The 56,407-nt window shown below is 67.4% G+C and carries 51 protein-coding genes and 1 riboswitch (1 of these 52 cut by a window edge); of the genes, 21 read left to right on the top strand and 30 right to left on the bottom strand.

What is annotated here, in order from left to right; all coding sequences use genetic code 11:
- Both IEX43_RS15185 and IEX43_RS15180 read left to right on the top strand, forming a co-directional pair.
- A protein-coding gene (locus IEX43_RS15185) for an ABC transporter substrate-binding protein (protein ID WP_188812286.1) crosses the window boundary here: on the top strand, positions 1–1,329 show its 3' portion. Its footprint begins 222 nt before the window's first position; the window shows 1,329 of its 1,551 coding nt (coding positions 223–1,551); the start codon falls outside the window, past its left edge; its stop codon occupies positions 1,327–1,329.
- Positions 1,329–3,146 carry an ABC transporter permease subunit gene (locus IEX43_RS15180; RefSeq protein WP_188812284.1) on the top strand — a complete coding sequence of 606 codons (1,818 nt, stop codon included), beginning with the start codon at positions 1,329–1,331 and terminating at the stop codon, positions 3,144–3,146. The genes IEX43_RS15185 and IEX43_RS15180 overlap by 1 nt, the downstream gene beginning before the upstream one ends.
- 209 nt (positions 3,147–3,355) lie before the next feature.
- On the opposite strand, the gene IEX43_RS15175 is transcribed toward IEX43_RS15180, so the two are convergent.
- Positions 3,356–3,589 carry a DUF3073 domain-containing protein gene (locus IEX43_RS15175; RefSeq protein WP_050053419.1) on the bottom strand — a complete coding sequence of 78 codons (234 nt, stop codon included), beginning with the start codon at positions 3,587–3,589 and terminating at the stop codon, positions 3,356–3,358.
- Between the two features lie 272 nt (positions 3,590–3,861).
- Between IEX43_RS15175 and IEX43_RS15170 the strand changes: the two genes are divergently transcribed.
- Positions 3,862–4,521, top strand: coding sequence for a septum formation family protein (locus IEX43_RS15170; protein ID WP_188812282.1), 660 nt, complete (start codon positions 3,862–3,864; stop codon positions 4,519–4,521).
- A gap of 49 nt (positions 4,522–4,570) precedes the next feature.
- Here the strand turns inward: IEX43_RS15170 and clpB are convergent, their stop codons facing one another.
- The 5 genes from clpB to IEX43_RS15145 form a co-directional block, all read right to left on the bottom strand.
- Complete coding sequence (gene clpB / locus IEX43_RS15165) at positions 4,571–7,216, bottom strand: ATP-dependent chaperone ClpB (protein ID WP_188812280.1); 2,646 nt, start codon at positions 7,214–7,216, stop codon at positions 4,571–4,573.
- A 189-nt stretch (positions 7,217–7,405) separates the two neighbouring features.
- Complete coding sequence (locus tag IEX43_RS15160) at positions 7,406–8,452, bottom strand: sulfate/molybdate ABC transporter ATP-binding protein (protein WP_188812278.1); 1,047 nt, start codon at positions 8,450–8,452, stop codon at positions 7,406–7,408.
- On the bottom strand, positions 8,449–9,330 hold the full coding sequence (locus IEX43_RS15155; RefSeq protein WP_188812276.1) for an ABC transporter permease: 882 nt from the start codon (positions 9,328–9,330) through the stop codon (positions 8,449–8,451). Before IEX43_RS15155 ends, IEX43_RS15160 begins: the two co-directional genes overlap by 4 nt.
- 70 nt (positions 9,331–9,400) lie before the next feature.
- Positions 9,401–10,183 carry a molybdate ABC transporter substrate-binding protein gene (modA, locus tag IEX43_RS15150; protein ID WP_188812274.1) on the bottom strand — a complete coding sequence of 261 codons (783 nt, stop codon included), beginning with the start codon at positions 10,181–10,183 and terminating at the stop codon, positions 9,401–9,403.
- On the bottom strand, positions 10,180–10,587 hold the full coding sequence (locus tag IEX43_RS15145) for a TOBE domain-containing protein (protein ID WP_104186457.1): 408 nt from the start codon (positions 10,585–10,587) through the stop codon (positions 10,180–10,182). Before IEX43_RS15145 ends, modA begins: the two co-directional genes overlap by 4 nt.
- Positions 10,588–10,841: 254 nt before the next feature.
- Here IEX43_RS15145 and IEX43_RS15140 point away from each other — a divergent pair, with 254 nt between their 5' ends.
- Entirely contained in the window at positions 10,842–11,711 is an 870-nt protein-coding gene (locus IEX43_RS15140) for a DUF4031 domain-containing protein (RefSeq protein ID WP_188812272.1), read from the top strand.
- Entirely contained in the window at positions 11,708–12,517 is an 810-nt protein-coding gene (locus IEX43_RS15135; protein WP_188812270.1) for a 2-phosphosulfolactate phosphatase, read from the top strand. Before IEX43_RS15140 ends, IEX43_RS15135 begins: the two co-directional genes overlap by 4 nt.
- Before the next feature lie 77 nt (positions 12,518–12,594).
- Here the strand turns inward: IEX43_RS15135 and IEX43_RS15130 are convergent, their stop codons facing one another.
- Positions 12,595–12,996, bottom strand: coding sequence for a YccF domain-containing protein (locus IEX43_RS15130; protein WP_188812268.1), 402 nt, complete (start codon positions 12,994–12,996; stop codon positions 12,595–12,597).
- A 117-nt stretch (positions 12,997–13,113) separates the two neighbouring features.
- On the bottom strand, positions 13,114–13,725 hold the full coding sequence (locus IEX43_RS15125; RefSeq protein WP_188812266.1) for a phosphoribosylanthranilate isomerase: 612 nt from the start codon (positions 13,723–13,725) through the stop codon (positions 13,114–13,116).
- Between the two features lie 120 nt (positions 13,726–13,845).
- On the opposite strand from IEX43_RS15125, the gene IEX43_RS15120 reads away from it, so the two are divergent.
- Positions 13,846–14,472 carry a HutD/Ves family protein gene (locus tag IEX43_RS15120; RefSeq protein WP_188812264.1) on the top strand — a complete coding sequence of 209 codons (627 nt, stop codon included), beginning with the start codon at positions 13,846–13,848 and terminating at the stop codon, positions 14,470–14,472.
- Here IEX43_RS15120 and IEX43_RS15115 read toward each other — a convergent pair.
- The 6 genes from IEX43_RS15115 to IEX43_RS15090 are packed head-to-tail and all read right to left on the bottom strand — an operon-like array spanning position 14,462 to position 21,393.
- On the bottom strand, positions 14,462–15,799 hold the full coding sequence (locus IEX43_RS15115; protein ID WP_229666486.1) for a Gfo/Idh/MocA family protein: 1,338 nt from the start codon (positions 15,797–15,799) through the stop codon (positions 14,462–14,464). The genes IEX43_RS15120 and IEX43_RS15115 overlap by 11 nt on opposite strands.
- Before the next feature lie 3 nt (positions 15,800–15,802).
- Positions 15,803–17,158, bottom strand: coding sequence for a glucosylglycerate hydrolase (ggh, locus tag IEX43_RS15110; protein WP_188812261.1), 1,356 nt, complete (start codon positions 17,156–17,158; stop codon positions 15,803–15,805).
- A complete protein-coding gene (locus tag IEX43_RS15105) occupies positions 17,155–18,243 on the bottom strand; it encodes an ABC transporter ATP-binding protein (protein WP_188812259.1) in 1,089 nt (362 codons plus the stop codon). The genes ggh and IEX43_RS15105 overlap by 4 nt, the downstream gene beginning before the upstream one ends.
- Before the next feature lie 23 nt (positions 18,244–18,266).
- Positions 18,267–19,151, bottom strand: coding sequence for a carbohydrate ABC transporter permease (locus IEX43_RS15100; RefSeq protein ID WP_188812257.1), 885 nt, complete (start codon positions 19,149–19,151; stop codon positions 18,267–18,269).
- Positions 19,148–20,062, bottom strand: coding sequence for a carbohydrate ABC transporter permease (locus IEX43_RS15095; RefSeq protein WP_202884285.1), 915 nt, complete (start codon positions 20,060–20,062; stop codon positions 19,148–19,150). Before IEX43_RS15095 ends, IEX43_RS15100 begins: the two co-directional genes overlap by 4 nt.
- A complete protein-coding gene (locus tag IEX43_RS15090; protein WP_188812255.1) occupies positions 20,062–21,393 on the bottom strand; it encodes an ABC transporter substrate-binding protein in 1,332 nt (443 codons plus the stop codon). The genes IEX43_RS15095 and IEX43_RS15090 overlap by 1 nt, the downstream gene beginning before the upstream one ends.
- Positions 21,394–21,520: 127 nt before the next feature.
- Between IEX43_RS15090 and IEX43_RS15085 the strand changes: the two genes are divergently transcribed.
- The 4 genes from IEX43_RS15085 to IEX43_RS15070 all read left to right on the top strand — a co-directional run bounded on the left by IEX43_RS15085 (position 21,521) and on the right by IEX43_RS15070 (position 24,224).
- Entirely contained in the window at positions 21,521–22,702 is a 1,182-nt protein-coding gene (locus IEX43_RS15085; RefSeq protein ID WP_188812253.1) for an ROK family transcriptional regulator, read from the top strand.
- A gap of 108 nt (positions 22,703–22,810) precedes the next feature.
- A complete protein-coding gene (locus IEX43_RS15080; RefSeq protein ID WP_188812251.1) occupies positions 22,811–23,341 on the top strand; it encodes a ferritin in 531 nt (176 codons plus the stop codon).
- A gap of 146 nt (positions 23,342–23,487) precedes the next feature.
- Positions 23,488–23,553: riboswitch (guanidine-III (ykkC-III) riboswitch) on the top strand.
- Positions 23,554–23,562: 9 nt separating this feature from the next.
- Entirely contained in the window at positions 23,563–23,886 is a 324-nt protein-coding gene (locus tag IEX43_RS15075) for a DMT family transporter (RefSeq protein WP_066279593.1), read from the top strand.
- Complete coding sequence (locus tag IEX43_RS15070) at positions 23,886–24,224, top strand: DMT family transporter (RefSeq protein ID WP_188812249.1); 339 nt, start codon at positions 23,886–23,888, stop codon at positions 24,222–24,224. Before IEX43_RS15075 ends, IEX43_RS15070 begins: the two co-directional genes overlap by 1 nt.
- Here the strand turns inward: IEX43_RS15070 and IEX43_RS15065 are convergent.
- On the bottom strand, positions 24,199–25,251 hold the full coding sequence (locus IEX43_RS15065; RefSeq protein WP_188812247.1) for a LacI family DNA-binding transcriptional regulator: 1,053 nt from the start codon (positions 25,249–25,251) through the stop codon (positions 24,199–24,201). The genes IEX43_RS15070 and IEX43_RS15065 overlap by 26 nt on opposite strands.
- Positions 25,252–25,445: 194 nt before the next feature.
- Here IEX43_RS15065 and pulA point away from each other — a divergent pair, with 194 nt between their 5' ends.
- The 3 genes from pulA (at position 25,446) to IEX43_RS15050 (ending at position 30,392) form a co-directional block, all read left to right on the top strand.
- Positions 25,446–28,523: a pullulanase-type alpha-1,6-glucosidase gene (gene pulA, locus IEX43_RS15060; RefSeq protein WP_188812245.1), complete on the top strand. Its 3,078-nt coding sequence runs from the start codon at positions 25,446–25,448 to the stop codon at positions 28,521–28,523.
- 168 nt (positions 28,524–28,691) lie between these two features.
- On the top strand, positions 28,692–29,330 hold the full coding sequence (locus IEX43_RS15055) for a nucleoside/nucleotide kinase family protein (protein WP_188812243.1): 639 nt from the start codon (positions 28,692–28,694) through the stop codon (positions 29,328–29,330).
- Between the two features lie 69 nt (positions 29,331–29,399).
- Positions 29,400–30,392 carry an aldo/keto reductase gene (locus IEX43_RS15050; protein ID WP_188812242.1) on the top strand — a complete coding sequence of 331 codons (993 nt, stop codon included), beginning with the start codon at positions 29,400–29,402 and terminating at the stop codon, positions 30,390–30,392.
- Between the two features lie 90 nt (positions 30,393–30,482).
- Here IEX43_RS15050 and IEX43_RS15045 read toward each other — a convergent pair whose 3' ends face one another.
- From IEX43_RS15045 to betT, 3 genes are read right to left on the bottom strand one after another with little or no spacing between them, the layout of a single operon-like run.
- The gene (locus IEX43_RS15045; RefSeq protein WP_188812240.1) at positions 30,483–32,063 is read right to left on the bottom strand and encodes a GMC family oxidoreductase; all 1,581 of its coding nucleotides are present in this window, start codon (positions 32,061–32,063) and stop codon (positions 30,483–30,485) included.
- A 5-nt stretch (positions 32,064–32,068) separates the two neighbouring features.
- Entirely contained in the window at positions 32,069–33,568 is a 1,500-nt protein-coding gene (locus tag IEX43_RS15040) for an aldehyde dehydrogenase family protein (RefSeq protein ID WP_188812238.1), read from the bottom strand.
- On the bottom strand, positions 33,565–35,748 hold the full coding sequence (betT, locus tag IEX43_RS15035) for a choline BCCT transporter BetT (protein WP_229666485.1): 2,184 nt from the start codon (positions 35,746–35,748) through the stop codon (positions 33,565–33,567). The genes IEX43_RS15040 and betT overlap by 4 nt, the downstream gene beginning before the upstream one ends.
- Positions 35,749–35,927: 179 nt before the next feature.
- Between betT and IEX43_RS15030 the strand changes: the two genes are divergently transcribed.
- Entirely contained in the window at positions 35,928–36,578 is a 651-nt protein-coding gene (locus IEX43_RS15030) for an MBL fold metallo-hydrolase (RefSeq protein WP_188812236.1), read from the top strand.
- 88 nt (positions 36,579–36,666) lie between these two features.
- Here IEX43_RS15030 and IEX43_RS15025 read toward each other — a convergent pair whose 3' ends face one another.
- On the bottom strand, positions 36,667–38,568 hold the full coding sequence (locus IEX43_RS15025) for a DEAD/DEAH box helicase (RefSeq protein WP_188812234.1): 1,902 nt from the start codon (positions 38,566–38,568) through the stop codon (positions 36,667–36,669).
- Between the two features lie 415 nt (positions 38,569–38,983).
- Here IEX43_RS15025 and IEX43_RS15020 point away from each other — a divergent pair, with 415 nt between their 5' ends.
- A complete protein-coding gene (locus IEX43_RS15020) occupies positions 38,984–39,766 on the top strand; it encodes a class I SAM-dependent methyltransferase (RefSeq protein WP_188812232.1) in 783 nt (260 codons plus the stop codon).
- Positions 39,767–39,835: 69 nt separating this feature from the next.
- On the opposite strand, the gene IEX43_RS15015 is transcribed toward IEX43_RS15020, so the two are convergent.
- Positions 39,836–41,221 carry an MFS transporter gene (locus IEX43_RS15015; protein WP_188812230.1) on the bottom strand — a complete coding sequence of 462 codons (1,386 nt, stop codon included), beginning with the start codon at positions 41,219–41,221 and terminating at the stop codon, positions 39,836–39,838.
- 8 nt (positions 41,222–41,229) lie between these two features.
- On the bottom strand, positions 41,230–42,531 hold the full coding sequence (locus tag IEX43_RS15010; protein ID WP_174175217.1) for an MFS transporter: 1,302 nt from the start codon (positions 42,529–42,531) through the stop codon (positions 41,230–41,232).
- A 160-nt stretch (positions 42,532–42,691) separates the two neighbouring features.
- On the opposite strand from IEX43_RS15010, the gene IEX43_RS15005 reads away from it, so the two are divergent.
- Together IEX43_RS15005 and trmB are read left to right on the top strand one after the other, a co-directional pair.
- Positions 42,692–43,111 (top strand): hypothetical protein, encoded by a 420-nt coding sequence (locus IEX43_RS15005; protein ID WP_188812228.1) that lies wholly within the window; start codon positions 42,692–42,694, stop codon positions 43,109–43,111.
- 36 nt (positions 43,112–43,147) lie between these two features.
- Positions 43,148–44,071, top strand: coding sequence for a tRNA (guanosine(46)-N7)-methyltransferase TrmB (gene trmB / locus IEX43_RS15000; RefSeq protein WP_174175221.1), 924 nt, complete (start codon positions 43,148–43,150; stop codon positions 44,069–44,071).
- Positions 44,072–44,143: 72 nt separating this feature from the next.
- Here trmB and IEX43_RS14995 read toward each other — a convergent pair whose 3' ends face one another.
- Positions 44,144–44,590, bottom strand: coding sequence for a hypothetical protein (locus IEX43_RS14995; RefSeq protein ID WP_188731251.1), 447 nt, complete (start codon positions 44,588–44,590; stop codon positions 44,144–44,146).
- Positions 44,591–44,593: 3 nt separating this feature from the next.
- Positions 44,594–46,177 (bottom strand): hypothetical protein, encoded by a 1,584-nt coding sequence (locus IEX43_RS14990; protein WP_188812226.1) that lies wholly within the window; start codon positions 46,175–46,177, stop codon positions 44,594–44,596.
- A gap of 237 nt (positions 46,178–46,414) precedes the next feature.
- Here IEX43_RS14990 and IEX43_RS14985 point away from each other — a divergent pair, with 237 nt between their 5' ends.
- Positions 46,415–47,263 (top strand): DUF1206 domain-containing protein, encoded by an 849-nt coding sequence (locus tag IEX43_RS14985; RefSeq protein ID WP_188812224.1) that lies wholly within the window; start codon positions 46,415–46,417, stop codon positions 47,261–47,263.
- 19 nt (positions 47,264–47,282) lie between these two features.
- Here the strand turns inward: IEX43_RS14985 and IEX43_RS14980 are convergent, their stop codons facing one another.
- Entirely contained in the window at positions 47,283–47,942 is a 660-nt protein-coding gene (locus IEX43_RS14980; protein ID WP_188812222.1) for a zf-HC2 domain-containing protein, read from the bottom strand.
- Complete coding sequence (locus IEX43_RS14975) at positions 47,939–48,439, bottom strand: sigma-70 family RNA polymerase sigma factor (RefSeq protein ID WP_104186485.1); 501 nt, start codon at positions 48,437–48,439, stop codon at positions 47,939–47,941. Before IEX43_RS14975 ends, IEX43_RS14980 begins: the two co-directional genes overlap by 4 nt.
- 178 nt (positions 48,440–48,617) lie before the next feature.
- Between IEX43_RS14975 and IEX43_RS14970 the strand changes: the two genes are divergently transcribed.
- Positions 48,618–49,178 carry a COG4315 family predicted lipoprotein gene (locus IEX43_RS14970; protein WP_188812204.1) on the top strand — a complete coding sequence of 187 codons (561 nt, stop codon included), beginning with the start codon at positions 48,618–48,620 and terminating at the stop codon, positions 49,176–49,178.
- A 46-nt stretch (positions 49,179–49,224) separates the two neighbouring features.
- Here the strand turns inward: IEX43_RS14970 and IEX43_RS14965 are convergent, their stop codons facing one another.
- The 3 genes from IEX43_RS14965 to IEX43_RS14955 all read right to left on the bottom strand — a co-directional run bounded on the left by IEX43_RS14965 (position 49,225) and on the right by IEX43_RS14955 (position 51,465).
- Positions 49,225–49,998 (bottom strand): hypothetical protein, encoded by a 774-nt coding sequence (locus IEX43_RS14965; RefSeq protein ID WP_188812202.1) that lies wholly within the window; start codon positions 49,996–49,998, stop codon positions 49,225–49,227.
- The gene (locus tag IEX43_RS14960) at positions 49,991–50,569 is read right to left on the bottom strand and encodes an RNA polymerase sigma factor (RefSeq protein ID WP_188812201.1); all 579 of its coding nucleotides are present in this window, start codon (positions 50,567–50,569) and stop codon (positions 49,991–49,993) included. Before IEX43_RS14960 ends, IEX43_RS14965 begins: the two co-directional genes overlap by 8 nt.
- A gap of 188 nt (positions 50,570–50,757) precedes the next feature.
- Complete coding sequence (locus IEX43_RS14955; protein WP_188812200.1) at positions 50,758–51,465, bottom strand: protein tyrosine phosphatase; 708 nt, start codon at positions 51,463–51,465, stop codon at positions 50,758–50,760.
- Positions 51,466–52,011: 546 nt separating this feature from the next.
- Here IEX43_RS14955 and IEX43_RS14950 point away from each other — a divergent pair.
- Positions 52,012–52,377, top strand: a complete 366-nt coding sequence (locus IEX43_RS14950) for a peptidase inhibitor family I36 protein (protein ID WP_188812199.1) — start codon at positions 52,012–52,014, stop codon at positions 52,375–52,377.
- Positions 52,378–53,717: 1,340 nt separating this feature from the next.
- On the top strand, positions 53,718–54,101 hold the full coding sequence (locus tag IEX43_RS14945; protein WP_188812198.1) for a DUF1304 family protein: 384 nt from the start codon (positions 53,718–53,720) through the stop codon (positions 54,099–54,101).
- Between the two features lie 150 nt (positions 54,102–54,251).
- On the opposite strand, the gene IEX43_RS14940 is transcribed toward IEX43_RS14945, so the two are convergent.
- Both IEX43_RS14940 and IEX43_RS14935 read right to left on the bottom strand, forming a co-directional pair.
- Positions 54,252–54,959, bottom strand: a complete 708-nt coding sequence (locus tag IEX43_RS14940; RefSeq protein WP_188812197.1) for a hypothetical protein — start codon at positions 54,957–54,959, stop codon at positions 54,252–54,254.
- A gap of 450 nt (positions 54,960–55,409) precedes the next feature.
- Positions 55,410–55,688, bottom strand: coding sequence for a putative quinol monooxygenase (locus IEX43_RS14935; protein ID WP_188812196.1), 279 nt, complete (start codon positions 55,686–55,688; stop codon positions 55,410–55,412).
- Positions 55,689–56,407 lie beyond the last annotated feature (719 nt).

Here is a 56,407-nt window from a genome sequence, read left to right as displayed (position 1 = left end):
GTGGAGCTGGACGAGCTCGGTGAGGCACAGCCTGCGCTGGCCACCGAGTGGCAGCAGACCGGTCCGGCCTCCTGGAGCTTTACCCTGCGGAAGGGTGTCGGGTTCCATGACGGAACAGCGATGACCGCGGCAGAAGTAGCGGCTTCGCTGACCGCCGCGGCGCAGGCCAGCCCCAAGCCCCGGATCCTGGACGGCGTGGAGCTCACCGCAGAGGCCGGGGACTCCAACTCCGTCACCATCACTACGGCGACGCCCGACCCCCTCCTCCCCCAGCGGCTGTCCAGCCCCCAGCTGGCCATCCTCGCAGCCTCGGCGTACGGGGAAGGCGGCGTGGTCAGCCCGGTCAATGCCGGAACGGGGCCCTACCGCCTGGTTTCGGTCGACGGCACGTCCTCGGCCCGGCTGGACCGTTTCGACGGGTACTGGGGACCGCAGGCGGAGGCGGCGGGCGTTGACGTCCAGTTCGTCCCGGACGGAACCGCCCGGGCCGCCGCGCTCCGGACAGGTGACGCGGACATCGTCGAAGCCATCCCCGTGGGCCAGGTGGCCCAGATCGATCCGGCGCTGGTGCACGAGGTGCCCATGCCGCGGACAAACACGCTGTACCTCAACACGGCCTCGGGACCGTTTGCCGATCCCGCTGTCCGCGCCGCCGCCCGGGCCGCAACCGATGCCGGCACCATCGTGGACAGGGTCTACGAAGGCCGGGCGGACCAAGCCGCCGGTCTGCTGGGCCCGGCCCTTCCCTGGGCCGCGGAGCAGCGGAACAGCGCGGATTACGCGGCCGCCCTGGCCACCCGGGCGGCTGCAACCGCGGTCCCGGGAACGCCCATCCGGCTCGGAACCTTCACCGACCGCGCCGAACTGCCGGAGGTGGCCGTCCAGCTGGAGCAGCAGCTGGAGGCTGCCGGCTTCGTGGTGGAACAGGACGTCAGGGAGTACCAGCACATCGAGGCGGACGCCCTGGCCGGTAAGTTCGATGCCTTCATCCTCTCCCGCGCCACGGTACTTGATTCCGGTGACCCGGTGGCCTACCTCTACAGCGACTTCTCCTGTGCAGGCTCCTTCAACATCTCCCAGTTCTGCGACCCCGCGGTGGACGCCGCCCTGGCCAAGGCCGCTGGCATTCCTGCCGGACCCGAGCGAAGGGCCGCCATCTCCGCGGCCGAAAGCCTCATCCTTGCCCGTGACGCCGCAGTCCCCCTGCTCCACGAACGCGTCATCCAGGGCGAATCCACGCGCGTGGGCGGAGTGGAGCGTGACCCGCGCGAGCGCGCGCTGGTGACCAGCAGGACCCGGATCGCCGGCAGCACAGGCACCGCAGGCTGATGCCCGGCGGAACGGCTTTTGTGAAAGTCACCGTTTCACGGGTCCTCGCCCTGGTAGCCCTGGTGGTGTTGATCGGCATGATGCCGTGGCTCTCGGGCCGCGGCGCCGAGTACACGATCCTCCGGGCACGGTACTCGGACCGGGAGCCAACACCGGAGGCCCTGGCCGCCGTCCGGGCGGAACTCGGCCTGGAGCAGGGGCCACTCCCCCTGTTCCTGTCCTGGATCCGTGGCGTGTTCGCCGGAGACCTGGGCACGTCCTGGATCAGCAACACGCCCGTGGCGCCCGGCATCGTGTCCGCCCTCAGTGTCTCCGTGACCCTGATGGCCTTTGCCCTTGCCGCGGCCGCCATCATCGCCCTGCTCCTCTGCACACCCGCGGTCATGGACGGGCTGCGGCAAAGGAGGAGGCCGGCGTCGGGAGCCCTGTCCGCAGCCCTCACCTCCCTGCCGGAGTTCCTGCTGGCCGCCATGCTGCTGGTGGCCGGTGCCATCTGGCTCCGGTGGTTCCCGCCCTTCGGGTGGAAAGGTCCGGAGTACGCGGTGCTTCCGGCCCTGTCCCTGGGCATTCCTGCAGGCGGGCTGATCGGGCTCCTGGCCTCAGACGCCATTCGTGCAGGGTTCGCCGAACAGTGGGTGGCCACGTGGCGGATGTCCGGGGCCGGGCCTGTCCGGCTGACCGCCGCGGTGCTCCGCCGCGCACTGCCGGCAGTGCTTCCGCAGATCGGGCTGGTCCTGATTGGACTGACCGGCGGCGCAGTAGCTGTGGAAAAGGTCTACGCCATCCCTGGGCTCGGACGGGCGCTGCTCGGAGCCGCCAGTGCGCAGGACATCCCCACGCTCCAGGCGGGCATGCTGGCGCTCATGGGCCTCGCCCTGCTGGTGGGAACGCTGACGACGGCGGCGCGGTACCTGCTGATCGGGCCTGCGGTCCGCTTCGGCACGCTTCCGCTCGCGGAACCTCCGCGGCCGGGGAACCGCCGCCAGCTGGCCCTGCCTGCGGCGGCCGGTGTCACCTTGCTCCTGATTGTAGGGGCCGGGCTGCTGCGCGAGCCCTTCACCTCGGACCATGCCAGGCTTGCGGCTCCCGGCTGGTCGCTTCCGTTCGGTGCCGATGCCAGCGGGCGCGACCTGCTGGCCCGTGTGGGGCACGGAGCCGTGGGGACGCTGGGGACCGCGCTGGTTGTGGTGCTGGCCTGCCTGGTTGTGGGAATCGCCGTCGGGCTCTTTCCGCTGGCAGCCACGGGACCCCTGGAGGTGGCGAACGCGGCACCGCCCATCCTCGCCGGCCTGGTGGTGGCGGCGCTCAGCGGCCCCTCGGCACACGGCGCTGCCGTGGCGGTGGCCGCCGTCAGCTGGGCACCCTTGGCCGCGCACACGGCGGCGCTGGCCCAGGAGGCACGCGCCCAGCCCTATGTGCAGATCCTTCCGGTGCTGGGGGTGGGGAGGGCTCGGATCATGTTCCGGTATGTCCTTCCGGCGGTGGCATGGCCGTTGCTGCGCCACGCGATGCTCCGGCTGCCGGGGGTTGCCCTTGCGCTGGCGGCCCTCGGTTTCCTGGGATTGGGCCCGCAGCAGCCGACGCCGGAGTGGGGACTCATCCTGGCCGAGGGCATTGGCTATGTTGAGCGCGCGCCGTGGGCGGTGCTGGCACCCGCGTCCGCGCTGGTCCTGGCGTCGGTGGTGGCGGTGGGGCTGGCAGGAGCCGGACACGGGGCCAGGGTCACCGCCGTTAACAGTGCGGGAGCCGTCCCGCTGCCCGGGACAGATCCGGTGCCGGCCCAGGAGCGCGTGCAGGCGCCGGCAGGGGCGCGGTAGGCCTCCGGGGCAGCAGAAAGCCCGCTGCCTGCTCCGTTTCCGGTGCGGGCAGCGGGCCTAATAACTGAAGTCAGCCCCTGCGGTCCAGCTGGACCGGGGGCCGAAAAGAAGCGCTGCACTGGTCCAAAGACCAGGATCCATGCATTGGGTCCACTGGTGCTGCGGCGTCACCAGGGCTGCCCCGTTACGGCAGCAGCACCTTGCGACAACTAGCCGATCCGACGGGTGTCTACCTCGTCGTCGTCTTCTTCCAAATCATCCGCGTACTTATCCACATAAGCCGAATAGTCAGGTTCGACTGGCTCATTCGCATAATGGCTCGTGGCACGACTGCCCGGACCCGTCAGCTCACGCTGAAGTGCCGAATAGTCAGTGTTCGGGGAGTAGTACTTGATATCCCGAGCCTGCTTGGTAGCTTTTGCCTTTTGACGGCCGCGCCCCATGGCGTGACCCCCTTTTGTACTTGGACCGGAGGTGGTCACCTTGGCGTAGGTGAGGCCCCGGAATGTTTGGTCAATTTGTCGTACACCTAGATTACATGCTTTCGACTGCCCCCGCTTGCCACGTGCGGCGCCCTGGGGTGGCCTGGGTTACCATCAGGGCGCCAAACCGCGGGTTTCCCGCTTTTTTCTTCGGTAGAGTCGCTAAAACATCTGTTGATATCCGGGCAGCGGGCCGGCCCGCCGCTGCGCAGAGAACCAGGAGGATGCACCACGTGAACCACCAGGACGTCCCGCCGAAGCCGGCCTTGCCACCCGCCGCCGGCCTGCCGCGCGTGCCTGCACCCGCAGCCGAACCGGTCCTGCACCCCCGCATGGAACCGGAGGACGCAGCGCATTCCGGAAGGGTCAACGGGCGGACGCTGTGGATTGCAGTGTTCGCTGTTGTGCTGCTGGCCGTCGTCGGTTCCCTGGTGTGGCTTGCCCTGTGGCTGAACTCAAACCAGGAGCCGGGCGCCTCCGGAAGTGGTGCTGCGGGGGTGCTGGAAACCACGGTGGAGCCTCCCGCCACGGCGCTGCCGCTGCCCCGCGAGGGGGTCCCGCCGGCAGAATTCGCGCTGGGCGACTGCTTCAAGGATTTCGACCCCGAAGCACTGGCATCCACCGTGGTGGCCTGCGATACCGGGCACTCGGCCCAGCTGGTGGCATTGTTCCGGTACCCGGAGGGTGATTCCTACCCCGGCGCCGAGGCACTGAAGGCCAAGGCGCTGGAAGCGTGCCAGGCCGCCAGGCTGGGCCCGGCCGCCAACGACTACGACCTCAACTACGAGCGCAGCTTCCCGAGCACCACCAGCTGGGAATCCGGTGACCGCAGGGTTGACTGCTACGTGACGGCACCCGGCGGGAACGTGATCAACGCAAGCGTGCTGCCCTAGCGGCCACGCCGCCAGGGCAGCACCCTGTGTGTTGCCCTGGCGGCGTGGCCTAGTCCTTGCGGCGGACCGAGAGGCCGCTGCTGCGACCCTCTGCGGCAGGGAGGTCCGTTCCGGCTGCGGTGAGTTCCCCGACGTCCGCGGCCGTGTCCACCACTACCGTGTCGCCGTCGCTGATATCGCCGGCCAGGATGGCTTTCGCCAGGCGGTCGCCGATCTCGCGCTGCACCAGTCGGCGCAGGGGCCGGGCACCGTACGCGGGATCGAACCCGGAGAGGGCCAGCCAGGCCCGCGCACCTTCCGTGACCTCGAGCGTCAGGCGGCGGTCGCGGAGCCGGCGTCCCAGTTCGTCCACGTGCAGTTCCACAATGTGCGCCAGCTCTTCAACGGTGAGGGCGTCGAACAGCACCACCTCATCCAGCCGGTTCAGGAACTCGGGCTTGAAGGACGCATTGACGGTGGCCATGACGGCGTTCCGCTTGGCGTCCGGGTCCAGGGTCTGGTCCACCAGGAACTGGCTGCCCAGGTTGGAGGTCAGCACCAGGATCACGTTGCGGAAGTCCACGGTGCGGCCCTGCCCGTCGGTGAGCCGGCCGTCGTCGAGCACCTGCAGGAGGATGTCGAAGACCTCGGGGTGGGCCTTCTCCACCTCGTCCAGCAGCACAACCGAGTACGGGCGGCGGCGGACGGCTTCGGTGAGCTGGCCGCCTTCCTCGTAGCCCACGTACCCCGGAGGCGCACCCACCAGCCGGGCCACGGAGTGCTTCTCCCCGTACTCGGACATGTCAATGCGCACCATGGCGCGTTCGTCGTCGAACAGGAAGTCCGCCAGCGCCTTGGCCAGCTCCGTCTTTCCGACGCCGGTGGGCCCCAGGAAGAGGAACGATCCGGTGGGGCGGTTGGGGTCGCTGATGCCGGCCCGCGCGCGCCGGACAGCGTCGGAGACAGCAGTGACGGCCTTCGCCTGGCCGATCAGCCGCTTGCCCAGTTCCTCCTCCATGTGGAGCAGCTTCTGGCTCTCGCCCTGCAGCATGCGCCCGGCCGGGATGCCGGTCCAGGCGGAGATGACCTCGGCGATATCGTCAGCGGTCACCTGCTCGGCAACCATCTGCGTGGATTTGTCCACGACGGCGGCCTCGGCTTCCGCTGCCACGTTCAGCTCGCGTTCCAGGGCGGGAATCTCGCCGTAGAGGATGCGGGAGGCTGTTTCCAGGTCACCTTCGCGGGCGGCCTTGTCATAGGCGCTGCGCAGTTCATCCAGCTTGGCCTTGAGGTCGCCCACCCGGTTGAGGCCTGCCTTTTCGGCCTCCCAGCGCGCCTTAAGCGCATTCAGCTCCTCTTCCTTATCCGCCTTGTCCGCCCGGAGTGCGGCCAGCCGCTCAATGGACGCGGCGTCCTTTTCGTCCTGGAGGGCCAGCTCCTCCATGGTGAGCCGGTCCACCAGCCGCTGCAGCTGGTCGATTTCCTCGGGCGCCGAGTCGATCTCCATGCGGAGCCGGGATGCGGCCTCGTCCACCAGGTCGATCGCCTTGTCCGGCAGCTGCCGGCCCGAAATGTAGCGGTTGGAGAGCGTGGCCGCAGCCACCAGCGCGGCATCCGCGATGGTCACCTTGTGGTGCGCCTCATAGCGCTCCTTCAGGCCGCGGAGGATGCCGATGGTGTCCTCCACGCTCGGCTCGCCCACGTACACCTGCTGGAACCTGCGCTCCAGCGCCGGGTCCTTTTCGATGTTCTCCCGGTACTCGTCCAGGGTGGTGGCGCCGATCAGCCGCAGCTCGCCGCGGGCCAGCATGGGCTTGAGCATGTTGCCGGCGTCCATTGAGGAGTCACCGGTGGCGCCGGCGCCCACCACGGTGTGGATCTCGTCGATGAACGTGACGATCTGGCCCTCGGAGTTCTTGATCTCCTCCAGGACAGCCTTGAGCCGCTCCTCGAACTCGCCGCGGTACTTGGCGCCCGCCACCATGGATGCGAGGTCCAGGGCGATGAGGGTCTTGCCGCGGAGGCTTTCCGGCACGTCCCCGGCCACGATGCGCTGGGCCAGGCCCTCCACCACGGCGGTCTTGCCGACGCCGGGCTCACCGATGATCACGGGGTTGTTCTTGGTGCGGCGGCTCAGGACCTGGACAATCCGGCGGATTTCGGCGTCCCGGCCGATCACGGGATCAAGCTTGCCGGAGCGGGCCATGGCGGTCAGGTCCGTGCCGAACTTTTCCAGGGACTGGAACGTGTTCTCCGGATCCGGGCTGGTGACCTTCCCGTCGCCGCGGACACCCGGCAGGGCGGCGAGCAGCGCTTCATGGGAGGCGCCGGCGTCGCGCAGCAGGCGGGCCGCGGCATCGTTGCCGGCCGAGAGGCCCAGGAGGAGGACCTCGGTGGAGACGAAGGTATCGCCCAGCCGGTCCGCTTCCTCCTTGGCGTTCTGGATGGCCTGCAGTGCGGGGCGGGAGAGCTGCGCCTGCTGGCTGGAGCCGCCGGAGGTAGCCGGGAGTGCCTTGATGGCGCTGCTCGCCTGGACGCTGACGGAGTCCGGGTCCGCACCCGTGGCGCGGAGCAGCGCCACGGCGACGCCTTCGCGCTGGTCCATCAGCGCCTTGAGCAGGTGGGCCGGCTCAACCTGGGGATTTCCGGCCGTGGAGGCGTTCATAGCCGCAGCCGAGAGAGCCTCCTGGCTCTTGGTGGTGAATTTGACGTCCAAAGAGAGCTCCTTCCGGGGGCAGTTTTATTAACTTGAGTCTACTACGCTCAACTTTGGTTTTGCGCCGTTCCTGACGACTGTTTGCCTACAGCGAAACAGCTCCACGCGGCCGGCGACAGGGGCGACAGACCCTATTTCGGCGGGGCTGGTGCTTGCCCCCGATGCAGGACAGTCCCGCAGCGGACGGTCCTACAGCGGGTAAACGGACACTGCTGCGGCTTTGACCACGAGGTGCACCGCCATCCCCGGCACCAGCCCCAGGTCCGTCAAAGCGGCTGGCGTGATGTCAGCCGCCAGCCCGCCGCCCCGCACGCGGACCTGGTCCCCATGCGGCTCCAGGTCAGTGACGGCCACCTCGAAGGAGTTCCGGGGACTGCCGTGCGCGTCGGTGAGGAATACAGAAACGGCCGACGGCGGGAACACGGCCACCGCGGGACGGCCGGCGGGGACGGGGTCCTCGCTGTGGCCGGCAATATGCCCGCGGGCGGCCAGGATGCCGTCACCGGCGGAGGTTCCCACCACAAAATTAAGTCCTGCCAGCCCGGCGGCGAAGGCGCTGCGCGGCTTGTGCAGGACCTGCCGGGTGGGGCCTTCCTCAGCAATCCGGCCGTTCTCCAGGATGACCACCCTGTCGGCGAGCATCAGGGCGTCCAGGACGTCATGGGTGATGATGATGGCCGGCCGGTCCGCGAGGACGCGCTTGAGCAGGCGCCGGAGCAGCGGGGCGGAATGGATGTCCAGGGCCGCCATCGGTTCGTCCAGGAGGAGGAGTCCTGGATCCGCGGCGAGAGCCCGGGCCACCGCCACTCGTTGCGCCTGCCCGCCGGACAGTTCGGCTGGACGGCGGCCCGCTAGGTTCCCGGCTTCAACATCGTCCAGCCACCGCACCGCCTGCTCCATTGCCTGGCGCCTCGGCGTCCCCGCGCTCCGCGGCCCGAATGCCACATTGTCAGCCGCGGTGAGATGCGGAAAGAGCAGCGGCTCCTGGGCCAGCAGCGCCGTCCCGCGGTGGTGGGGGGCGGCCCACCGCTTCTCCCCGTCCCCCAGGTGGAACAGAGTCCGGCCGTTCAGCTCGGCCCGCCCCCTGTCCGGCCGTACAAGCCCGGCGATGACGGAGAGCAGGGTGGACTTGCCGGCACCGTTGGGACCCATCACGGCCACCGTTTCCGTGGGGCCCAGCGACAGACCAACGTCGAAACCGCGCTCTGCCACTGCTGCCTGGAACGAGAACGTCACGTGAGGGCACCGCCTGGTGCGGCAGCCGTCGTCGGCCGCTCCCCCGACGCCTGCTTCCCGGCTTTCCCATCCGGGCCCCTGCCGCCGGGGCGCCGGTAGGCAAGGGCCACCACCGCGACGGCCACGGCCACCAGAACCAGGGAAAGCGCGACGGCGGCGTCCGGGTCAGTCTCGCGCTGCAGGTAGATTTCGAGCGGCAGTGTCCGGGTCACCCCCTGCAGGCTGCCCGCGAACGTGAGCGTGGCGCCGAACTCCCCGAGGCTACGGGCGAAGGAAAGGACCGCCCCGGATGCCAGCCCTGGCAGGACCAGCGGGAGCGTGACCCGCCGGAAGACAGTTCCGGGCGATGCCCCCAGCGTCGCCGCCACGGCCTCATAGCGCTGGCCGCCGGTCCGGAGGGCGCCTTCAAGGCTCACTACAAGGAATGGCAAGGCCACGAACGTCTGGGCCAGCACCACGGCAGCGGTGGAAAAGGCGATCTGGAGTCCCAGCACCTCAAGGGTGCTGCCCAACAGCCCTTGCCGCCCGAAGGTGTACAGGAGGGCGATGCCGCCCACCACGGGCGGCAGCACCAGGGGCAGCAGCACCAGAGAGCGGAGCAGCCCCAGCAGCGGAAACCTGCCCCGGGCCAGGACCACCGCGAGCGGCACGCCAAGAACAATGCAGAGGGCAGTACTGGCCGCCGCCGTGCGCAGGCTCAGGCCCAGCGCTGCGAGGGCCGGCGCGGACGTGACCAGCGGGATGAAGTTGGCCCAGTTGACCCGCGCCACCATCGCAGCGAGCGGGAGGACCACCACCAGGGCAGCCAGGACTGCCAGCGCATACAGCCAGCGGGGAACGCCGGTGTACGCCTGGCGGCCCGAGTGCCCGCCGGTCACTTGGCGCCCTTCACTTCACGCGCTGTCGCGTGGTGCCCGGTCGCATGGTGCCCGGTCACTCGCTTTCCGGTCACCTGCTGCCCGGTCCGAAGCCGGCCGCTGCCAGGATTTCCTGGCCTTCGGGGCCGGCCAGAAGGTCCAAAAACCTGCCCGCTGCGGCTTTATTGCTGCTGCCGGCCAGCACGGCTGCAGGGTACGGGTTCACTGCGGCTCCTGCCTCCGGGAACGGGATGCTCTCCACCCTGCCGCCGGCGGAACGGACGTCCGTGACATACACGAGTCCTGCATCCGCTTCACCGGAGATGACTTTGCCCAGGACGTCCGTCACGGAGTTTTCCTCGCTGACCGGGCTGAGCACGGTACCAGTACTGTCCTCCACACTGGCGGCGGCCGCCCCGCAGGGCACTTGCTCGGCGCAGGCCACAAGTTTGATACCGGCTTTTGCCAGGTCTGCGAAGGAGCGGATGCCTGCCGGGTTTCCTGGCGGGACTGCGATGGCCAGGGTGTTGGTGGCAAAGTCGCGCGGTTCGCCGTCCACCAGGCCGGCCTCCTGCACCTTTGCCATGGTGCCGGCATCCGCGGACGCGAACACGTCCGCGGGCGCTCCCTGGTTGAGCTGGGTGGCCAGGTCAGCTGATCCCGCGAAGCTGAAGGTGACAGTGGTGCCGGGGTTCTCCGCTTCGAAGCGTTCGGCAAGTTCGGTGAAGCTGCTTTTGAGGGATGCTGCCGCGAACACGGTCAGTGTGCTGCTGCCTGCCGCCGCGCCCCCTCCGGCGCAGCCCGGAAGCGCAGTGGCCAGGAGTACCGCCAGCAGGGCCGGCAGCACGGCGGCCAGCTTCCGGTTCCCCCTCACAGCGCCTTGCCCCGCGGCGTTTCGATGATGACCGTGGTGGCTTTGACCACTGCGGTGGCCACGGAACCCGGTTCCAGCCCCAGCTCCCGCACGGCCTCGCTGCTCATCAACGACACCACACGGAACGGCCCGCACTGCAGTTCCACCTGGGCCATGACCTTGTCTGCGGTGATGTTGGTGACCAGGCCCACGAAACGGTTGCGGGCTGAGCTGCCCGTGCGGTGGGGATCGTCCGGAAGCTGCGCGAGCTTCTGCGCATGCAAGGCCAGCTCCAGCCCGTCGACTGCCAGCCGGCCGGCGTCGTCCTTTACCGGAGTGAGGCTCCCGTTCTCCGTCCAGCGCCGGACGGTATCGTCACTGACGCCCAGGAACCGGGCCGCCTCAGCCACGCGGATAATCGTCATGCATTCAGTCTAATCCGCAGGTACGGATAAAAGTGCCGAATACTGCCGCATTACCGGAGGCATTTGGTGACCGGGCGCCACTCCGGTGGGCTGCCGGATGGTCAGTGTTCCCGCCCGGCGTGCCCTCCTGCCCGGTTGCCTGCCCGGACACGCCGGAGCTGACGGCGGGTCGGCGCGGAAACCGGCCGCCGCCACCACGTAACCGGGCGGGAGCGCACCCCCTCCGCGGGTTCCCGCCCAATTAGACTTCCCCCATGGCCATCTTCATCGACCCGCCGCTGTGGCCTGCGCACGGAACCCACTTCTCCCACCTCGTTTCGGATGAGTCGCTGGAGGAACTGCACCTGTTCGCAGCCGCGGCAGGCATCCCGGAACGGGCGTTCGACGGCGACCATTACGACGTCCCGGAGCGCCGCTTCGATGACCTGGTGGCTGCCGGTGCCCTTCCGGTCGAAGCCCGGATCCTGGTCCGCACGCTGATCGCCAGCGGCCTCCGCATCCCCGCCCGGCGGCGCAACAAGTCGCTGAAGGTGCCGCTGCTGAACCGCTGGAACGCCGTGATGCCCGGCCACGATGCCCTCTTCCTGGACCTCCTGGACCGCTGGAGCGAGCCGCACCGCCGGTACCACGGCTGCACCCACCTGCTGTCCGTCCTCGAATCCCTCGACCTGCTCACCGATCCTGCCGACCCGCCACGCACGGTCCTGCTGGCGGCCTGGTTCCACGACGCCGTCTACCGCGGGGTGGCCGGCCAGGACGAGGAGGAGTCCGCCCGCCTCGCCGAAGAGCGGCTGCAGGCAGCAGGTCTTCCGGAAGCGGAGGCGTACGAGGTGGGGCGGCTGGTCCGGCTGACTTCGGACCACCGCCCGGAACAAGGGGACGACGACGGCGCGCTCCTCTGCGACGCCGACCTCTCCGTCCTCGGCGGGGAACCTGGGGAGTACGCACGGTACGTTGCGGCCGTCCGCCAGGATTACGCGCACATTGGCGACGCCGACTTCGCCGCCGGGCGCACCGCCGTCGTGCGCCGCCTGCTGGAACTGGACCCGCTGTTCCACAGCGGCAGGGCACGGGAGCTGTGGCTGGACTCCGCGCACCGCAATTTGAAAGGCGAATTGGCGTGAACGCATCCACCTCCAACCCCCACCACACCGTGACAGCAAGCGCGGCGCACCGGCAGCTGCCCTCCGCCGTCCGGATGGAGTGGGGGCTCGACGGCGCCAGGACAGTAGCGTCCGGCGCGGACCTTGCCGTGGTGGTGGACGTCCTGTCCTTCAGCACGTGCGTCAGCGTTGCCCTGGACCGGGGCGCGGAGGTTTTTCCTTTTCCCTGGAAGGACACCAGTGCCGAGGACTTCGCCGCACACCACGGCGCGCAGCTGGCCGGTCCCCGCGACGGGGGCGGTCTCAGCCTCTCCCCCGCAAGCTTCCGGGCCGCGGAATCACTAGAGCGGGTGGTCCTGCCGTCACCCAACGGCTCCGCGCTCTGCCACGAACTGGCCCGCGAAGTCCCCCTGGTGGCCTCCGTCAGCCTCCGCAACGCTGCGGCCACCGCCGAGTGGGTGGCCGCCAACCTCCCCGCGGATGCCGTCATCGCAGTGATTGCCGCCGGGGAGCGCTGGCCCGGCGGCGGCCTCCGCCCAGCCGTGGAGGACCAGATCGGCGCGGGCGCGTTCATCGCCGGCCTGGTGGCCGCGGGCAAGGGCGGGTACGAACCAGAAGACGGCCGGCACGGCTACTCGCCGGAGGCGGTGGCAGCCATGGCCGCCTTTGAAGCCGCGGAGCCGCGCCTCCGCGAGATGCTCCACGGCTGTTCCAGCGGCCGCGAACTGGCCGGCGGCGGCTACGGGGCGGACGTCGATATCGCCGCCGAACTGGACTGCAGCGACGCCGTGGCCCTCCTGGTCAGCGGGGTCTTCAGTCCCCGCTGACCGGTACTGTCAGCGGGCTGGCCTCTACAGGGAGGCTGGTGCCCCGGCCGGCAGGCGAAATGGCTGGCCGCTCCCGCCTAACGGTAGGTGGAGACGAACGGCTGGCTGGTGGGTACGATCTGCTTGCCCAGCGGCATCAGGGACACCGGAATGAGCTTCAGGTTGGCGATGGCCAGCGGGATGCCGATGATGGTGACTGCCATGGCGAAAGCGGTGACCACGTGCCCGATCGCGATCCAGGCGCCTGCCACCAGGAGCCAGATCACGTTGCCCAGCAGCGGGAAGACGCCGGTGCCGCCGGGCTTGTCCACCACGGTGCGGCCGAAGGGCCAGAGGGTGTAGGCGGCGATCCGGAACGAGGCGATGCCCCACGGGATGGTGATGACCAGCAGGCAGCAGATGACACCGGCCGCGAAATATCCGAGCGCGAGCCAGAACCCGCCAAAAACCAGCCAGATGATGTTGAGCAGTGTCTTCATTCATCCATTGTGCCCCGGGGCCGCCGGCAAACAGCTCAGGGGCTTCCCTGAGCTGCCCCTGAACCGGATCCCGCCGTGCCGCCCACATTGCTGTGCCGCCTGAACTGCGGTGCCCGCCTAGACCGTGGACTCGGCTTTCGCCGCGTGCACGAAGGCGCGGACCTTGGCCAGGTCCTTGACGCCGCGGGATGCCTCAACACCGGAGGATACGTCCACTCCCCAGGCGCGGGCGGCAGCTGATGCTTTCCCAACGTTCTCCGGGTCCAGGCCGCCGGCCAGCAGCCAGTTGCGTCCCTGCAGAGCAGGGAGGCCGGCCACCGAACCGTAGTCCCAGGCCTCGCCCGAACCGGGGACGGCGGCGTCGATCAGGAGCAGGTCCTCGCCCCAGTCCTCCAGCTCCTCGGGCGTGGCACTCAAGGTGACAGCCCTGACCAGCTTCATCCCGGCGTCGTGCACGGTGGCAACGTCCCCGCGGGTGCGCGTGCCGTGCAACTGGAGCCATTCCAGCCCGGCGGCGCGGGCAATGGCCACGGCGTCAACAACGGGCTCGTCGCGGAACACGCCGATAGGCAAAACCCGTTCCGGGACCTCCGCCAGCAGGGCCGATGCCTGCGAGGGCGAGACCACACGGGGGCTGGCGGTGAGGACGAAACCCACCGCGTCCGCTCCGGCGTCCACCGCTTCGCGAACAGATTCCGGCGTGCTGAGACCACACACTTTGACGAACATTCCCGGCTCCTTCAGGCTGTTTTCGTGTTGTCCCCCCGGAGGAGAGTAGCAGGGAAGGATGGGAGCTGCCGACACCTGCCGCCTGCACCCCGCCCTGGGTCGGGCAACTAGGCTGAACAGATGGAGATCATCCGCTTTGCCGACCTTAAACCCGAACCGTGGCGCAACGGCGGCGGGGTAACGCGCCAGATCGCGGGCCACACCGGCGCCGCCTCCGGACACGACGGCGGGTGGGACTGGCGGGTCAGCATCGCCGAGGTGGGCAAAGCCGGGGACTTCTCGCCGTTTCCCGGGATGGAGCGGGTGCTCACCGTGGTTGAGGGCGAACTCCTGCTGCTCACCGTGGATGGTGCTGAACATCCCCTCGAAAAGTACCGCCCGTTCCGGTTCCCTGGCGGGGCCGACACCACCTGCGCCCTCCCCACGGGGGACGTCCGCAACCTTAACGTCATCACCCGGGCGGGGAAGTACAAGGGCTTTACATCCATCATCGAGCTCTCGAAGAAACGGGCCCACCCCCTTTTCGCCAGCCAGTTCGGCGTCCTGCTGCAGGGCCAGGCCACTGTCTCTGCCCCTGCTGCCCCTGCAGCGGCCGCTGCCGCAGCAGGGTCCGCTGCCGGGCCCGGGGCGCCTGGGCCGGTGGCCCTGGACCGCTACGACGCCGTGGTGGGTTCGGACAGCGGTTCCCCGGAGGTCCTGGGCCGCGGCTTCCTGGCTGTGGTGTCCATCGATGAGGTTACTGGCTGAGGCTGAACCGCCCGACGTCCACTACGGCATTGTTCCGGCGCGCTTCCTCGGCGGCGAAGACGGCGGCGTGGCTGACCAGGGACTCGTCCAGTCCGGACACCACCCCCGACCAGTCCCCGCCGGCGAGCGCGGCAACCCAGGCGGAGATGAGGCCGCGGTCGCCGCCCTCGTGCTTTTCGCCCCGGACCTGTGGCACGGCAGCGGGCACGGGGTGGGCAGTTGTTGTTCCGGTCAGGAAGTCGTAGACGGAGATGGCTCCGGCTTCGATGGTGATCTCGCCGTGGCTGCCGAAGATGCGGGTCCGCCGGGGGCCCGCGGCGGTGAAGGCCGTGGCGGTGAACGCGGCGGTTGTGCCGTCCTCGTATTCGATGTTCACCACCTGGTGGTCCACGACGTCATTGTCCGAGAAATAGACACAGCGGCCGTAGGGTCCCGTGGCCAGGGCGTGCAGCAGTGATTCGGGGGTGCCACCAGGATCCACGACGTCGGCGAAGTACGCCCGTGCCGGGTCCGGCCTGCCGCCGTTCGGTGGCCGCCCGGCGCCGTAGATCTTCAGCGCGGAGTAGGGGCAGCGTGGTTCAGCCGGGCAGTCGGTGCAGCGCCGGGTTGCGCCTTCCGGTGCCCCCTCGGGACGGAAGTGGGCCAGCTGCCCGAAGGAGGATACCCGCAGGGGCCTGCTGCCGATGATGAAGGAGAGCCAGTCGACGTCGTGCGTGCACTTGGCGAGTAGGAACGGACTTGAGTTTTCCTCGCGGCGCCAGTTCCCGCGGACGTAGGAATGCGCGAAGTGCCAGAAGCCGACAGGTTCCAGGTGCTGGACGGAAATGATCCGGCCCACCGCCCCGCCGGCCAGGATCTGCTTGAGCAGGACCGTCAGCGGGGTGTATCTAAGCACATGGCAAACCGTTGCCCTGGTGCCGGTTTCACGGCTGATGCGGCCAAGGTCCGCACAGCCGGAGGGGTCGACGGCGACGGGCTTCTCCAGGAGGATCGGGTAGCCGTGGGCTGCGGCTGCTGCGAAGGGAGCTGCGTGTTCACGGTCCGGCGTGGCGATGATGATTCCGTCGGCCGGCAGCCGGGATTCCAGCATTGCCTGCCAGTTATTGAACACCCCGCCGTCCGGTATCCCGAGCTCGTTTGCGAGCCGGCCGCGCAGCTCAGCGCGCGGCTCGGCAAGGCCCACCACGGTGGCCCGGCCGGTGGCAGCGGCGAGCCGGGCATAGGCGGCGCCCCTGGCTCCGGCGCCGGCGATGAGGAGGCGCACCGGGCGCGTGTGCCGGCGCGCGCCGTCGTCGTTTGCGGGGAGGCCCGGCGGCAGGGCACCCACGGATCAGCCGTTCCCGGGATCGGCAAGCCATTCCAGCGCCACGGCCGCTGTCCATGACTGGTCCATGCTGCCCAGCGGTTCACCGGTGAAGGGCTCGTAGTACTCACCGAAATGGCCTTCCATCAGTTGGGCGAGGGAAGCCTCGCGCAGCTGTCGGTAGCGCTTGCCGTCGCCCCGCCTGCGCAGGCAGTGGGCCAGGTACCAGTTCATCACCGGCCACACCGGCCCCCGCCAGTACTGGCGCGGCTTCAGCCCCTCATACGTGGTGGACGTGGAGGCGGGCAGCGGGAAGGCCAGCCGCGGATCACCGGTCCAGTCCGGCCCCTCGAAAATCTCCAGCTGCCTGTCCAGGAGTGCCTGGTCCGCGGTGGAAACCAGGGGTGCGAAACCGGCGATGGTGGGCGGCCCGATCCATTCGCCCGTCAGCACGTCCCTGTCCCGCGCAAGTCCCGTCTCCGCATCCACGGTCGCGTCGACGCCGTCGCGGAATTCCGTGGCCCACTGCCGCAGCTGGGGCGCTTCCTCCGGCAGTCCGAACTGTTCGGCCAGCACGGCGAGGTCCTCGCTGGCCGCGGCAAAGATCGCAGACATAAAGACATCCTTGACCTGGAAGGACATCACCCCGGGCAGCCGGGCGTCGTCGAATCCCACGTCGGCCATCTGCTGCACCAGCCACAGGTAGCGGCTGTACTCCTCGTCGCTGGGACGCTGGCTGTGGTCCGTGACCTTGAGTGTGTCCGTGCGGACAAACGGCTCCATGTCGCCGGGCTGGACCCTGGAGTACGGACCGTCGAAGCGCGGCGAGTTGTCCATCCCGGACTCCCAGCCGTGGTAGATGGTGAGCAGGCCCGAGCCGTCCCCGCCGCGGGCGCTCCGCAGCCAGGCATGCCAGTCGATCCAGTGCGGCAGAGTCCGCCGGGTGAATTGCTCCGCAAGCCTGGCATCCTCGCCACCGGCCGCCGTCGCCCGTTCCACGATGCGGCGCAGCATGGTGGCATGCACCGGCGGCTGGCAGATGCCGCTGGACTGCACGCCCTCCGGCGACACGCCGCGGGTCCCCCACCGGTCCACGTCGGGGAAGTAGCCCGGGACGTCGGAGAACACGATGTGCGGGATCATCCCGCTTTTCCACTGTGCGGCCACCAGGTAGTCCAGCTCCTGGAGTGCGCGGTCCACGCTCACGGTGGAGAGGCCGGTGGCCACGAAGGCGGCATCCCAGCTCCACATGTGCGGGTAGAGGTTCGGCGCCGCCGTGACCATGGTGCCGATGTCGTTCGCTGCCAGGACGTCCCTCGCCCGGCTCCCCAGCTCCTCAAGGGTGCGGATTGGAAAGGTTTCCCCGTCCGGCGCCGGGCTCATGCCGTGAGTCCAAGCTGGGTTTCCGTGTCGAAGAACCGGATGGCGGCCTGGTCGAAGCGCAGCCCCACCTTTTCTCCCGAGGAGACCCGCACAGTGGAGGCCACCTGCACTTTGATGGTCTGCCCGCCCAGGTCCACGGTCAGCAGCGTGGCGTGGCCCAGCGGTTCCACCACTTCCACGGTAGCGTCCAGGGTCCCCGGCGTGCCGCGGTCCTCGAGGTAGATGTTCTCCGCCCGGATTCCGACCATCACGGGGAGGCCGCCGGACCGGGCTGCGGAGCGGGCCAGGAATTCGGGGGCCTCGGTGCTTTGCCCGGCGACTTCCAGGGCGCCCTGCTGGGTGACGCGGCCCTCCAGGAAGTTCATGGGCGGTGAGCCGATGAACCCTCCCACGAACCGGTCAGCGGGCTCCTCATAGACCGTGATGGGGTGCCCCAACTGGGCGATCTGCCCCTTCTTCATCACGGCGACCCGGTCCGAGAGGCTCATGGCCTCCACCTGGTCGTGAGTCACGTAGAGGGTGGTGGAGCCCAGCTGCTGGACGATCTTCTTCAGCTCCGCCCGGAAGTCGAGGCGCAGGAGCGCGTCGAGATTGGACAGCGGCTCGTCCATGAGCAGCACGTCGGCGTCCATAACGATGGCGCGTGCGACGGCGACGCGCTGCCGCTGCCCGCCCGACAGCTGGGCGGGGTACCGGTCAAGGTAGGGGGTCAGCTGGAGGAGGTCCGCCGCCCACGCGACCTTCTTTTCCAGTTCTTCCCGGGGAACCTTCTTCATGACCAGGCCGAACGCGATGTTGGTGCGGACTTTCCGGTGCGGGAAGACGGCGTAGGACTGGAACACCATGGACAGGTTCCGGTCCTGCGGCGGAAGGTAGGTCACGTCCCTGCCGCCAATGGAGATGCTTCCCTCGTCCGGGAAGTCCAGTCCCGCCACCATGCGCAGCAGGGTGGTCTTTCCGCAGCCCGAAGGCCCCAGGAGCACCATGAACTCGCCCTCGGCAACATCAAGGGAAACGTTGTTGGTGGCCAGCTCGGTGCTGCCCGGGTAGGTCTTTTTGAGACCCTTGATCGAGATGTCAGCCATGGAACAGCCTCTCTGGAACGCACTCAGCGGATGGTGGAGCCCCACATGTTGGTGAGGTAGCGGCGCATGAAGAAGATGAAGATCAATGCCGGGATCACCAGCAGGAAGCCGCCGGCGAACCGGTAGGCCAGTGGTGACTCGGCGAGGGAACTGAGGACCTGGGCCGGAAGGGTGCGCTGGTTCAGGGTGAGGATCGATGCTCCCAGCACCTCGTTCCAGGACATCACGAAGGTGAAGATCGAGGCCGCCGCGATGCCCGGGATGGCCATGGGCATGACCACCTTGAGGAAGGCCTGCACCGGACTGCAGCCGAAGATGCGGGCGGCTTCCTCGACGTCCCGCGGCACGCCCAGGAACACCGAGGAGGTGATCAGGATGGTGGTGGGCAGTGCCAGCGCGGTGTGGAGCAGGACGACGGCGAGGACGCTGTCATACAGCCCGGTCTGGAGGAAGAGCTGGGCCAGCGGCACGGACAGGACCACGATGGGCAGGGCACGGGTGAAGAGCAGGAAGAGCTGGTATGGGTCCCTGCCCGGGAAGGCGAAACGCGCCACCGCGTAACCGGCCGGGACGCCGATGATCAGGGACAGCACAAGGGTGAAAATGCCCACTTGGACGGAGTTAATGAGCCCGCCAAGGATGCCCGTGGACTGCAGGAACGTCTCCATCGTCTCAAGGGAGAAGTTGTTGGGGATAAAGCTCAGGGGGAACTCCTGCAGGGCTGCCCTGCTGGAGGTGGCGGACAGGGCGATCAGGTAGATCGGCAGCGCCATGAAGAGGGTGATGAGGATGCAGCCCACCTGGAGCAGTATCCGGTTCCGGCGGCGCTTTGCCAGCGGCCTGCGGTCGACCTCCGGCGCCGGGTGGTCTGCCGCCGCCGTTGTTTTGTTGGTGGTGGCGTGGCTCATCGCGGGGCCTCCGACTGGTCTTTCAGGAGCTTGAGGTATCCAACGGCGGTGACCATGGACACTGCCATGACCACCAGGGCAAGCGCCGACGCCACGTTGGCGTCCTGGAGGCCCGTGTACCAGCGGTAGGTCTCGCCGACCACCAGCGGGAAGTTCTGTCCCGTGAGGGCCAGCGCCACCGCGAAGGTCTGGAACGCGAGGATGGTCCGGAGGATCAGGGCGGTCTGGAGGCTGGGACGGAGCAGCGGCAGGGTCACGTGCCACAGCCGGTCCCAGAAGCCGGCCCCGAAGACGCCGGCCGCCTCCTCATAGTCCTTCGGGATGGACTGCAGCCCGGCAACCACAATCACGAAAACGAGCGAGGTTGCCCGCCAGACTTCCGCGATCAGCACAGCCATGAACATGGAGGCGTAGTTGTCGTAGGCGAGCCAGGAAAACGGTTCAAGGCCCACGGAGGCCAGCACGGAGTTGAGGTACCCCCGGTCCGTGAACACCGTCAGCCACACCAGGCCGGCGGCAAGGTCGCTGACCGCCAGGGGGATGGCCCAGATATAGAAGTACACCGAGGATCCGCGCGGTTTGGCCCGGATCAGCAGGGCCATGGCCAGCGCCAGGACGAACTGGATCGGAATCATCACCACGATCAGCAGCAGGGTGTTGCCCACGGAAGCCCAGAAGTAGGGGTCCTGCGCCATCCGGGTGAAGTTCGCCGTCGTCAGTCCTTCCGGGCCGCCGAACGCCTGGAGGATGCCGCTGACCATCGGCCACCCGAACAGCAGGGTCATAAAAACGATGGACGGGGCAATCAGCAGCATTGCCGCCGAAGTCCCGCTCCTCCGCGGCGGCCGGCCGCGCGGCCTGGCGGGCCGGGGCCGGGGCCTTGCGGCAGCGGGTGCGTCCGGGGAAGCCATCACGCAACCCTGCACTGGTCAGAGTCGGGATCCGGGGCCCAGCAGGGAACATTCAGCGTGTCCATGATGCTGGCCAGCTCCGCCCCCTGGCGGTCCAGCGTCGCCCTGACGTCTGCGTTGTTCAGGCAGATCTCCTGGAAGCAGTTCTTGAACAGCTGCGAGACCTGCGGGTCCTTGTCGCCCAGGCCCACGGGCGGGAGCGCGAGGATGGCGTCCGGGGCTTCCTGTTGCGCCTTGACGGCCTTGGCCTCCAGGGCGATGCCGCCCGGGAGGTCGCTTCCGATATCCGCCTCCACCACCGGGAAGAAGGCGTTGGACTTCAGCGTCTCGATTTGCGCCTCCGGCTTTGACAGCGCCTTGATCAGCTCGAAGGCCTTGTCCTTTTCCGGCGAACCCTGGGGCACGGCCATGCCGCCGACGACCAGCAGGTAGCCCTTGCCCTTCGGGCCGGACGGGGCGGGCACCATCAGCCAGTCGTCAGGCTTGTCCTGGACCGCGTTGATGAGGCGGGCCACATGGTCCCACGCCACCAGGACTTCCCCGTTGCCCAGCGGTTCCTGCATGAAGTCGTAATTCGCGGAGGCCGGGTTCATGTTGGCCCACAGGTCACGCATGTAGGTCCAGGCGGTGACGGCGTCGGCATTGCGGAACGTGGTGATCTGCCCGCCCGTGAAGCTGGGGAGCAGGAAGCCCTGGTAGAAGCGGTGGTGGAGGCCCTTCGGCCCGGCCGGAATGCCGAACACCGGACGCCCGCCGTTCGCCGCCTTGGCTGCCTGGGCCCACGCCAGGAAGTTCTCGTAGGTGAGGTTGTTGACGTCGGCGCCCGAGGGCAGCCAGTCCAGCGCCTTCTTGTTGACCGCCACCACATAGGTCGCCTGGATCCAAGGGATGTACCGGGGAGAATCCGTTCCGAGCTTCGCCAGCTCCAGCAGGTCGTCGGAGTAGCCGGCAGACGAAAGGTCGTTGGTCAGGGAGCTGAGGTCCTCGAACTGGGACGCGAAGGGGATGAGGTCGCTGTGCAGGCCCGCTGCGATGCCTATTTCAACCTTTCCGGCGGCGAGCTGGGACTTCAGGGTGGTGTTGAAGATGCCGGTGTCCACAGGGTTGTAGGCCACCTGGATGTCGCCGGCGAACTTCTTCAGCGTGGCTTCATATCTCTGCCGCTCCTCCACGGGGGAGAACTGGGTGGAAAGGAAGTTGACGGAGCCTTCCCCTCCGCTCCCGCTGGTGTTCACGCCGCAGGCTGCCAGCAGGGGGCCGGTGGCCAGGGCCATCAACCCTCCCTTGAGCAAGGTCCGCCGGCTGAGGTCACGGTGGGCAAGATCCGACATTGGAACCTCCTGCTGCAAGGGCAGATAGTATTTTTGTCTGATGATCGATCATAATTGTGTGATCTAGACCACGTCAATGACCAGACCGCGGCGCGGGCCGGCCACACATGCAAAGGAAGCGGGCAGGATGACCCAACAGAGGACGCTCGTCGGGGGCTCAGGCCAACCTCCCGTGGGGCCCGCCACCAGCGCCGGCCACGTCCTCCAGCTCCTGCGCTCAAGCCCGGCCGGATACAGCCGGGCTGACCTGCTGGATATCACGGGCATGGCCCGGTCCACCCTTTATGAGCGGCTGGACGCTCTTTTCGCTGCGAGCCTGGTCTATGAATCCATGCCCCTGCGCTCCCAGCGAGGCAGGCCGCCCCGGGCCATCCGCTTCGATGACCGCAACAAGCTGGTCCTGGCGATAGAGATCGGGCACACCCACGCCAGCATCCACCTCCTGTCCCTGGGCCGGGACATCGTGGCCTCCGCCCGGCTGCCCATCAAGATCAGCCAGCCCCAGGAAGGCGTGGCCGGCACTGTCATCGAGGAGTCCCTGCGGCTCCTCGACGGGCGGCAGCCGGTGGGAGCAGGGGTGGGGCTGCCGGCCCCGGTGGACCCCCTCCACAGGCTGGGCCTGGAACGCACCGTCCTGGCCCACTGGGACCTGCAGCGCCTGCAGGACGTCATGGAGGCGAGGCTCGAATGCCCGGTCCTGCTGGAAAATGACGCCCGCTCGATGGCGGTCGGCGAGGTCCGGGAGCCGCTCGAGTCCCTCGTGGCAGTGAAGGTCAGCACCGGCGTCGGCTCCGGCATCATTGTGCGGGGCGCCCTGGTCCGCGGCGCCCACGGTGCCGCCGGGGACATCGGGCACGTGCGGATTCCCGAGGCCGCGGGCCTCCGCTGCCGCTGCGGCAGGGACGGATGCCTCGCGGCAGCGGCGTCAGGACGCGCGCTCCTCGCGGAACCGGAACTTGCCCGCTACGGCACCTTGCGCCAGCTCGTTGACGCTTGCGGCAGCGATCCAGCAGTGCGCTCCGCCGTCACGGACGCCGGGCGGGTGCTGGGACGCGCGCTGGCGGCGACGGTGGGGACGCTGAATCCCGGCCGGATCGCCGTGGGCGGACTGGTGGGCGTGCTTCCGGATTTCCTGGGAGCCTGCCGGCAGCAGATCCTCGACGACGCTTTTGAACCATCCCTGGTGGACCTTGAGGTTGTCTCCGCGGACAGCCGGACGGCCACGGCCGTTGGACTGTGCAAACTCGTGGAAGAGAGCCTCTACGCGCCGGAGCGTGTCGAACAGCTCCTGGCGCAGCGGGCCGGCTGAGCCACTTCGCTGGATGGTGCGGGGCACGCGGAACAGGGCAGCCTTGCCTTGCAGAAGCAGAGCCTTTCCACACTGGTGGCTCCCCCGGGCCGTCCCTAGACTCGGGCTATGACCACTTCATCGTTCAATGCGCTCCTGTCCACCCAGATCGGCAACGAGTTCACCGCGTCGCAGCAGTACATAGCCGTGGCCACCTGGTTCGCCAACCAGGACCTCCCCCAGCTGGCGCGCTACTTCTACCGCCAGTCCGTGGAGGAACGGAACCACGCCATGATGATGGTGCAGTACATGCTTGACCGGGACATCCCCTTCACCATTCCCGGCGTTCCGGCCGTCCGCAACGACTTCGCTTCCGTTACCGAGCCGCTGGCCCTGGCGCTGCAGCAGGAGAAGGAAGTCACCCGCAACATCGAGGACCTGTTCCGGGCTGCCCGGGGCGAAAACGATGCCCTGGGCGAGCAGTTCATGCTGTGGTTCCTGAAGGAGCAGGTGGAGGAAGTGGCGTCCATGACCACCCTGGTGAACATCGCAGAGCGCGCTGACAACCTGTTCGACATCGAGAACTTCATTGCCCGCGAAACCATCGGCGACGGCGGCCGCGACTCCTCCGCCCCCGAGGCTGCCGGCGGGGCGCTCTAACCCCCGCCGGGCCCAACTGGGTAGCGCTAAGTGTCGTTTTGGAGGGTCATAACGACACTTAGCGCTACCTAGTTGGGGTGAGCAGGCAGTTGGTGAGGTTAGGCACCAAACGAGCCCGACGCCGTCGCGCGTTGCTATTCTGGAAATCAAGGCTCCGCACCTGAGCCTCCGGACGACGGTTCAGTACCCGGAACGCGACAAGACTGGCCAAAGGATCTGCCATGTCGTGGTTAATACTTCTTCTCTCCGGTGCGCTCGAGGCCGTCTGGGCCGCATCCCTGCACCGCGCCTTCCAGGCTTCCGGACGGAAGCGACTCGCCCCGGCCGCACTCTTCCTGGTGTCCGTCGCAGCGAGCACGGGCGGCCTTGCCATCGCAATGCAATCCATCCCCACCGGCACCGCCTACGCGGTCTGGGTTGGGGTGGGCGTGGTGCTGACCTCCGCCTACGCCATGGTCACCAAGGTGGAACGCCCGACGGCGGCGCGCCTCCTCCTGCTGTCCGGCATCGCTGTGTGCGTGGTTGGCCTGAAGGTGGTGGCGTAATGCTGCGGCGTTCACTCCCCTGGCTGGTGCTGCTGGCCTCGGCCGTCCTCGAAGCCGTGTGGGCCACCGCGCTGGGACTGTCCGACGGCTTCAGCAGGCCCGGCCCAACCCTTGTTTTCGCGGTGACAGCCACCCTCAGCATGCTGGGCCTCGGCTGGGCCATCCGCACCATCCCGCTGGGCAGTGCCTACGCCGTGTGGGTGGGCCTGGGCGCCGCGCTGACTGTGGGCTGGGCGATGGCCACCGGTGTGGAGCCGTTCAGCGTGCTGAAGGTTGTGTTCATTGCCGGGATCGTTGGCTGCGCCGCCGGCCTCAAGGCGCTGCCAAAGGACCCGTAGAGGCCCTCAGCACGAGATCGGACCCCAGGACCACCGGCGAGTGCGAGGACTGCTCACCGGCCATGTCCGCCGCGAGCGCATGCACCGCAGCATGCGCGATCGCGGCGGCAGGCTGGCGGAGCGTCGTCAATGGCGGGTCGGTGAGGGCCATCAGCGTGGAATCGTCAAAGCCCACGATGGAGACGTCCTCAGGCACCCGCAGCCCCCTGGCCCGTGCCGCGCGGATGGCACCCAGCGCCATGACGTCGGATGCGCACACGATCGCCGTGTGGCCCGAATCCAGGAGTTCGTTGGCCGCGCTCTGGCCACCTTCCACCGTGTACATGCTCGTGGCGGTGTGGGGTGCGGAATCGTCAACGCCCAGGTAGTCCGCAAGCGCAGAGCGGAAGCCTGCCAGTTTTTGCCGGCTGGGAATGAAGCGGTGCGGGCCGATTGCCAGCCCCACCTTCCGGTGCCCCAGGCTGGCCAGGTGCTGGACCGCCGTCCTGATCGCGGCGGCGTCGTCATTGGACACCGAGGCCGCCCCAAGCTCGGGGCGGGGGCCGTTGACCAGGACGTACGGGATGCCCCGGCCGCGCAGCCGGTGGTAGCGCTCCAGGCTGGCCTGGCCGTCCGCGTGGGCGCTGCAGATGAAGATGATGCCGGCTGCGCCCTGGGCCACGAGCATCTCGATGTACTCGTCCTCTGAACGGCCGCCGCCGGGCAGTGCACAGATGACGGGGATGAAGTCCTCTTGGGAGAGGAGCGAGACCACCGCCTGGGCGATGGCCGGGAAGATCGGGTTGGTGAGGTCCGGGACGATGATCCCTACCTGCCCCCTGGCTGCGCTGCGGGTGCGGTCGGGCCGCTCGTAGCCCAGATCGTCCATGGCGGCGAGGACTGCCTGGCGCACCTCCCTGGAAACGCCCTTTCGCCCGTTGACCACGCGGGAAACGGTGGCAATGCTGACGCCGACCTTCCGCGCAAGGTCTTCCAGTTTTGGCCGTTCGGCCGCGGCGGGTTCCGCCCCGCTCCCGGTCATGCTCATGGTGCTCCTTCGCCGGAACAGCATTCCGGAAGTCTCGTGCTTCCCAGTGTACGGAAGCCGGGACGCATCCAATATGAAAACAAGGCGTGAAATTTTCAGCAAACCGTTGACGTGCAGTCAGGACGAAACCTAGGCTCGTGGGACACCCCGCTCCCCACTGTTGCCGTTCGGGGCGTTTCCAAGGAAGGTCTTCCATGTCCCACAAGTCCATCGCAGCCGGCAACCCGACTGCGCTCAACAGAAAACTGGCAGCCGCCTTGGCGGCGGCCTGCGCCACTCCCCTGGCACTGGGCGGCCTCGCCCTCCCGGCCTCCGCGGACCACACCGCCGTGCCCCAGGCCGTGGCCCTCGTCGGCTCCCTGCAGTCCGAGGTCGGCTGCCCCGGAGACTGGCAGCCCGACTGCGCGGCCAGCAGGCTGCAGCCGGTGGAAGGCTCCGCGACGCTCTACCGCGCCACGTTCGATATCCCCGCGGGAACGTACGGAATGAAGTTGGCCCTGAACAACTCCTGGGATGAAAACTACGGCGCAGGTGGAGCAGCCGGCGGGGGTGACCTGGTGCTCAATGCCCCCGGCGGGCCGGTGACCTTCACCTACGACCATGCCAGCCACACCCTCACGGACGACGTCCCCGATGCCCTCGGCGCCGAGGCGGGAGCGCACTGGCTGTCGGCGGACACCATCGCCTGGGAGGCGCCCGCAGCGGAAGGAACCACCTACCGTCTTTACAGCGCGCCCGACGGCGGCCTGGCAGTGGCGGACGGACGGGTCACCGGCGGCAGCTACGTACCGCTCGAGAAGACGAACCAGACCTTGGATGCGGGGCTGGCTGCCAAGTACCCCCACCTGGCCGGGTTCGCCTCCCTGCGGCTGGCGGCAGGTGACGCAGCGCGGGCCAAAGACCTATTGAAGGGCCAGCTGCTCGTTGCCGCAGTCGGTGCGGACGGCCGGGTCACCGCCGCCACCGGCGTGCAGGTCCCCGGGGTTTTGGACAGCCTCTACCAGGGCGCGGCGGGGCGGGAACTCGGACTTGCCTGGAAGGGCAACCGGCCGGAGCTGTCCCTGTGGGCGCCCACAGCGCGCAGCGTCACCGTCCACACCTACGCTTCCGGCTCCGGTGGGGATCCCGTCTCCAGCCGCCCCATGGAACCGGCGCAGGACGGCGTCTGGTCCCTGACCGGTGAGAAAGACTGGAAGGGCGCCTACTACCTGTACGAGGTGGAAGTCTTTGTCCCGGAAACCGGCCAGGTTGATCGGAACCTGGTCACCGACCCCTACAGCGTGGGCCTTTCCGCCAACTCCGGGCGCAGCCTGTTCGTGGACCTGGAGGACAAGGCGCTGGCCCCTGAGGGCTGGAAGAAGCTGCAGAAGCCCGCCCTCACCAAACCCGAGGACCTCTCCCTCTACGAACTCCACGTCCGCGATTTCTCCATCACCGATGAGACCGTCCCGGATGCCCATCGCGGCACTTATAAAGCCTTCACGGACACCAACAGCAACGGCATGCAGCGCCTCCGGGAGCTGACGGCCGCCGGGATGAACGCGGTCCACCTGCTGCCGGTCAATGACATCGGCACCATCGAGGAACGGCGCAGCGAGCAGCTGGAACCGGCCTGCGACCTTGCTGCCCTGCCGGCGGATTCGGAGGAGCAGCAGGCCTGCGTCGCGGAGACTGCTGCCAAGGACGGCTTCAACTGGGGCTACGATCCCCTGCACTACACAACCCCGGAGGGCTCCTACGCCACCGATCCGGACGGCGCCACCAGGACCACCGAATTCCGCGAGATGGTGGCCGCCCTGAACACCGCCGGTGCGCGGGTGATCCAGGATGTTGTCTACAACCACACCTCGAGTGCCGGCCAGTCCGGGAGCAACAACCTGGACCGCATTGTTCCGGGCTACTACCACCGCCTCAACCCCGGCACCGGGTCCCTTGAGACGTCCACCTGCTGCGCCAACACGGCCACCGAGAACACCATGATGGGCAAGCTCATGATCGACTCCCTGGTGACCCTGGCCAGGACCTACAAACTGGACGGCTTCCGTTTTGACCTCATGGGCCATCACTCGAAGCAGAACATGCTGGACGTCCGGGCGGCCCTGGACAGGCTGACCCTGGCCAAGGACGGTGTGGACGGCAAGGCCATCACCCTGTACGGCGAGGGCTGGAACTTCGGCGAGGTGGCCAACAACGCCCGGTTCGTCCAGGCCACCCAGGAGAACATGGCCGGCACCGGCATCGGCACCTTCAACGACCGCCTGCGCGATGCCGTGCGCGGCGGCGGCCCCTTCGATCCCGACCCCCGGGTGCAGGGCTTCGGATCCGGCCTGTACACGGACCCCAATGATTCGCCGGCCAACGGCACCCCGGAGCAGCAGAAGGCAGCACTCCTGCTGGCCCAGGACCTGGTGAAGGTGGGCCTGACAGGCAACCTGAAGGACTACTCCTTTGTTGACCGCACCGGCGCCACCGTCACCGGGGCGGACGTGCCGTACAACGGTGCGCCGGCGGGTTACACCAGCGATCCGCAGGAGGCCGTCACCTATGTGGAGGCCCATGACAACGAGACGCTCTTTGATGCCCTTGCGCTGAAGCTGCCGCAGGACACCCCCATGGCTGAACGGACGCGGATGCAGACCCTGGCCCTGAGCACCACCGCGTTTGGCCAGGGCATCTCCTTCTGGCACGCGGGCGGCGAGGCGCTGCGCAGCAAGTCCCTGGACCGCAACAGCTACGATTCGGGCGACTGGTTCAACATCATGGACTACACGGACGGCACCAATGGCTTCGGCCGCGGGCTGCCGCCCAAGGCGGACAACGAGGACAAGTACGGCTACATGCGCCCGCTGCTGGCGGACCCTTCGCTGAAGCCGGCTCCCGGTGAGATTGCTGAAGCGCGCGGCCGGGCTGCCGAGCTCCTGCAGATCCGCAAGAGCACACCGCTGTTCCACCTGGGCGAGGCCGGCCTGGTCCAGCAGAAGGTGTCCTTCCCCGACGGCGGTCCCGGACAGGCTCCGGGCGTGGTGGTCATGCACATCGACGATTCCGTAGGCCCGGACGTGGACAAGGACCTGCGCGGGCTGGTGGTGGTGTTCAACGCCGCCGACGACGCCGTCAGCCAGACGGTTGCCGCGACGGCAGGGGCGGCCTACGTCCTGCACCCGGTCCAGTCCGGCGGCATCGATCCCCTTGTCAAGACGGCCAGCCACGATCCTGCGACCGGCACCTTCACCGTTCCGGGCCGCACCGTGGCGGTGTTCCAGCTCGGCTAGGCGCACGCCCCTGGCCCAGCCCACCTGAATCTCCACCGCTGAGTCTCCCCACCTTTAAGGCAGGACGACGGCGTGCCCCGGCGAAACGCCGTCGGCCGCGCCATCCGCCCCGCGAAAGGTGGGGAGACTCAGCGGCTTGTGCCTGGGCGCGCAGTCTAGGCTTTTGCCATGGACTTCCCTGAGATCGCCGCAGCCGTCGCCGGACTGCGCGGCGCCGTGCGCGGCGCTCCGGGCGGCGGGCGGCGGATGCTGCTGGGCATCACGGGTGCGCCGGGCGCCGGCAAGTCCACGTTCGCTGCCTGGCTGCAGCAGCAGTTCGGGCCCGGGCAGGCTGTGGTGGTACCCATGGACGGCTTCCACCTGGGCAACGCCGTCATTGAGGGCACGCCGCTGCGGCAGCGCAAGGGTGCCATCGACACGTTCGACGCCGGCGGGTACCTGTCGCTGTTGCGCCGGCTGGTGCGGCGGGATGAGGCAGTGGTCTACGCGCCGGAGTTCCGCCGCACCCTCGATGAACCGGTGGCGGCGTCCATCGCCATCCCCGCGGAAGTTTCCCTGGTGATCACGGAAGGCAACTACCTGTTGTTCGAGCAGGAACCCTGGAAGGACATCCGGGCGCAGCTGGACGAGGTCTGGTTTGTTGATGTCCCCCCGGCGCTGCGGCTGAAACGGCTGGTGGAACGGCACATCTCGTTCGGGATGGAGCGGGCCGCGGCGGAAGCCTGGGCAGCCGGCCCGGACGAGGCCAACGCCATGCTGATCGAGGCCACCCGCCCGGCGGCCAGCAGGATTATTCCCTGGCACTAAGGAGTTGCCACTACCAACGGCATCTCGAAACAGCGCCGGTCATGGCATGGCGAAGAAACAGGAGAACTGATGGCACATGTGGTAACCCTCGGAGACGGACTCAACGTCAGCCCGCTCGGCTTCGGCGGCATGGCCCTGACGCCCGTGTACGGGGAGGTGGACCAGGAAGACGCGCTCCGCACGCTGCACCACGCCGTCGACTCCGGCGTCACCTTCATCGACACTGCAGACATCTACGGCGGGGGCAGCAACGAGGAACTGATCGCGCAGCTGCTGAAGGAGCGGCGGGACGAGGTCCAGCTGGCCACCAAGTTCGGGCTGGTGGGCACGCCGGCGGACGGCTACACGGACATCCGCGGCGACGCCGACTACATCCGCCAGGCCGTGGACCGCAGCCTGCGCCGGCTGGGCACAGACGTGATCGACCTCTACTACATGCACCGCCGCGACCTCCGCGTTCCCATGGCGGAAACCGTGGGAGCCATGGCGGAGCTGGTGCAGCAGGGCAAGGTCCGGCACCTGGGGCTGTCCGAGGTGACGGCCCGGGAGCTGGAGGAAGCCAGCGCCGTGCACCCCATTGCGGCGGTCCAGAGCGAATGGTCCATCTGGAGCCGCGACGTGGAACGCAACGTTGTTCCTGCCGCTGCCGCCCTGGGAACCGGTTTTGTGCCGTACTCTCCGTTGGGCCGGGGATTCCTCACCGGCACCGTCGACGCCTCCAGCCTGGGGGACAACGACTTCCGGCGCCGGATCCCCCGGTTCGCCCCGGATGCCGCCGGCGCCAACCAGGCGGTGGTGGACACGGTGCAGGCCGTGGCGGACAGCCTGGGCGCGACGCCCGCGCAGGTTGCCCTCGCCTGGCTGCTCGCGCAGGGCAGGACGCTGGGGCTGCCGGTCGTCCCCATCCCCGGCACCCGCAAAGCCCACCGGATAGACGAGAACCTCGGCGCGCTGGACCTGGAACTGGCCCCGGCGCACCTGGACGCGCTCGGCGAAGCGTCGGACGCCGTCGTCGGTTCCCGCTCAGCCGACCCCACGTGGGTCTCGGAGGGCCGCGAATAGGGCGTTGAGAGACGCCGAAGGGCGCGAATAAAGCATCACACGACGCCGAAGGGCGGCCCCGCAGGGGACCGCCCTTCGGCACGCGTCAGGTCAGGAGGCGGAACGTGCTTTCCGGACCAGCTCGGCACAGCGTTCGCCGATCATCATGGTGGTGATGTTGGGGTTCACGGTGGTCAGTTCCGGCATGACGGAGGCGTCAGCCACCCTCAGCCCGGTGACGCCCTTGACGCGCAGTTCGGGATCCAGCGGCGACATCCCGTCGTCGGCCGCGCCCATCCGGACCGTCCCGGCCGGGTGGTACACGGTGTTGTGGGTCTTCCGGATGTAGTCGGTGATCTCCTCATCGCTCTGGATCTCCGGGCCGGGGTACAGCTCGGTTCCCACCCAGTCGGCCAGCGCCGGCTGCGCGGCAATCTCACGTGCCTTGCGGATCCCGGCGATCATCACGCGCATGTCGTGGCCGTCCGGGTCGGTGAAGTATCGGGGGTCCACCCTGGGCTTGTCCCGGAAGTCCTTGCTGCGCAGTTTCACGGTTCCGCGGCTGCGGGCATGCGTGACGTTGGGCGTGAGGCAGAAACCGTTCTCCGTTGTGGGGAAACCCTGCCGCAGCGTGTGCATGTCGAACGGCACCGAGCCGTAGTGGAACATCAGGTCGGGCCGGTCCAGGCCTTCCTCGGTGGTGGTGAAAATGCCTGCCTCCCACCACTGCGTGGACGTCTCCGTCATGGGCTGCCTGGCCTCCCACTGGATCACGCCTTCGGGGTGGTCCTGCAGGTGCTCGCCGACGCCCGGTGAGTCCACACGGACGGGGATGCCGAATTCCTCCAGCTGGGCGGCCGGGCCGATGCCCGAAAGCATCAGCAGCTTGGGGGAATCGATGGCTCCGGTGGAAACGATCACCTCGGCCCGCGCGGTGAGCTCATGCGTCCTGGCAAAGGCATTGTCCACCACGGCAACGCCGGTGCAGCGGTTGGCGGCGTCGAAGGTGAGTTCCTTGGCCCGCAGCCCGGTCATGAGCGTGAAGTTTGCGCGGTCCATGATCGGGTGGATGTAGGACACCGAACTGGAGGACCGGGTCCCGTCCGCGCGGCGGTTGATCTGGAAGAACCCGGCGCCGTTGATCACCGTTTCCCCGGTGTTGAACTGCGCCTTCGGGATGCCGGACTGTTCGCAGGCTTCCAGCATGGCCCGGCCGGCGGGATCCGACGCCGGGACGTTCATCAGGTGCACCGGGCCGCTGTCGCCGTGGTGCGGTGCGTCGGGGCCGGCGTCCTCGTTGGTTTCCAGCTGCTTGAACAGCCGGAAGGCCAGGTCCGAGTTCCAGCCGGTGGCGCCGAACTTCTGCTCCCACTCGTCAATGTCCTCGCGGGGCGCCCAGAAGGCGATGCAGGAGTTGTGGCTGGAACAGCCGCCCATGACCTTGGCCCGGGCATGCCGCATGAAGGAGTTGCCGTTTTCCTGCTCCTCGATGGGGTAGTCCCAGTCGTAGCCGGACTCCAGCAGCTCCATCCAGCGGTCCAGTTGCAGGATCTCGGGAAGGTTCCGGTCATCGGGCCCGGCTTCCACCAGGGCAACCTCCACGGCCGGGTCCTCGCTCAGGCGCGATGCCACGGCGGCCCCGGCGGAGCCGCCGCCGATCACGATGTAGTCGAATTCCGTCTTTGCTGCCATGTGCCTTAGTTCCTCCCTGCAGGTGCGGCGGCGTGGTCCGCGAACCAGCCGGTGACCTGCGGATCGATGTTCTGGTAGACGTGCTTGGCTTCCTGGTACTCGGCCAGGCCGGTGGGCCCCAGTTCGCGGCCGACGCCGGACTGGCCGAACCCGCCCCACTCCGCCTGCGGCAGGTAAGGGTGGAAATCGTTGATCCAGATGGTGCCGTGGCGCAGCGCCCGGGCCACCCGCTGGGACTTGCCGGCGTCCTGGGACCAGACGGCACCGGCCAGGCCGTAGTGGGTGTCGTTGCCGAGTTTCACGGCTTCCGCCTCGGTGGTGAAGGTTTCCACCGTGACCACGGGGCCGAATGCCTCGTCAACCACCACGGACATGCCGCTCTTGACCTGGTCCAGGACGGTGGGCAGGTAGAAGAAGCCCTTCTCCAGCTCCCCGGTTCCCCACGCACCGCCGCAGCGCAGCCGGGCGCCCTCGGCGATGCCCTTCTCGACGTAGGCCGTGACCTTGTCGCGGTGGGCGGCGGAGATCAGCGGGCCGGTCTCGGCGTCCGGATCGAACGGTCCGCCCAGGCGGATCTGCCCCGCCCGGCGCACCAGCTCATCCACGAACTCCTCCGCGATGGACTCCTCGACGATCAGCCGGGCGCCGGCGGAGCACACCTGGCCGGAGTGCACGAATGCGGCATTGAGGGCGTTGTCCAGGGCGGCGTCGAAATCGGCGTCCGCGAAGACGATGTTGGGGTTCTTGCCGCCCAGCTCCAGCGCCACTTTCTTGACCGACGCTGCCGCCGAGGCAGCGATGGCTTTCCCGGTTTCCAGGCCGCCGGTGAAGGACACCAGGTCCACATCCTGATGGCCGGAAAGGACGGGGCCCACGGTCTTGCCGTCGCCCAGCACAAGGTTCGCGACGCCGTCGGGCAGTCCCAGCTCCTGGAGGACCTCCATCATCAGGATGGAGGTGTGCGGCGTCAGTTCGCTGGGCTTGAGGACGAAGCTGCAGCCCGCGGCGAGCGCGGGGGCAATCTTCCAGGCGGCCTGCAGCAGTGGGTAGTTCCACGGGGCGATCAGCGAGCACACGCCAACGGGCTCGTATTCGATCCGGCTCACCACCGTGGCACTGCCGGCATCCACCACGCGGCCTGAATCCTGGCCGGCAAGCTTGCCGAAGTACTCAAAGCAGTTGGCGATGTCGTCCATGTCGATTTCGCTTTCCACCAGGCGTTTGCCGGTGTCCAGCGTCTCGGCGCGGGCAAACTCGTCCTTGCGCTCCCGCAGCCGGTTGGCGACTTTGATCAGGAACGTGCCCCGCTCCAGCGCCGACTTCCCGGACCACGCGCCGGAATCGAAGGCTGCCCTCGCCGCCTCCACGGCACGGTCCGCATCCGCGGCGGTCCCCTCCGAGACAGAGCCCACCAGTTCGCCGTCGGCCGGGCAATGGATGTCCCGGGTGCCGCCGTCGGACGCTGCGGTCCAGCTGCCGCCGATGTAAAGCGTTGCCGTGCTCATTTCGTTTCCTCCTGCATGTCGAAGTCGGATTCCCAATTGTCTTTTGCCACCTGGTCCTCAACCAGGACGGTATTTCCGGGCGCTGCACGGTTCAGGTGCAGGAATTCAAGGTGCTGTTCGTAGTGGTCCAGGACGTCCGTGATGACCTGTTCCTTGGTGTAGCCCATGAGGTCGTAGCCGTAGCTGCCCTCCTGGGAGAACACCTCCATGCGGTAGTAGTGGTCGTCCGGATCAGCCCTGCGCGTGGCATAGCTGGGCGTCTCGTACTGCACCGGGTAGATCTGGTATTTGAAGGCCCGTTCCTCGCCCATGGGCAACTGCAGGTCGATGCTGCGGATGCCGCAGGGTTCCACGGTGGTCACTGTCAGTGCCGTCTCCGCACCCTGTGCTTTGAGTTCGGCTTCAACTTCCTGCAGCGCCGGGACGGCCACGGCTTCGGCGAAGCGGATGGTCTGCCTCCGCCCGGGGTAGCTCATGGCGCGGCTGAGCCGTTGCCGCCAGGTGCGTCCACCGCGCAGGTCGCTGGAGCGGCCCGTGATGATGCCGGGCAGACTGGCGCGGTAGCTGTCGTTGAGCGAGTTCTCCACCCGGAGGGCCTTGTAGAGGCCCAGCATGATGAACACCAGCAGCAGGGACAAGGGAAGGCCCATGACGATCGTGGCATTCTGCAGCGTGGTGACCCCGCCGACCGTGAGCATGGCCAGGGTCAGCAGGCCGGTGGCCACAGCCCAGAACACGCGCATCCATTCAGGCCCGTCGGAATCCGCGTCCTTCAGGTGGGAGGTGAAGTTGGACATCACCAGGGCGCCGGAGTCCGCCGATGTCACATAGAACAGCAGCCCCGTGAATGTTGCTACGGCCGCTGTGAGGGGGACAGCCGGGTACTCAGCCAGGAGGCTGTAGAACCCACGCTCCGGATGGCTCATGGCAGCGTCGCCGAAGGCCATGTTGCCGCCCATTACCAGCTCAAGGCTGGAGTTTCCGAAGATGGAGATCCACAGCACGATGAAGAGGAAGGGGACTGTCATGGTGCCCAGCACAAACTGCCGGATGGTGCGGCCGCGGGAGATGCGGGCCAGGAACAGGCCCACGAAGGGCGCCCACGCAATCCACCACGCCCAGAAGAACAGGGTCCACGCGTTCATCCACTCTGTGGGCTTGTCATAGGCAAATGTATCCATGGTCATGGCGGGGAACCGGCTCACCACGTCACCGATGTTCTGGACGATCCCGTCCAGCAGGAAGTTCGTCTTGCCGGTGGCGAGGATGAACAGCATCAGGGCCACGGCCAGGATCACGTTAAGCTCCGAGAGCCGCCGGATGCCCTTTTCCACGCCGGACACCACGGACACCGTGGCCATCACCACGGACAGGGCGATCAGGCCGATCTGCACGGAGAGGTTCTCCGGGATGCCGAACATGAAGTTGAGCCCGTAGTTGAGCTGCACGACGCCGATGCCCAGCGAGGTGGCGATGCCGAAGATGGTACCGAGCAGCGCGGCGATATCCACCGCGTGCCCCATCGGGCCTTCGATCTTCTTCCCGAAGATGGGATAGAGCGCGGACCTGATGCTCAGCGGCAGGTTGTGGCGGTAGGAGAAGTAGCCCAGGGCCAGCCCCATCAGGGCGTACAGGGCCCAGCCCGTGATGCCGTAGTGGAACAGCGTCCATACGAGCGCCTGCCGTGCGGCCTCGGCGGTCCCGCCCTCCCCCTGCGGCGGAGCCAGGTACTGGCTGACGGGTTCGGACACGGAGAAGAACATCAGGTCGATGCCGATTCCGGCCGCGAACAGCATGGCCGCCCAGGTGAACATTCCGAACTGCGGTTTGGAATGGTCCGGGCCCAGCTTGGTCCTGCCCACACGGGACACTGCCGCGAACAGGACGAAGACCACCACCGCGGTGACGATCAGAAAGTAGTACCAGCCCATGTTGGTGGACACCCAGCCCACCATGGATCCGATCACGGCTTCTGCGTTGTCTTTGGCAACAATGGCCCACAGGGCGATGCCGAGCACCCCGAAAGCGGAGCCGAAGAACACGGCTTTATTCACCCGGGTGGTGGCTTCGGGGCCGGCGTCGGCGGCCGGCGTGTTCTTCCCTGCCGATGGTTGCTGCGACTTTGGATCAGCGTTTTTCATTCCCGCGGTGGACGCGGGCGGCGTTGCATTTTGGCTCATCGTGTCCCATTCCAGTTTTGAGGCTGTGGTGCGGACGACGTCGGCTCATTGGCTTTCGGACACCGCCGAAAAACCGCAGCCCGCACCATGAGTGACTGTGGCTTGGTTTTCGACGCTACCAAGCTGTTTCCCGAAGGGCCGACTTTTATGAGTCCGGTCACTAGGCCAGACTGAACCCCATGGACTCACTCATTCACGACCTGCGTGACATCACCATCCGCCGGATTTCGGTCAGCGAGATGGACAACAACGTGTACCTGTTGACTGCCAAAGCCAGCGGCGAACAGGTGCTGATCGACGCCGCGGATGATGCGCCGGCCATCCAGGGGCTGCTTGCCGACGCCGCCGCGGACACGTCCACCACGTCGAAGCTGGCACTGATCGCCACCACGCACCAGCACTGGGACCACGTCCGGGCGCTGAAGGAGCTCGTGGAGGCCACCGGCTCCCCAACTGCCGCAGGAACGGACGACGCCGGCGCGCTGCCTGTTGCGGTGGACCGGAACCTGGAGCATGGGGACAGGGTGGCCGTGGACGGCTTTGCGCTGACGGCGGTCCACCTGCGCGGGCACACGCCCGGCTCGATTGCCTTCGCCTATGAGGGCCCCGAAGGACCCGTGCACATCTTCTCCGGTGATTCGCTGTTCCCCGGAGGTGTGGGCAACACCCAGAAGGACCCGGAACGGTTCAGCCAGCTGTTGGACGACGTAACCCAGCGGCTGTTCGGGGCCTACCCGGATGACACCGTGGTGCACCCGGGCCACGGCAAGCCGACTACCCTGGGCGCCGAGCGGCCCCACCTTGAGGAGTGGCGCGCCCGCGGCTGGTAGCTGTTAAACGCATCGAGTGCTCCGTACCTGTCGTTTAGACGCGTCATAACGACAACTACGGAGCACTCGATGTGGGAACTAGTGGGGATTAGCGGCTGCGGCGTTCGTTGGACGCCGGAGCCGAAGCGCGGCGGGGACCGCTGCGCGCGGGACGGCCGGAGCCGCCGCCGTTGCCGGCGTAGGATCCGCCGGAGGTGCCACCGGTGTTGGAGGACCAGACAGCCTTGTTGCCGCCGCTGGCTGCGCCGGCCCCTGCGGAGCGCTGTCCGCCGGTCCGGGCACCCGTTCCCGCGCCGGCTGCGGCACGCTGGCCGGTTGCCGGGCGGCCGCTGCGCTGGCCGCCTGAGGAAGCCGGACGGCCCGAGCTGGCCGGACGTCCGGTGCCGCCACGCGGAGCGTCACTGCGGGTGACGCGTGATTCTGCACGCCCGTCCGAACCACGGCCAGCCGATGCACGGCCACCTGCCGCGGGGACGTCGTTGCGGTGCGTGGAGGCCGTGCCGCGTCCGCGGTTGTTACGGCGGGCGGCTGCTGCCGCTACCGCGCGGTCCTCGTTCTGCTCAGCGACGCGGTCGAAGGCTGCCCGGGCTTCGGTCCGGCCTTCGAAAGCGACGGCACGGCGCTCGGCGCGCGGGATGTCGGTGCGGGTGGGCTCAGCCGAAACCCGGCCGCGTCCACCGCGGCCGCCACGACCGCCTGCAGTGGGGGCAGCCTGGCGGCGTGCCCGCTTGCGCTCTGCGTTGGCACCGGTGGAGGTGCCGCCGCCCTGCTGCGCGGCCTTCTTGGCCAGCAGCGCTGCGCGGGTGCGGGGATCGATCTTCTCGGCCATGTCGCCCACCAGCTCCGCAACCAGCGGGGAGTTGGCGGTGACGCGCTCGAAGTTGACCTCCACGCCGGCAGCCTTCATCAGCTTCTTGACGTCGGTCTGCTGTTCCGGGAGGGTCAGCGTGACCACGGTGCCGTCGGAACCGGCGCGGGCGGTACGGCCCGAGCGGTGCAGGTACGCCTTGTGCTCGGTGGGCGGGTCAACGTGGATGACCAGTTCGACGTCGTCCACGTGCACGCCGCGGGCTGCGACGTCGGTGGCCACCAGGACGCGGACGTCACCGGAGGAGAACTCGGCCAGGTTGCGGTCGCGAGCGTTCTGCGACAGGTTGCCGTGCAGGTCCACGGCCGGGATCCCGGCGTCGGTCAGGGTCTTGGCGAGCTTGCGGGCGTGGTGCTTGGTCCGCATGAAAAGTACGCGGCGGCCTGCACCGGAGGCAAGCTCAACGATCAGCTGCTTCTTGACGGTCTGGTCATTGACCACCAGCACGTGGTGCTCCATGGTGGTCACCGCTGCCTGCGGATCGTCCACGGAGTGGGTCAGCGGGTTGGACAGGTAGCGCTGGACGATCTTGTCCACGCCGTTGTCCAGCGTTGCGGAGAAGAGCAGGCGCTGGCCCTGGCTGGGGGTCATGTCCATGAGCTTCTTCACCACGGGCAGGAAGCCGAGGTCGGCCATGTGGTCCGCCTCGTCCAGGACCGTGATTTCCACGGCCTCAAGGGTGAGGACGCGCTGGCGGATCAGGTCCTCAAGGCGGCCGGGGCAGGCGATGACAATGTCGACGCCGGCACGCAGTGCCTTTTCCTGGCGCGCCTGGGAGATTCCGCCGTAGATCACGGTGGTGTTCAGGCCGGCGGCCTTGGCCAGCGGCTCGATGGTGGCGTTAATCTGGGTGGCCAGCTCACGGGTGGGTGCCAGGACCAGGCCCATGGGGCGTCCGGGCTTGCGGAAGTGCTTGGCTTCCCGCTCAGCGAGTCTTGCTACAAGCGGGATGGCGAAAGCGATGGTTTTACCGGATCCGGTCCGGCCGCGGCCCAGGACGTCACGCCCGGACAGCGTGTCCGGGAGGGTCTTGACCTGGATGGGGAACGGTTCAACGATTCCCTGTGCGGTGAGGGTGTCTGCAAGGGCCTTGGGTGTACCGAGGGCAGAAAAAGTAGTCATGTATTTATACGGTCTTTCAGGCGGTATCCAGGCGGATATCGGCCCCCGATGCCGGTTGGACCAGGGGTTCGCCGAAGAAAAGTCAGGTGATCAACCGGGCCGCTGCAAATTTTGGCAGTCAGCCGGGACCAAATGGAACGCGTTCATCGACGCAGGATGTGCCTCTCACATGAAAAAAGCCCAGTCCCTGGCTGGAGGTGTACCTCCGAACAGGAAAACCTGGGCATCACTGCACATCAAGTTCCACCAGTCTAGCATCCCGCCGCCGTCGGCCCGTTCCCCGGTTACATCCCACCCCTTCCCTCCCCTCCCCAACTAGGTAGCGCTAAGTGTCGTTTTGAGCCCTGAAAACGACACTTAGCGCTACCCGGTTGAGGGCGTTGCCATCATTGGCGTCGAGGGGCAGGCTTGGGGCATGAGCGAACACGCGGCCCACCAGCATGACACGCAGCATGACACGCGCGACGGCGGCCCGGGCCTTCCGGACGGAACATCAGCGGAGGCCGCGGGGATCCACAGCGGCGCCACCATCCACAGCGGCGCCGATCCCGCTGCCACCTGGGATGAGCGGTACCGGAGCAAACCCCAGATGTGGAGCGGCAAGCCCAACCCGCAGCTGGTCAGGGAGGCCGGGGGCCTGCGGCCGGGAAAGGCGCTGGACCTGGGCTGCGGTGAGGGCGCGGATGCCATCTGGCTCGCCCAGCAGGGCTGGACCGTCACCGCCGTCGACGTTTCCGCGGTGGCGCTGGACCGGGCCCGCTCGCACGAGAAGGCGGCGTTGGCCCGGGAAGCCGTCCACGCCGCGGATGGCGCCATCGCGAGCCGGATCACCTGGCAGCAGGCGGATCTCGAGCAGTGGCAGCCCGGGGCGTCCTTCGACCTGGTGTCAACGCAGTTCCTGCATTCCCAGGAGCTCGCCTGGCAGGGACCGCTGCGGACGGCTGCGGCAGCGGTCAAGCCCGGCGGCACGCTGCTGGTGGTGGGCCACCACCCTGACCGGCTGCCGCCGTGGGGCGGTGCCGGGCACCACCACAGGGAGATGTTCTACACCGGCGATGAGCTGGTCCAGGAACTGGGACTGGAGGGACCGGAGTGGCAGCTGGAGGTCCAGACCAGCCGGGAACGGCCGGTGACGGGACCGGAGGGCCAGCACGCAACCATCGCCGACGTGGTGGTGCGCGCAACCCGGCTCCCCTGACCCTCTTGGAGTTTTTGTCCAGATATGCAGGGTTCCGAGGCCTGCAACCCTGCATATCTGGACAAAAACTCAGGGGGTTGTGGCGGCGGTGACCCGGGGCGCCACGGCGGCTGCGGCTGCGGCGAGCACGGCGGCAAGGCCAAAGACCCCGGCGAAGGAACCCGCCGTCGTCGTAAAGGCCGCGAACACGAGGCCCGTGGTGGCGAGCGCCAGCGCCCCGCCCAGGGAATCCGCAATGGACATGGCAGAGCTGTTGAAGCCCTCGTTCTCCTTGGTGGACAGCGCCAGGGTCATCACGCTGAGCCGCGGATACAGCAGCCCCATGCCTCCGCCCGCAGAGATCCAGCCTGCGATGGCGACGGCGGCCGGCCAGTTGAGCGCTGCCGTTGCCAGGGCAAGGACCACCGCTCCGAGGACCATCAGCGCCCCGATGCTCACGGCCCGGCGGTGCGGCAGCCTGGCACCCAGCCTGCCCTGGACAGCTGACGCGCCGGCCCAGGACAGTGCCCCGGCGGTGAGGGTCAGGCCCGCGAAGGTGGGAGAGAAGTCGTACTGCTCGATCAGCAGGTAGGGCAGGTAGACCTCGGCGCCGAAGAACCCGGCCGAGGCGAGCCCGCGGGTAAGGATGACGCTGGGCAATCCGCGCCGGGCAGTGAGGGTGCCACGGGGAACCAGTGGCCTGACTGCCAGCAGCGCCACGCCCACCGCGACGACAGCAAGGGCGCCTGCAACTGCGGGAATGCCGGGAACGCGCACCCCGGCGGACAGGTTGAGCCCGAGCACCGCGGCGGCGGCCAGCGCCGCCCACCCCAGCCGGCCCACCGCCCACGGCGTGGAGGTGTGGCTGGAGGGCGTGCCGAGCCGCCGCAGGACAGGGGCGATCATCAGCAGTGCCGGGATGACCAGGCCCACCACGCCCAGGAACACCCAGTGCCAGCTGAAGACCTGCGCCACGATCCCGGCAGCAAAAGGTCCCACGAGCGACGGGATCACCCACGCGGCGGAGAACGCCGCGAAGATCTTCGGGTGCAGCGCGCCGGGATAGATGCGGGCCACCAGCACATACAGCGAGACGGTCAGGGCTCCCCCGCCGAGGCCCTGCACCAGGCGGCCTGCCACGAGCGCCGGCATCGATGCAGCGGTTCCCGCGATCAGCAGTCCCAGCACAAACAACGCGACGGAGGTGTAGAGCGGGGCCGTGGGTCCGCGCCGGTCGGACCAGTTTCCGGCGGCAACCATGCCGATCACCCCGGTGGCCAGCGGACCGGCGAAGGCGAGGGCGTAGAGGGCCGCGCCGTCGAGTTCGCGGCTGACGAGGGGCATGATGGTGGTGACGGCAAGGGATTCAAACGCTGCCAGGAACACCAGGGCGCACGTGCCCACGGTCACCCAGAGGTACGGGCCGGCAAGGATTCCCGACGCCGGACGGGTGGCTGGAACCACGGAATCCTGCACCTTGTCCCTCAGCTGACGTACCTGTTGCGGCCGGCGCGGTACCCGAAGACCGCGGCCAGCAGGCCGACCACCAGGAACAGGACTCCGGCAGCGGTGAAGGACCCGGTGGCCTGGTGCAGCTGGCCCACCATCAGCGTCCCGGTGGAGCCCAGCCCGTAGCCCACGCCCTGCATCATGCCGGACAGGTGCGCCGCAGTGTGCCCGTCGCGGGTGCGGAGCATGATCATGGTGAGTGCGACGGCGGTGAGGCTTCCCTGGCCAAGGCCCAGCAGCCCCGCCCACACCCAGACCAGGTCAAGGGGACCGAAGATGCTCAGGGCGAAGCCGCCGCCGGTCATCAGGGCCACCACGGTGTTGATGGCACGCTGGTCCCGGAACCTGGCTGCGAGCGCCGGGGCAAACAGTGAGCCGAGCATCTGCAGCACGATGCACACGGAGACGATCAGCCCGGCCGTGGCTCCGTCCACGCCCCGTTCCCGCAGGATCGGGGCCAGCCAGGCAAAGACGCTGAAGGACATCATGGCCTGCAGCACCATGAAGATGGTCACTTGCCAGGCCACCGCGGAGCGCCACACGTTGACGCCGTCCCTGACAGCCTGGTGCCGGATGCGGGGCTGGCGGAGTGCCACCGGCAGGAAGAGCAAAAGTACGACGGCGGCAGGCGCGGCCCAGAACCACAGCGCCAGGGTCCACTCCCCCGAGGCCGTGTACACCGGGTAGGTGAAGCCCGCCCCGAGTGCCGCCGAGGCGCAGATGGCCGTGGTGTAGAGCCCTCCCATCAAGCCCAGCCGGTGCGGGAAGTCCCGCTTGACCAGCCCGGGCAGCAGGACGTTGCACAGGGCGATGGCGGCTCCGCATGCGGCTGTCCCGGCGAGCAGCCCGGGCAGGTGGCTGGCTCCCGGCAGCTCAACGGGGCGGAGCAGCAGCCCGGCCGTGAGGACGGCCATGGCGCCGAGGAGCACCCGCTCAGCGCCGAACCGCCTGGCGAGGACCGGGGCAAGCGGCGCGAACACTCCCAGCAGGGTGACGGGCACCGTGGTCAGCACCACCACGGCCCAGCCGGGGAGTGCGGCCTGGGCCGTCACCTCAGGCAGGACCGCCGAGAAGCTGGAGAAGACTGTGCGCAGGTTCAGTCCTATCAGGACCAGGCAGAGCCCCAGGTAGGCGAGCTGCCGGCGGCTCCCAACGTGGGTGGGCCCGGGTACGGGCGACTCATCAACCTCGGCATCCACCAGGATGCCTGCCGGCTCACTCGCCGCAGGTTCATCAGTCCGCTGCTTCCTTGCCCCGGCGTTCGTCGCTTCCCTCACCCGCCCATTCTTGCAGGACTTGTTTCCCCGGTTATCCACATACGGGCTGCGACAGCTTCCGGCTCCTCCGCTGCCTCCATACGTTGGAGCTGCAGTTGTGCGCAGGCAAACCAGCCGGTTCAGCCATCAGCCATCAGCCACTAAGAGCACGAGGAGAGCAATGGGTGTTCCCCCACCAAATGAGCCTACGGGGAAACGGACGGCGCAGCACGAGTCGCTTCGTAAAGCGGAAGCCCATGAAGCTTTCGAAGACCGCAACGTTCGCGGGGCAACAGCCAGCCTGATCTTGGCCATTCTTGCCTTGGCCAGCATGGTTATCACCGCCCCACTGGCCATGTTCGCGATGCTTGCCACCTATCCCTCAGAGGGGCCGTCGGAGATGCCCTGGGTGACCCCCTTGGTGTTCTTCAGCCTGCCGCTCCTTTTTGCTGTACCGTCCCTGGCTTTGGCGATACATGCCATCAATCGCCCACCTGAGTCATCGCCTGACCGGCCGTCGGCGGCTGCCGCCTTATGCATTGCCGGTTTAGTCGTGGCCCTTGCTTTGGGTCCTGCGCTTGACCTGCTGGGGAACCTGTAAGTGAAGCTCCTCTCCTGCGCCGCTATTCTGGAAGGGATGAGCGAATCCCCAGAAAACCCCCAGCAGCCGCATGTCCCGAGGCCCGTCACGCCCGGAACGCAGGCTTCCTTCGGCACGTATGGCGGGCGGCCGGTGAGCTTTGTCCGCCGCGGCACCCGCCTTCAGGGCCGGCGGCAGGCGGCCTGGGAGGAGCACGCGGAACGGTGGGCTGTGGACGTCCCGCGGCACGTTGCCAACACCTCCGTCCACCCGGACTACACCTTCGACGCCGAAGCGGAGTTTGGCCGCACCGCTCCCCTCATTGTGGAGATCGGCTCGGGCCTGGGCGATGCCGTGTGCCATGCCGCCGAACAGAACCCGGACACGGATTTCCTGGCGGTGGAGGTCTACACCCCGGGCCTGGCCAACACCATCATCAAGATCAACAGCCGCGGACTCAGCAACGTCCGGGTGGTTGAGGCCAATGCCCCGGAGGTTCTGGCCACCATGCTCCCGCCCGGATCCGTCAGTGAGCTCTGGGTTTTTTTCCCCGACCCCTGGCACAAGTCCCGGCACCACAAGCGCCGCCTCATCCAGCCCGAGTTCGCTGACCTTGCAGCGAGGGCGCTGAAACCTGGCGGGCTGTGGCGCATTGCCACCGACTGGTCGAACTACGCCGTCCACGTCCGCGACGTCCTGGCGGACTCCAAAGACTTCGAAAACCTCCACACGGGCGAGCGCCGCGGGCCGGAAAGCCCCCTGACGCAGGTGTGGCAGTCCGGCGTCGAGTCCGTGGTGGGCGGGGCCCCGGTCAGGGAAGGCCGGGCTCCCGTCAGCACTGCGCACACGGGACCCAACGAAGGCATCGACGAAACGGGGGGCTGGGCACCCCGCTTCGAAGGAAGGATCCGGACCAGCTTCGAGGCAAAAGCCCACGAGGCCGGGCGGCTGATCTTCGACCTCTGCTACCGCCGGCGCTGACCAGCGCCAGGGACAGCCAGCAGGCAGCTGGCAGCAACCGGGGTCAGGCACTGGCAGCAGCCAGCAACTGGGTCAGGCCACGCTGATGGCGGCCACAATCTCCTTCAGCATGCCGAGCCTCGGTTCAATGGACGGGTCCGTAGAGGGCCAGATGACCACCACTCCGATGAACCGCCCGTTCTCCCAGACGCCAACTGTCGCTGCAACCTTCGCCGAACCCCCGGCGTCGTTGTAACCCACCACCACGGCGTACGCAGCTTTCCCCGGAAGGTTCAGTTCGCCCTCGGCAAGGAGGGAACCACCCCGCTCTTCCCGGTAGAACTCGGACATCAGGTGCGCCCACCCGTTCGCCTGCGGGGCACCCTGCACGGATGCATCGTCCTTGATGACGGTCACCAGGACGTCGCCCAGGAGTCCGTACTGCTCGGTGTTGGGTCCGGCGGTGGAATCCTCCAGGACCTGGGTGTGCTCGGGGAATTCTGCGGTGAACCCCAGCGGGGATTCGATGTGCACTGACATGGATCACAGCCTCTCGAGCTTGGTGTCGTTGGGCACCTTATAGTACGTGGACACGTTGGTGGTGGCCTGGTGTTCGGTCCTGACCTCCACCTCGCCCACCTTCACGTCAAGGCCCGCCTCATGGGAAGCGGTGACAACACTGTTGACCTGGACGGTGGCAGACCCGGCCTCGTAGAGCTTCGCCGCGTCCCGGGCCGCGCCGTAGTCATTGCCCAGGGCGACGTTCCGCAGGTAGCTGTCGATGACGTCCCTGTTCTCCGGGGTGTAGTCGACGTTGATCTTCACGGTGCCCTGGCTGCCCACGCTGACGGACGATTCGATCTTGGCCGCCTTGACGTCCGTGCCAGCCGTAACGCCCTGCGCTACCGTTCCGTCCATCGACACCGTCACCGAATCGATGTTGCTGTCCTTGTCCAGGCTGACCTGCAGCCCGCCCTTGCCGGACGCTTCGAACACCCGGCCGTCCAGGTTGAGCTTGCCCTGCGCAGAGACCTCTCCGCCCGCCGTCGCGGTCCCGTCCGTCAGGTTCCGTTCGTAGGCCAGGTCCAGCTTCGCGGAGCCGGAGCCGGCGCCTGCCTCCCCCTCCGCTTCAAGGGACAGGGTTCCCTTCGCCTTGTCCGTCTGGCCTGTGGAGCCGTTGTCGCCCGCGGCCTCGTTGATGGTGTCCAGGATGTAGCCCGGCGGGTTGCCGGCCACATCCTTGATCTCGCCCACGCTGTCCGGCGGCAGGTCCCGGTACATCTGCTCCCGGGCCTCCATGGCCTCCTCCACGCTTCCAAACGTGTACTCGCGCGAAACCTCGCCGCTGAGCGTAACTCCCGCAGCGCCGGTGGTGTCATTCACACCCAGGCCCATGTTCCCGTACACCTTCATGGTGGCGGAGCCGTCGGCGTTCTCCACCACTTCCGTGCCCACTTCGGCGCCGCCGTGGACCCAGGCGACGCGGGCTTCAATGGAAGCCGTGCCGGTCTCGGAGTAGACGGGGATGTCCGCCTTGGCCAGCTCCTGGAGGTGCTGCCTGGCCTGCTCCTGCGCGGAGGCGGGGATCCCGCCGTCCATGCGCATGAGGTCCCGGGCAAACGGGCCGGCGTCATTGCCGCCTTCGATCAGGTACTGCCGGTCGGCTGCGGACAGGCTGTCCCACCAGGCGGCCTGCTCTTCCGGGCTTGCCTCCAGCATGCGCTCCAGGTCCGACTGCAGCTCCCGGCGGTGTCCAGCGGCTGCTGCTGCGGCGGCTGCCTGTTCCCGCAGCCAGTCCCGCGCCTGGTCAGCCAGTGACGTGATCCGGTCCCAGGCACTGTTCCCGCCGGTCCCGGCCGGGGACGATGACGATGATTTCTCCTGTTCCTCGGCATGCTGCAGCAGGATCCTGGAGTTCTCCCGCAGGCTGGACACCACCTTTTCCAGGCCTGGGCGGTGGTTTCCGCTCCACTCCTGCCGGAACCGGTCACCGTCGCTGCCCTTCCACGGCGCCGACTGGATCTGGCTGTGCAGTGAGCTTGCCTGGGTACTCAGCGATGACGCCGCCCTGTCGGCGGCCTTGGCCAGGGCCCGCAGCTGGCTGACGTCAGCGCCGTAAAAAGTCATGGTGTTCCCCCGGGAGAAGTTCGCGGTGCGTGTTCAATCGCTGGTCCATATCGTTGCACGGCTGCCACGAAGGGGCGATGGGCATCCCTCCCCATCGCCCCTTGCCATAGGCAACCGGGCGCGGCCGGGCCGGGGCTCAACCGCCGCGGCCAGGCCACAGGCGGCGGCCACTGTTCCAGTACCGCCCGGGCGTGGCACGATTGCCCTAGTGTGCAGGGGCGCACACCGGAAGAGCACGTGCACAAAGGAACCGCCATCAAAAGAGAACTGAAGCAGGCCGCCGACGCGGCGGAGAACGTCACCAACTCGCGGACGCTGGAACTGCTGGCCAGGGCCGGGTTTGCGGCCAGCGGGATCCTGCACCTGCTGGTGGGGGCAATCGCCATCCGGCTGGCGTTTGGCGGTACCGGGAACGCGGACTTCAGCGGCGCGGTGGCGGAGCTTGCCACCCAGCCGGCCGGGCCGTTCCTCCTCTGGGCAAGTTTCGCGGCCTGCGCTGCGCTGGCGCTCTGGCAGGTCAGCGACGCCATTTTCGACTATAACCACCTGCCCACCAAGGAAAAGGCCGGCAAAAAGGCCAAGGCGGGGGCACAGGCACTGGTGTTCACCGGGCTCGCCCTGACCCTGATGTCCTTCGCCACGGGAACGGGCTCCGGCGGGGACAACCAAAAGACCGCCAGCGACCTGACCGTCGCGGTCATGCAGGCCCCCGGCGGCGTAGCCCTGCTGGTCCTGCTCGGAGTCGGCATCGCGGTGACCGGGGTGGTGTACGGCATCCGCGGGCTGAAGAAATCGTTCGAAAAGCACCTGGCCATGCCCGCATCCCCCACGGCGCGGACCGCTGTGACCGTCCTTGGCGTCACCGGGTACGTGGCCAAGGGAACGGTGCTGCTGCTGACGGGCCTGCTGATCGCCATCGCCACCCTGCAGGCGCACCCGGAGGACTCAACCGGGCTCGACGGCGGGCTGCGGGCACTGCGCGACCAGCCCTTCGGCATCTACCTCCTGGCCGCGGTGGGTGCCGGGCTGATCTGTTACGGCGTGTTCATGATGGTGCGGGCCAAGCTGGCCAAAATGAACCGCTAAACCGGTAGCGCCAGGAGAATCAGGGCACGGTCACCACTGCCACGGCGCGCTGGGTGCCGTCCCGCAGTTCCACGCTTGAAATGCTTCCCAGCTGGACGGGTGTGGCCCCCGTGATCCTTACCCTGCCGCTGGGGGTTGCCGTCCAGGCGCAGGCACGGTCCTCGCCGCCCGCCCGGTCCCGGACCCACAGGGACAGCGTCCCGTCCTGCGGCAGGCTGCTTCCGTTCACGGCCAGCTCGGTTCCCCAGGTCTTCCGGGCGAGGTCGATGCTGAACTGGAGGCCGCCGGCGGACTGCACCGAGTAGGTGGCGTCCGGCTGCGGCGGCCGGGCCAGGAGCGGACCCGCCGCGAGGCCCAGTGCCAGGCACGCGGCCGCGGCCGCCCCCGCCAGCGCCGTCCACCGCCGTCGTAATGTCCGACGGCGGCGGGCCAGCTTACGCAGCAGCGGCGCGGGATCCGAGGGGGGAAGCGGGTCCGCCGCTCCCGGTGCCACCGTCAGCGCAACAGCGTCCGGCACCGGAAGGGCGTCCAGCATCATGGGAACCTTCTCCAGGCCGGCAAGTTCCTTCCGGCATTGTCCGCACTCCTGCAGGTGTGTTTCAAAGGCCTGCAGGTCCTCCGCGTCTAGCCCGCCCAGCAGGTAGGCGCCCAGCAGGTGGTGCGTTTCGGCGCTGTTCACCGTTCCACCCCCATCTCGTCCAGGATGGTCCGCAGCGCCCGCACGGCGTAGTAGGCGCGGGATTTGACGGTGCCGCTGGGAATGTTGAGCTGGACGGCGGCCTCGTTCACGGTGAACCTGCGGTAGTGCAGGGCCACCAGGACGTCCCGGTGTTCCTTGCTCAGCCGCAGCAGCGCCTCCTCGACCAGCACGCGGTTGAGCAGCTCGTCCACCCTCTCCGGAACAGCGGCGGGTTCTGTCAGGCCGCTTTCCAGGGTCTCCGCGGGACGGCGCCGGGCCCGGCGGTAGTTGTCGATCATGATGTTCCTGGCCGTCCGGTACAGGTAGCTGCGGAGGCTGCCCGTGATCTCGGGGGTGTGCTGCCAGACGCGCAGCACGGTTTCCTGCACCACGTCCTCGGCAAGCTGGGGGTCGTGGGAGGCGCTGAGCACGAAGCGGCGCAGGGCTGCGCCGTGGTCGCGGTAGATGGACGCCACCACGTCCTCATCCAGCGGCATGCCGTTCCTCCTGCCGGGCCCTGCCCCACATTCCTGCTTACCACCGTAAAGACGCCGCCCGCGGCCGGAAGGTTCAACCGCCGGCGGCTGACTGTGTGAACCATTGTTCACCCCGGTACGTCGTAAGGGTTAGCGTCCGGCGGTCCGACGCCGGGCCCAGCCAGCAAGGAGCAACGCCATGAAACTCAACCTGGGCGCAGGACTCGCCGTCCTGGCCCTTTCCGCGGCACTGACTGCCTGCGGCGGCAGCACCGGAACGGCACCGGCAACCACCAGTCCCGCCGTCACGGAAGGTGCGCCGCCGGCCTCCGCAACCGCCCCCGCAGCGTCGGTCACCCCGCCGCCCGCAACGTCCGCCCCGCCGGCAAGTGCCGCCGTCGACCTTAAGACGGCTCCCTCAAGCGCCGGAGACATTGTGGTGGCCGCCAACGGGATGAGCGTGTACTTCTTCACGAAGGACGTGAAGGACTCCGGGACCAGTGCCTGCACGGACGCCTGCCTTGCAGCGTGGCCCCCGGTCACAACCGCCGCTGAGACGCCCCAGGTGGAAGGCGTCACGGGAACCGTGGGCACCATCACGACGCCGGACGGCGCGCAGCAGGTGACGTTGAACGGCCTGCCGCTGTACTACTTCGCCAAGGACACGAAGCCCGGCGACATCCTCGGCCAGGGCGTGAACGACGTCTGGTACCTGGCGGATCCGTCCGGCGAAATGATCAGGATGGGTGCATCCGGCTAGTGAGCCGGCCTTCCGGTACCGGCCCCTGCTGTCCAGTGCGCAGGCGTCACGGGAGCGGAACGGACGGAAGGTTGCCGGGCAGCGGAATCTGTGAGGGGACAGGGACTTCCGGCGCCTTGCCCAGCCCGTCGGCAACGTGCCCGGGTACGTTCCCTGGCACATTCCCGGGAACGGGGACATCGCCGGGCTTGCCGGGGGACGTTGGCTGCCCGGCGGGGGTCTCGGGCGCACCTGCACCGTCCCGTGGCGGAACGGCGGCCGGTTGCGTCGCTTCGGCGAGGTCCGCGGGGACCGACGCTGCGCCGCCAGGTGCAGTGCCGGCCGGCGCGGTTCCGGCGGGTGAGGTTCCGGCGGGTTCCGTGGGCAGCGGCGCGGCGGGCTGTCCGGTCTGCTGGCCTGACGGGGATGGGGCGGCGCCCGTCACGAAGGCGGTGATGGTGTGGTTCAGCTGCGTGAGGGAGTCGCGGATTCCCTGGTCCGATGCTGCGGCAACAGCCCCGCCGGCACTCAGCGAGACCGCCACGGAGAGGGTGGTGAGGGCGATCCGGCGCTTGGCCCTGCGGCGGGCGGCCAGTTCGTCCACCCGCGGAGCCTCGTCGGGGCCGGCCGGAGGGGGTGCGGCGGCGCCGGCTGCGGCCGGTGCGGCCGCTCCGGCAGGGGCCATCAGCGCCGCAATCGCGGCGGAAGGCTCGGGCGCGGTGTCCGCGAGCGCACGAAGCTCCAGCAGGGCAGGGCGGAGGAGGCCGTCGTCGTCCATACCTGCCTCAAGCAGCAGCTCGTCGACAAAGGCGTCGCTGCGGGTTCCTGCGGTGTCACTCATGATTCGCCTGGTTTCTCTGGAGCGTTTGTGCCTTGAGGTTGTGAAGGGCCCTGCGCTGGAGCTGTTTGATGGCTCCGGGGCTCTTGCCCATGATCTGCGCTACTTGGTCGATGGACAGATCAGCCACCACCCGGAGGGCCAGCACTTCCTGGTGTTCCTCGCTGAGTCCGTCCAGCAGGGCCACGGCCCCGCCGGTGAGTTCAACGGCGTGGTCCTCCGCGGACGGAGTGGTCCTGGCATCCTGGTGTGGATCGTACGGGCTGAGCTGGGGCCTGCGCTCCAGCCGGCGGTAGTAATCCACCATCCGTGCGTGGGCAATGGAAAAGAGCAGGGACTTGGCGCCCTGGAGTCCCCCGGTAAGTTCGCTGATTTTAGGGTAGAACGCCAGGAACACGTCCTGGGTAACTGCTTCCGGATCGTCCACGCCACGGGCTTTGAGGTATCCCTGCACGGGGCCGGCGAAGGACCGGTAGGCAGCGCCGAAGAGCACAGCCGGGTCTGTTCCGGCCGCACTCTCGAATATGTCGATCTCTTCTTGGGCCAAAGTGCTGAGCACCAGCGGCTCCTCCATCCCAGGACGCGGGGTGCGGCTGTCCGGTTTCCGGAAGGGACAGCCTGTCCCCTGTGTTTCCTGCTGCCTGTCGGCAGGTGCTCCCGGCGGGCCCTCGAACGGGTGGTTGCGTTCGGGCCGCCGGGGCTGTCTGTACTGCGGGAACAGGCCTGGGGCCGGTTCCCGCAGTACAGACTAGCGATCAGCCCTTAGCGGACTGAAACGGAGGGGGTGTCCACTACGTTGCCGCCCTGGGCGGGAACAGCGGGGACGGCGGGCACGGCGGGCTCGCCGTCAACGCCGGGAACGGCAGGCACTGCCGGAACGGCCGGAAGCTCGGGGCGCTCAACATCAACGGCTGCAGAGCCATTTGCTGCGGCGCCGGCCTCGGCGGCTGCGTCAGCTTCGGTCACGACGTCGGCGCAGTAGCTTTCGACGTTCGCTTCGCCTTCCGCGGCGATCACCAGGGAGGAGAAGCCCTGGGAGGAGGCGTTCAGGCCGCCGTTGGTGAAGGCGGTGCACAGGCCGAAAGCCGCGGCGCCGGCTGCGTCAACGCCGGTGTCCGCGGCAGCAGAAGCGGAAGTGTTGGCGGAGGCGTTCTCGTTGGTGGCCTTGGCGTCGGCTGCGGCTGACGCCTCTGCGTCGGCAGCAACGTCGGCGTCGGCGTCTGCTGCGGTCTCGTTGGCTGCTTCGACAGCGGCCTCGGCGGTGGCTTCCGCGCTGGCCTGCGCGTCAGCGGCTACTTCCGATGCGAGCTCCGGGGCGGTATTGCCGAAGAGGTCGTGAGCGGTCTGCTGCGCCTGGGCGGGGAGGACGCCGGAAACGGCTGCGGCGCCGGTTCCGCCGACGGCAATGGTGCCGGCTGCCAGGACTCCGGCAGCGACTTTGCTGGTGGCGAGGACGGTGAACAACGACATTTAAAACTCCAAAACCTAGACAACACTTTCGATTCGGGCCCGTCGGGCGGACCCATCACCTCCTACATCGCAGGGGACGGCGGAAAGGTTACGGGGGCGCAGAAACTTTTTCAGCGCGCCAGCATCCGTGGTCTGCTGACCGTGGAGGCTGGAGCCCGCTCACACCGCGTCGTGGCGCCTGGACATGGCCTCGCCACGCTTGTGACGTGCCAGAACTGCCTCGATGTTCGCGCGCTACCCCTCCAAGTGAAGTAGTCATCCCTCCGAACGGGATCCCAAGTTGACAGAAATCGCGGTTGCGTATTTGTAGTTCGGCCAGGGCTTCACAGTCACCGGTAGTGATCAGTCGGATGCGTGAGTTCATGGGTTTTCCAGATCGGGTCCCTGGGGGTAGGCGATTGGCTGGCTTCGGGGCAAGACCCGACGGGGATGACAAGCCGAGATGCTCGGGCGTCGTAACGGGGAGGCTGGGGTCGGCTAACCTGAACACGAGGTGGTCAGCGGCGTGAGCGTCACGTTGCGCATCGGGAGAAAACAGGGGGAAATATGCGAGTCTTTAAAGCTGGTTTGGTGACGGTCGCGGCAGCGTTCGTGGGCCTCGCGGGAATAGCGACGCCAGCGCAGGCCGCCACAGGATGGGACCGGTGTGAAGCTGGGTACTTCTGTGCGTTCACCGGGCCGAACGGCACTGGAGTGATCGCCCAGTACAAGGTCGGCGATCCGGACCTCTCCGACAATATCGGCCCGACAGGGATGGACGACAACATCGAAAGCATTTGGAACCGTACGGGTTCGATGTGGGGAGTGCATCGGCAGATCGGCGGCCAGCAGGGGTGGGCTATGGGGGCCGGCGCCAAGCTGGGATACCTCGGGGACTTTGCAAACAGGATCAGCGTAATCACCCGCTACTAATCACATATCGGTGTCCTGATCGGGGCCGGGCGCTCAAGCAGCCGTCTCGCGGAAACGCCCAGGTTTCCGCGAGACAGAGACCCTGATCTTTCAATTTCAGTAGCTGCTGACCCCACTGCTGTGCGGTCAGCTGCTGAAGACGACAGCGGGAATAGTGCTGGTGAACGCCACCGACGGCCGTGGCCACCCCCGCACGTTCCCCCAGTCGGGTCCCCCTGTGCTTTGGAAGGCTCCAGCACATACATGTCGCCGTTCAGTTCGCCGGCTTCGCGTTCGGCTGCGGTGGTGACCTTGATAGCACCGCCAGCGACCAGCGCATCGACCTGGGCATCCAGGGACTGCCCCCGGGTATAACCAATCACGTTCCGGCTCACATAGCCGCGTCCCGGGGTCCCGCTTGACTGAAAACAGGTCAAATACCCTCTTTCCCCCTGTCCGACCAGCTTTGATACCGGCAATGGGTTCTGATCAAAAATACCGGCCCCAAACGGCCTTTTTCGGCACCTATTTGTGACTCTCGGCGCTAAATGACGGCTTTTTCACGGCGCTATTTGTCGCATGGCGCAGCCAGCAAGGGGACTCCCCACCGGGGCTGTCCCCTCGCCTGGTTGGGACCGCAGACGACTTGCTTGGCATGTATAGGACTTGTGGCGAGGCGTCACTCAGTTGGAGGCTGCGTTTCCGTGAGATCAACATGCTGCTCGCGCTCTGGAATCGCATGAGCGGAATCCGCGGGCGGTGTTCCAGGGTGTTGCAGCCAAGCATTGGATTCCGCGTCTCCGTGCGCGACGATTTCGACAGCGACGGAGTCCCATCGATAAACGTTGGTCCCGGCGGGTGGACGCTGGGACGTGATGTAGAAAAGTCCCGGCCAAGCAAGCTCGCCGATAGGCGGCCCGTCTGGATCAGGGTTCGCCACGGCAACGCCGGCATCGGCCGCCACATCTCGCCCGACGTGAAATGGTAAACCCACGACATCGGGGACCGTAACCCTGTCGGCGAACCTCTCACTCATTTTCACAATTTACCTCTGAAAGGTGTCTGCTGTAGCGGGTGAACGCCAGCTTGGCGGCAGACGCACTGTGATCGCAAGGGGATCCTGTGGCGGCCACTGGTCAGCGAGCCGTTGGCTTGGCGGACCTCGGCGCTGTGGTTGAAGAGCCGCAGATCATCGTAGACGGATTCGTTTATGGCGGCCTGTTGGGGCCGGGCTGGAGGCGGGCGGGCATAGGTAGTGGGTAGTGGACTGTGTTTGCAATCCGCCCCTTGAAGGTCTTCGCGCCTGAAGCGTAACCTGCACGCAAGAAGCGGAGACTGCAAGGTTGGGCTAGGAGCGCGGCATGAATGTGCTGAGCCAGATACTCGCCGGAGCCACCGGCCTGGCGCTGATAAGCGTTGGCATCCTGGAGGTCTTCTTCCATGGCGACCAACGGTTCCACCGGATCTTCCTGATCAGGCAGGAAAACGTGCACGCAGTCCGGATGTGGGCGATGAATGTTGGCGCCTACAACATCACCTTCGGCTTGGGCATCGCAGTGGGCCTGTGGCTGGTGAACTTCTCAGGCACTCCCGCCAGCGGGTCGGCCATAGTGATCTTCTGCTGCGCGTGCCACGTCTTCCTTGGTTTTTGGCTGTGGGTCACAGAGAAGCGCCTCCTCGTCAGCGCCATCGGCCAGGCGCTCTTCCCGGCGCTGGCAATCGTCTTCTACGTTCTCGTTCACTAGGGGTGGTAGTTGGCGAATGCTAGTGGCGGCGTTTTTTGTTGATTCGCGTCACAGCAGCGCCCGTATGGTGGTGGCTCTACGGACCGCTTGAAGCGTCCGCAAGAGGATCCCTTAGGGGGCAGTCTCGCCGGCGGGGTTGTGGCCGGTCGATTATTCGATGGTGAGCTTTGCAGGGATGACTGTCCGAAGGTTCAGGGCGGCCAGAAAGGCCACCATTTGGTAATCGCCGGCAGGAAGGTTCTTGAGCTCGGGATTATTGCGAAACGCTGGAAGCAGTGTTTCCTGCCCTGGTTTGAGCGTTGGTAACCGTGGGGTGCTTCCTGTGGCGTACCAGCCGTTTCCGATTTGCTCGCCGTGTTGTGTCAGCACTAGGCCTTGGACGTGGGACGTGTCTTCCCCGGTGGGTGTCCACTCCTGCAATGATTCGTTGACGAGGACGACGTTGACCTCAGGCATAGATCCCAACGCCATTGAATAGGTTGTCTTTGCCCAGTCCAGACGCAGCCCAGCCCGGCGTTCCTCTCGGATGGGAATAGGCCCACAGCTGGAGAACGGCATAGCGAACTGCCAACCGTTGTCGTCTCGGGACAGCTGAACGAGCACCCACCTATTGGGTTTACCCTGTGATGGGGCGCCCAGGATCATGGCCTCGTGGGCCCACTCCGGGTGGAAGGTGTGAACGATTCTCCAGCCATTCGACGGGAAGTCATGCGGAGCTCTCGGTGGAAGCCTGTTCTCCGCCGGCAACCAAGCGGAGACGATATCGTCCCAAGCAGCACCCGGCCCTTCCAGCAGCGAGAGCTTAACGTCCCAATTCCCGAGCTGAACTAGTCTTGGCGTCCCGTCATCATTCCCCATGACCTACATTCTGCCTCGTGACGACGAGGTGAACCGACCGTAAGCCGATCCTCTAACGCTCACTCCTAAGCCGTGGTGTGGTGGTAACCGTGCCTAGAAACCAAGGGAGGCTAACCATGAAGCCGATGAGTCCCGTCCCGAATGGAACCCATAGGTAAGGCGCGAAGCCTGTCGTCAGATTATTTTCGTCCGCAACTATCCCGGCGTGCCAGAGCGCGATTCCGCCGCTTACCAGGAGGGTAATGCTCACCGCCAGCGCTAGCATCGAGATTGCTACCGATTTCCTGATCATGCTGGCCCCCATGGTCTCTTTGTAAATACAAGCGCAAGTTCTCATGCTAGCCGTCCGGATGCTCGCTTAGGCGTCCGTAAGCGGGTCCTCCATTGTGCTACTCCGAGGAGCTGGAGATCGGTGAGTGGCGATGAGATGAGTCGCGTCGCGTCGCCGACTTAGATGCCTTTGATTTCGTAGTGGCGATCAATGTTCGCAGTTACCCTGCCCCATTCGCTTTCGGCGACTCGCAGCTGGTGCGCTCGGAACGACTCAGCATCCTGAAATTTCTCGTCAACCTGCCAGATCAGCGGGTTTTCGGTGACGACCACCTCGAAGAACAGGCACCCTTGCTCAGTGCGCGTCAGCTCGATGTGCACTGGGAGGAACTCTGCAACGAGCACCGCCTCGTTCTGATTGCCACAGACGAGTTGGCCGCTAAGGAAGACGTTACTCACAGAGCCATCCTTGCACCGCTCGACGCAGGGCTTAGAACGTCGTTTGGTGAAGGGCCGGCTATCAGGCGCCAAAGGGGTGACATTTATCGCTGTGAAAAAGCCTTCATTATCGCTGCGATTTACATAGCGGGGATAGATGACACCTCCAGCCGCCCGTTAGCGGATCCATCAACGTGCTACTCGTGACGACCCTGAACAATCCGCTACTTGAATGGAGCTACCAAATCCGGTGCCAGGCGTTCTTGTTTCCCTGACCGAATCAAGAACAAGATACCCGTTGGAAGAAGAACAGTTCCTGACACCAGCATTACTGCATGAACAGGCGTCGACGGGCACCCGGCGGAAGTATCGTCTTCAGCGCATGTGATTCCAGGCTGAAGGAAACCCACTGCGATCAGCCCTAAAGCCATGCATAACGTAGCTACCCCAATAAAGCCCCAAGCCCAGTTCTTCATCCGTCCATCAGACCATGCTTAGCGCCGCGCGGAGACGGGCAAGACCCAGAGTCGTCCATTTGGGGATCCCGCACCGGGCGCCTTGGTGCCAACCAGCAATGTAGAGGGTAAGAAAAGCTAAGGCCTTTCCGAGTGCGGCCTGTTCAGGTGGTGGTAAGGCAAATACGATCTCAGAATGAACGCTGAGACAAAGGGGACTGCCCCGGCTTTTGTTGACTCGGGGTCTTAGGCCGCTGTGAGTGCGGTCCGGTTGATTGTTTCATA

Source organism: Pseudarthrobacter polychromogenes, from assembly GCF_014644495.1.
GTDB classification, from domain to species: Bacteria; Actinomycetota; Actinomycetes; order Actinomycetales; family Micrococcaceae; genus Arthrobacter; species Arthrobacter polychromogenes.
The sequence above is the reverse complement of the archived record's forward strand: the minus strand, read 5'-3'. Positions and strand labels throughout refer to the sequence as shown.

Coding starts and splice junctions, on each gene's coding strand:
- IEX43_RS14970 (WP_188812204.1), top strand. CDS start 48,618: ATGAAACTCAACCTGGGCGCAGGACTCGCCGTCCTGGCCCTTTCCGCG.
- trmB (WP_174175221.1), top strand. CDS start 43,148: ATGAGCGAATCCCCAGAAAACCCCCAGCAGCCGCATGTCCCGAGGCCC.
- IEX43_RS15175 (WP_050053419.1), bottom strand. CDS start 3,589: ATGGGGCGCGGCCGTCAAAAGGCAAAAGCTACCAAGCAGGCTCGGGAT.
- IEX43_RS15020 (WP_188812232.1), top strand. CDS start 38,984: ATGAGCGAACACGCGGCCCACCAGCATGACACGCAGCATGACACGCGC.
- pulA (WP_188812245.1), top strand. CDS start 25,446: ATGTCCCACAAGTCCATCGCAGCCGGCAACCCGACTGCGCTCAACAGA.
- IEX43_RS15055 (WP_188812243.1), top strand. CDS start 28,692: ATGGACTTCCCTGAGATCGCCGCAGCCGTCGCCGGACTGCGCGGCGCC.
- IEX43_RS14960 (WP_188812201.1), bottom strand. CDS start 50,569: ATGGAGGAGCCGCTGGTGCTCAGCACTTTGGCCCAAGAAGAGATCGAC.
- betT (WP_229666485.1), bottom strand. CDS start 35,748: ATGAGCCAAAATGCAACGCCGCCCGCGTCCACCGCGGGAATGAAAAAC.
- IEX43_RS15070 (WP_188812249.1), top strand. CDS start 23,886: ATGCTGCGGCGTTCACTCCCCTGGCTGGTGCTGCTGGCCTCGGCCGTC.
- IEX43_RS14945 (WP_188812198.1), top strand. CDS start 53,718: ATGAATGTGCTGAGCCAGATACTCGCCGGAGCCACCGGCCTGGCGCTG.
- IEX43_RS15005 (WP_188812228.1), top strand. CDS start 42,692: ATGGGTGTTCCCCCACCAAATGAGCCTACGGGGAAACGGACGGCGCAG.
- IEX43_RS15050 (WP_188812242.1), top strand. CDS start 29,400: ATGGCACATGTGGTAACCCTCGGAGACGGACTCAACGTCAGCCCGCTC.
- IEX43_RS15040 (WP_188812238.1), bottom strand. CDS start 33,568: ATGAGCACGGCAACGCTTTACATCGGCGGCAGCTGGACCGCAGCGTCC.
- IEX43_RS14965 (WP_188812202.1), bottom strand. CDS start 49,998: ATGAGTGACACCGCAGGAACCCGCAGCGACGCCTTTGTCGACGAGCTG.
- IEX43_RS15080 (WP_188812251.1), top strand. CDS start 22,811: ATGACCACTTCATCGTTCAATGCGCTCCTGTCCACCCAGATCGGCAAC.
- IEX43_RS15105 (WP_188812259.1), bottom strand. CDS start 18,243: ATGGCTGACATCTCGATCAAGGGTCTCAAAAAGACCTACCCGGGCAGC.
- IEX43_RS15065 (WP_188812247.1), bottom strand. CDS start 25,251: ATGAGCATGACCGGGAGCGGGGCGGAACCCGCCGCGGCCGAACGGCCA.
- IEX43_RS15180 (WP_188812284.1), top strand. CDS start 1,329: ATGCCCGGCGGAACGGCTTTTGTGAAAGTCACCGTTTCACGGGTCCTC.
- IEX43_RS15120 (WP_188812264.1), top strand. CDS start 13,846: ATGGAGATCATCCGCTTTGCCGACCTTAAACCCGAACCGTGGCGCAAC.
- IEX43_RS15130 (WP_188812268.1), bottom strand. CDS start 12,996: ATGAAGACACTGCTCAACATCATCTGGCTGGTTTTTGGCGGGTTCTGG.
- IEX43_RS15095 (WP_202884285.1), bottom strand. CDS start 20,062: ATGGCTTCCCCGGACGCACCCGCTGCCGCAAGGCCCCGGCCCCGGCCC.
- IEX43_RS15090 (WP_188812255.1), bottom strand. CDS start 21,393: ATGTCGGATCTTGCCCACCGTGACCTCAGCCGGCGGACCTTGCTCAAG.
- IEX43_RS15125 (WP_188812266.1), bottom strand. CDS start 13,725: ATGTTCGTCAAAGTGTGTGGTCTCAGCACGCCGGAATCTGTTCGCGAA.
- IEX43_RS14955 (WP_188812200.1), bottom strand. CDS start 51,465: ATGTCGTTGTTCACCGTCCTCGCCACCAGCAAAGTCGCTGCCGGAGTC.
- IEX43_RS15085 (WP_188812253.1), top strand. CDS start 21,521: ATGACCCAACAGAGGACGCTCGTCGGGGGCTCAGGCCAACCTCCCGTG.
- IEX43_RS14995 (WP_188731251.1), bottom strand. CDS start 44,590: ATGTCAGTGCACATCGAATCCCCGCTGGGGTTCACCGCAGAATTCCCC.
- ggh (WP_188812261.1), bottom strand. CDS start 17,158: ATGAGCCCGGCGCCGGACGGGGAAACCTTTCCAATCCGCACCCTTGAG.
- IEX43_RS14990 (WP_188812226.1), bottom strand. CDS start 46,177: ATGACTTTTTACGGCGCTGACGTCAGCCAGCTGCGGGCCCTGGCCAAG.
- IEX43_RS14940 (WP_188812197.1), bottom strand. CDS start 54,959: ATGGGGAATGATGACGGGACGCCAAGACTAGTTCAGCTCGGGAATTGG.
- IEX43_RS15030 (WP_188812236.1), top strand. CDS start 35,928: ATGGACTCACTCATTCACGACCTGCGTGACATCACCATCCGCCGGATT.
- IEX43_RS15075 (WP_066279593.1), top strand. CDS start 23,563: ATGTCGTGGTTAATACTTCTTCTCTCCGGTGCGCTCGAGGCCGTCTGG.
- IEX43_RS15100 (WP_188812257.1), bottom strand. CDS start 19,151: ATGAGCCACGCCACCACCAACAAAACAACGGCGGCGGCAGACCACCCG.
- IEX43_RS14975 (WP_104186485.1), bottom strand. CDS start 48,439: ATGCCGCTGGATGAGGACGTGGTGGCGTCCATCTACCGCGACCACGGC.
- IEX43_RS15025 (WP_188812234.1), bottom strand. CDS start 38,568: ATGACTACTTTTTCTGCCCTCGGTACACCCAAGGCCCTTGCAGACACC.
- IEX43_RS15145 (WP_104186457.1), bottom strand. CDS start 10,587: ATGACGATTATCCGCGTGGCTGAGGCGGCCCGGTTCCTGGGCGTCAGT.
- IEX43_RS14950 (WP_188812199.1), top strand. CDS start 52,012: ATGCGAGTCTTTAAAGCTGGTTTGGTGACGGTCGCGGCAGCGTTCGTG.
- IEX43_RS15045 (WP_188812240.1), bottom strand. CDS start 32,063: ATGGCAGCAAAGACGGAATTCGACTACATCGTGATCGGCGGCGGCTCC.
- IEX43_RS15140 (WP_188812272.1), top strand. CDS start 10,842: ATGGCCATCTTCATCGACCCGCCGCTGTGGCCTGCGCACGGAACCCAC.